A 57671-nucleotide genomic window follows, 5' to 3' on the forward strand; every position below is an offset into this window, starting at 1 on the left:
ACCCTTCAAACTCAGTGTTTACAATGTGCGACAGCTTCTAAATTATATCAAACCTCTCAACCCTTGTCAATAACTTTTAACTAGAATTTTATGTTTGATTATCGCTCGCTCACTTCGCATTTTAACGACTCGCTCACAAGCGACTTGATTATCTTACTATACTATTCACACTTCGTCAATCTTTTTTAAGTGTTTTTTTCTAATTATTGAAAGTTCCTCTATTCTTAATTTTCTGATAGTTCCTTCACGGCTTCAAACTAGCCGGTTCCTATGAAATTTTATCCATGAAACATCTGCTTATCAACAACACTCAATCTAAGTCCTTCACCTATAAAAAACCCTCTAACATACCGTTAAAGGGCTTAATAATAAAAAACTTTTTATATCTATACAAGTTCAAAGACTTCCTTTGTGGCCACTTCATAAAAGCTATACTGGCTAAAAAAGACACGTTTTGAGATTAAAATTTCATAACCATCCTTTTCATAGATCAATCCTTTACCGTATTGTTTGATAAAATGCCACCCTCTTGAGCGCATTTCAATGTGAAACACCTGATCATTTAAAGAATGAGAGATAAATGAAAGTGTTTTAAATGAAACTTTTTGAACTGGCTTTTTAAAGCACTTCAACTTAAACATTCCGAAAGCGACATCAAAAAACTTTAGTTCATATCCTACTTTTGCAATGATTGCAATTGTCAATACCGTCAAAATGATCTGTTTCATTTTCTTTGTTTGCAGCTTCATATAAACCTCCTTTATGCCATTCATATTTTCACATTAAACATTTTAACATCGCGCTACTTAAGCAATGTTGATAGTGTCATGCGATGTAAGGGTTCGAGTATCGTTCCTGATTTCGGAATATCTGTCACGACATATTGAGAAAACGGCTCGCGTTCTTCCTCTGAAAGCACAGCTAAATACGTCATAACTGCACCACTCTTCATTCGCATCGTTTGCACACCTTTTGTATTCTTTGTCACCTTTTCCGGAACGAGGTCGCTGTTAAACACAACTGCCCTTACCTCGCCTTTACCCGCTTCTCTAATGGCGACAATATCCGTCGCTTCGGGCAGGTAGGCAACACCAACGATCGCAGCTTCATCAGAATACGCCTTGACGAGTTTTTTTCTATTCGTCTTAGTCTGATAAGCCTCTAAAGGTACTTTTGCAACTTTACCATTTTCAAAACCAAAAATCATATGACCTTGGAAAGATTGAGTGACAACTGCATAAATAACGGTTTCATTTTCATCCATGTCTAGTAGGTTCGGCAAAAAAATCCCCAGTGTACTGACCTTTTGATCTTCTATTTCATGAAGTTTCATCTTATAAACATTACATTGGTCTGTAAAGAAGAGGATCTCGTCTCTATTATTCCCCTCAATTTCCTGAATAATCTCATCATCTTCTTTTAACTTATGATCTCCGCTTGATCGTAATGATACAAGCGATACCTTTTTGAGATATTGATGCGCCGATAGAAACACTTTCAAATTATAATCTTCAATAATACGCTCCTCTTCATGGACGACAATTTCTTCTGGATGAACGAGCTGCGTTAATCTTGGCTTGCCATACAGTTTCTGTATCTGCTTTAAGTCGCGTATAATTTGTTTGTTTATTTTCTTGTCATCTTCTACAAGCATTTGAAGCGCTTCAATTTCCTTTTCAAGTGATGTAATCTCATCCAATCGCTTTAAAAGATATTCCCTGTTTAAAAATCTTAATCGAATATCCGCCACATATTCAGCTTGTTCTTGATCAATTCCAAAATGCGTCATCAATCTCGGAACAACTTCCTTTTCAAGTTCTGTTTCTCGAATAATCTTAATCGCCTCATCAATGTCGAGAAGTACACTTTGAAGACCTTTAAGCAAATGAAGCTTCTCACTTAGGCGATTGATATCAAAACGCGCACTTCGGCGAATACAGTTTTGTCGAAAAATAACCCATTCTTTCAAAATGCTTTTTATGCCAAGCACTTGCGGACGCCCATTGATGAGTAAGTTGAGGTTGCATGCAAACGAATCTTCCAGCGGCGTATATTTATAAAGCTTTGCAATCAATGCTTCTGGATCAGTCCCCCGCTTTAAATCCAATGCAATTTTTAAACCCTCCAAGTCGGTTTCATCGCGAACGTCAGAAACTTCCTTAACACGGCCTGCTTTTATGAGTTCAATCACTTTATCAATAATCTGTTCAACAGTTGTCGTATATGGTATCTCTGTGATAATCAACATATTAAGCTTTTTATCGTAAGATACTTTCCCTCTTAGTTTAAAAGAGCCCACGCCAGTTTCATAAATTTTTCGCATATCTGATTGAGTATAGATCAAAGTACCTGCTGTTGGAAAATCAGGTGCAGGCATGATTTCCAAAAGATCCACATCATTGTGCTGCAAATATGAGATGGTCGCTTCGCAAAGCTCATTCAGGTTGAAGCTCGGAAAATTGCTCGCCATTCCAACCGCGATCCCCTTATTAGGGTTTGCCAGAATATTTGGGAATGTTGTTGGCAGCAAATCGGGTTCCAGCATAGAACCATCGTAATTCTCAGAAAAATCAACATTATCTTTGTCAATGTCAGCAAAAATAGTTTCACAGACTTTGTCCAGTTTTACTTCCGTATAACGCGCTGCAGCAAACTTCATATCCCTTGATGTCACTTTGCCAAAGTTGCCCTTCGAATCGATATAAGGCAGCAGTAATGCCTCATTGCCCTTGGTCAAACGCACGAGTGTCGCATAAATCGCCTGATCGCCATGCGGATTGAGTTTCATCGTCTGGCCTACAACATTGGCAGATTTCGTTCGATTGCCATTGAGCAATTTCATTTTATACATCGTGTAAAGTATCTTTCGATGCGAGGGCTTAAAGCCATCGATTTCTGGAATAGCACGCGATACGATAACGCTCATGGCATAAGGCATGTAATTCTTTTCCAGTATTTCTGTTATGGGTTGTTCTACATATAATGTGTCTTTTGACATTGTCACTCATTCACCTCTATTTAACTTAAATCCAACATTTCTAGGTAAGCTTCGCCATTCACTTCAATGAATTGTTTTCGACCTTCCAAATCATCTCCTAGCAACAATTCAAACATTCGCTCTGTTGATAACACATCTTCTGGCGACACTTTAATCAGTTTTCGCGTTTCTGGATTCATGGTTGTCTGCCACATCATATCCGGGTCATTCTCACCAAGGCCTTTAGACCGCTGAATGGTATACTTTTTCTTTAATTGTTGTACAATTTGATTTTTTTCACGTTCATTGTAAGCAAAATATGTCTTTTGATCCGATGTGGTAATTTCAAATAGCGGTGATTCCGCAATATAAATTTTACCCGTCTCGATCAGCGTTGGTACTAATCTGAATATCATGGTTAGCACCAGTGTTCTTATCTGAAAGCCATCGACATCAGCATCAGTACAAATAATGATTTTGTCCCATTTTAAATTGTCTAGGTTGAATGTATCGAGTTCTTTGTTGTGTCGCGTTTTAATCTCAACACCACACCCGAAAACTTTGACGAGATCTATAATAATATCTGACTGAAATATTTTATCATAATCTGCTTTTAGACAGTTTAATATCTTTCCACGGATTGGCATCAAAGCCTGAAAGTCACTATTCCGGGCTAATTTTGTAGCACCAAGTGCCGAATCGCCTTCAAGAATATAAAGCTCTTTGACGTTTGGATCTTTTGATCGACAATCGACAAATTTTTTGACACGATTGGTGACATCAATTTTATTGCCTAGTGTTTTTTTGAGATTGAGTCTTGTCGTCTCAGCTTTCTCTCTCGAACGCTTGTTAACTAAAATCTGATCTACAATCTTAATAGCATCCTCTTTATTTTCAATAAAGAAAATTTCAAGATTCTTTCTAATCATATCTGTTAAAAATTCTTGGATAAACTTATTTGTAATGGCCTTCTTCGTCTGATTTTCATAACTCGTAACCGTTGAAAAGGAGTTCGTTACAATAATCAAACTGTCTTGGATATCGATAAATGAGATTTTCTTCTCATTTTTAACATATTTTGATTCTTGCTTAATAAATTTATCAAGCTCATAGACTAGTGCATTTTTTACTGCTTTGTCCGGCGAACCCCCATGTTCCAGAAAACTTGAGTTATGAAAGTACTCAAGGCAGTTAACCTCGTTGTTAAAAGTAAGTGCCACCTGTGCCTTCACTTTGTATTTCGGCATATCATCACGATCCTGACCCATCCCTGAATCTTCAAAGTAGAGGATAGATGACAGATTTTTCCCTAGGCTGATCTCTTCGACGTAATCTTTAATACCGTTTTCATAGAGATATTCATGCACGACATCTGTCGGTTCATCACGAAAGACAAACTTCACACCCGGATTGACAATAGATTGCTTTTTTAACGTACTTGTGAAAAAATCGATTGGAATGTCAATTTCTTTGAAGACATCTAAATCGGGGCGCCATTTTATGATTGAACCCGTATGCCGATACTTTTTAGGCTCTTTGACAAAACCATTTTCTGCGATTTCGCCTTTTTCAAAATTCAAGCGATATTCAAAACCATCTCGATGAATAATCGCCTCCATGAATTCAGAACTGTACTGCGTTGCACATAAACCGAGGCCATTAAGTCCCAAACTGTATTCATAGATATCAGCGGTGTTGTTTTCATATTTTCCACCTGCATAGAGTTCAGTAAAAATGAGTTCCCAGTTGTAGCGCTGTTCTTTTTTATTAAAGTCGACAGGAATACCTCTCGCGCGGTCAATAACGGTAATCACATTATTAAAATGCCGAATAACCGTTATTTCATTACCGAAGCCTTGTCGCGCTTCATCAATTGCATTTGACAATATCTCAAAAAATGAATGTTGACATCCTTCAAGTCCATCTGAGCCAAAGATGACCGAGGGCCTTTTTCGAACGCGGTCAGCTCCCTTCAAGGCTGTAATACTTTCATTTGTATAATTGCTCTTTTGCATGTTTTCACCTCTGTATATTTATCTGAAATCTCGCAGGATGTCTAAATGATTTAATCCCTTATGTAGTATTTTAATGTGTTTTAATAATCCCATATATGGTATAAACACATCTTCATACGCGTCTCTCAAGATCACCAATCTTATCATATCAGACTACAACCGGGTTGTGCAAGAGATTTAGAAAAAACAAGAACACTCGTTCTTTTTCGTCAAGTTAATCTTATCCTACAATATATTATTTACGCTTTTACTTTCGCGACGGACACTGCTCAACATAAAGTGTTCGCTCTATTAACGCACCACAACAAAAAAAACCTCGCTTCCGCGAGGCTCTATCAGTCATAATCAAACATCTGCAATATTTCTATTTCAAGGTGCTTGCGCAGGTCATAATATGTTTCGTCTACTCTGACGAGGGGTCTTGCCGGGTCATCTTTATAAGTCATCACAATTTCGCCGCAAAGATCATTGGTTAATTTAACACGATGACCAATAAAAAAAGGTGCTATATTGGTCAAGAACGTTTTGGCAATCGAAAAGTTCAAGGTATGATAACACTTTTCAAGAATGTAACTGGCAACTTCAAAAGGATGAAAAGCTGGTTTATAAACACGATCAGCTGTCATTGCACAATAGACATCTGAGACGGCAACAATACTCGCGATCATATTGATATCTTTTCCCTTGATTCCATGAGGATAGCCACTGCCATCCATGCGCTCATGGTGCTGTAAAACACCAAGCATTACATTTTCATTAATGTTTGGGATATCTTTGATAAGCACATAGCCCAATGTCGCATGTGTTTTAATAACTTTGAACTCCTCTGGGGTCAGCGGCCCCGGCTTATTCAAAATTTCATCAGGAATATTGCATTTCCCAATATCATGAAGCAGCCCGCTCAATGATGCATCTTTTACAATATTAGCAGGATATCCACACCATTTGGCTAATAGCCCTGCAATCATGGAAACGCGCACAGAATGATCAAATGTATAATCATCATAAGCCTGTATCTGCCACATTTTGCTAGTAATGTGCTCATCGTTCAAGATCGCTTCATAGAGTGGCTCAACGAGGTCTTCAATTTCCTGAAAAACCGGCACACGACCCAGTCTGAAATCATAGTAGATGTTCTTAAACTTGCTGACAGTATTTTGGTACCTTTCCTGCAAGTTATACCTTGGCATATCTTTCTGGTACGTTTTTGGTTTGTCGGCAGTAACTTGCATTTTAGGCTCTTTTGAAGCAGCTGTAGTCTCTACTGCATCTTCTTCAATATGTACGAATATCATATCGGCTCTTTCAATAAAGCGCATATGTGATGCATCCAGTTTTGTTCCTGCACCGATTAATACAGCTCCGGTTTTGCTATAAATATCTTCAGCAAGCACCATACCAACGATCAAGTCTTCTTTTTTTAACTTCGTCATTTTTCCACCTTAGTCAAGTGTCTACTCTAGTAGTATTATATACAAGAATATACAAAATGACCAGTTAATTTTACTTTAAACAGCATCCTCGCGAAGCGGTGTTTTACGATATTCAGAATTAAACGGTTCCAAAAAGGTTACACGATCCGCAGTAATGTCCGTTGTGTAAATCACGTCACCGGCATTATTTTCATAATTTGACGTCGTTACTTTTCCAATCACACTGACCATTGCACCTTTTTGAAGGTATTTACAGCAATTTTCTGCAGTTTTGCCAAAAGCGACAATCCTTGGGAAATCTGCTGTGCTCTTCCCTTCCAACTTCTTTTCTTCTTTTTGAGCTTGACTCATATAGCGATTGATCGCGAGATTAAACTGTGTATATGCTTTTCCATCTTGTGTCCTTTTTAGATCCGGATCATGTACCAATCGACCAATTAAACTAACATTATTCATAAAGCATCCTCCTAAAATATGGTATTTATTATCATATTACCATATTTTTACATTTTGTCAAACACAATTCTCAATTTTGTCTAATTTCCCACCTTATTTCACATACACTTGATTTCGATCCTGTCTCTCAAAAAAATTTTACGTTGCAGTCTTCGTTATCAAATAAAAAAACCGTCCTCTGCATCATCGATAGTGATCTCTGCAAAAAACGGGCTTAATAAACGCTATTAAGTATCACGATTTTAATATCTGGTTAAGGTTCGCAACGACTCCGTCGCTTCCTCTAATACTTGAAGATTTGCTTCTATGACTTGGATTTCTCCGTCACATGCCGAGGTATTCCCTTCATTGTTCAAATTTTGAAATTGATTAAATGCATTGACGGTTTCCAATAGGTGATCTGCAATTGTTTTGGCTAACTGATCGATTTTAAGGCATCGTTCTGTCGTCAAGTTACAATCCGTTTCGTATGTTATATCTTGAATAGTGCCCTGACAGATGATATCGCCATTTACAGTCTGCTGATCTAAGTACATCAACAGATGCTTTTTCTTCTTTTCACCATCAGCGATATCAAATTCTATATGTGATATGCCGACTTTACCAACAGTCTCATCCAAAAAAACGCGTACACGTTCTGCATCGTACGCTGCAATAAATGAAAACAACAGCTTTCGAAACGGCATTGAAATCACATCAATGGCAAAGATATCTTTTAACGTTTCTGAATATTCAGGTGATTCAAATTCATTTTTAAACTCAAAATGTGCAAGACGCGCTAACCGCTCGACTTTCAGCAGTTTTTCAGATTCGCTTCGATAACGATCAAATAGGCGCTCACGTTCTGTAATGTCAACGAGGATGAGTATATTCCCCGTATACCGCCCTTCTTCATCAATGAGCGGAGATGAAATCAACCGCAGCGTCTGATTAAAATCATCTCTCAAAATAGTTGAAAAATGTCTATCTGAGAGAAGTTGACTCAGTATAACTCTAATTTGACCGATTTCATCATCCTCAAAATGCACTTCCATATGGCTTTTTAGGACAGATGTCGTCACACTTTGACGTTCATCCAGATGTAAGAGGTGAAGTGCCGTAGGATTAATGACTTCAATCTTGCCGAGTCTTTTTACGACAATGATCCCAGTTGGAGACTGTTCGATAATGGTATTGAGCAATTGCTTTGAATTTTCAAGCTTATGCTCTACATTGATTTTCTCAGAGACATCCATCACATTGCCAATGGCATACTGTGGTACATTGTGTCGATTGTAACTTTCGCCTACGATTTGCAAAAAACGTATATCCCCATGGCGAATAATTCGACAAACGATATCCAAACGCTCGCCTCGCCAAATCATGTCATAAAATTTTTCTTTAAAATAGAGGCGATCTGCGGGATGCATTTGTTCGAGCAATGCGTCGTAAGCAATTTCTTTTGATATCTTCTTCAGTTTTAGGACGTTGACAAAATTATCGGAAACGAGAAACACATTGCTGCCAATATCAAATTTCCAATGTGCCATATCTGTTATCTTTTCAGATTCAGCCAAGATAAACCGGCTCTCAAGCAGTTCTGATTCCATTTTTTTTATTTCATTGATGCTTTGGTTGACCAATAGTACAAAGGCACTTTCACCTTCACTGACATAGTTCCCTGTACTCCGTGTCCATATCCATTTACCCTTATCGAAAATTCGATAGTCGAAGATATGGCGTTCACTTTTTTCAGAAGTAATAATATCAATGCTCTCACTGACCTTCGCTCGATCTTCTGCATGTATTTGCTCCAGCCACTCGTAATACGTGTATTCACTCCCGACAACTTGGCGGTCCAAAGCAATGGATTGAATAATGGCCACTCTGCGTTCAGGCAGTGCAATTTCGACTATATCATCTTGAAGCGTATTGATAATTTGTTCATACTTATTTTGGGATTCCATAAATCTGCGCCTAAACAGATTGCGTTCAACCATATCGCGAACCAACAGGATCATGTTATGCCCGTTGACACCTTGTATGGCGATTTCAATCACATCCACCGGAATCAGCTGCCCGTCAGCATCTTTCATATTCATTTCAAAGTGAATGGACTGATTGCTTCCCAAACGCTCGGGATGCCTCAGTTCATAATGTTCTTCAAGCAAAAGTGCAATGGGCTTGCCAAAGAGTACATCTCTCTTTTGCGACAGCATTCGCAGCATCATATCGTTAATAAAAATGATTTGCATTTCATCATTAATGACGATAATACCGTCGCGAACATGCGGCATGATATTACGCCCTACTTCTTCGATCTTTAAATACTGCCTCGCCTGTATTGATCGCCGTAGAACAATCCCCACTGCATAACCAAAGGTATCACGTACGATCCGGTAGATATAAAACGGCATGTCACTGCCTATCTTTTGATTGATGTAGCGATCGTCAGCATACGACTTGCGAATATCACTCATCAGCATAAAATCCGTTTCTGTAAGCATATGTGCAAATGCCGCAAAAAGATCTGCATCCATTTCTTTTTCCATGAGATTGACACCTATAAAATATGGTTTTTCTGCAATAAGATCATAATAGACGTCCTCTAAAAGCGGCATCCCTTCAATTTCAAATACCAGTGAATGCATGGCATTTAGTCTCGTTTTTAACCTAACTTGCGCTGTCTGATCTCTCATTTCTACAATATAGGACAAATGCTTCGCATGCTGATGCTGATGCATTTTTGCTTCTATGTAATGGGTTTGCCCACCGATGTAAACCGCACGTGTTAACGTTATTTCGGGTTCATTAGAATGTTCTAGGTCCTTCTTCATGCTATCCAGCATCATAAAAGTCTCAAGCGATACATCCATTAGTTCATTACGGCCAAATGCAGCTTCTTCTTGTGCCATAAAGAGTTGCTTCGCCCCCGCATTAACCAATTCTGTTTCCATATTGGAATCAAAACACATGACTGCGTATTGCACAGTATCACAGAGCTGTACATAAGCTTCAAGTTCGGCTTCCAGTGCTATTTCCTTGAGTTTGCTGTCACTAATGTCATTGATATGGATCCGAATTCTACTATTATCAATCGTCGTCAATGAAATTCTAAAATAATGCGTCTCATTTTCAAAACCTTTGAGCTCAATAATGCGATTGCCGCGATTATACCTTGAAATCATTTCATGAAGCGTAATATAGCGGCTGTATGTATGAATAAACTGATTAAATGCTTCATTGGAAGCAATAACATTTAAATCACTGACATTGATAATCGCAATACCTTCTTCAACATTTTCAATGACATCTGAAAGAAGCTGAACCTGGTAATCAACAATATGATTTGTCGGGGTTTTTCCGTTAAACAGCACGTGAAGCACTGTAATAATAATGTATAACAGAATAAAAATAAGGATTACTTCTGAAAAAAGATCAACGGGTGCATTTGTCGATAGTCGCCGAATATCCACCGATGCCATCGCAAAAAGAGCCATAAAGATAAATACATTCCTTAGGCTCTTATTTTTGACTGATTCATAAATGATTTGCAGGATGATATAAAGAACGAGCCCGAGTTTTATGAAAAGAACGAGTTTCGTCATTTTACCTCCTTAGTTGGTTTAAAGCTCAATCGTTTTCGTAATAAACAGTGTCAAGTTATCCATCAAGTTCACAATATCGCCTTTTTTATTATTGACGATCAGTTGTACCAGCGGACGAGTTTGCGCCTCTCGGTTCTCTTTTATGACAATGCCAATCGTACCATTTGACAGTTCAACAATTGTCCCTGGCGGGTAGATATTGACCACCTTAAGCAAATGATAATAGATTTCACGGTCCAATTGGTAAATCGCTTCAGCTCTTAAAATTTCAAGGGCTTCATCGACATTTAATTTTTCTCGATATGCACGGTTAGAGACAAGTGCATTAAAAATATCACACATCGTCACAATACGTACATGTACCGGGATTTCATCAGCCGTCAACCGCATTGGGTAGCCATTGCCATCCAGCTTTTCGTGATGCAGCAGTATAATTTGCCGAGATATTGGCGAAATGCTGATCGATTCTTTTAAAATATCATAACCAAAGCGCGCATGTTCTTTTACAAGCTTCATTTCCTCATCGGAAAGCGGCGTGATCTTATTCAGCACTTCATTTGGGATTTTCATTTTCCCAATATCGTGCAGCATGGCACCGACGCCAATTTTTTGTATAAACTGGTGATTGAGCCCGAGACTTTTCGCCACGAGCATTGAAAGTACGGCAACTTCGGCAGAGTGGTTATAGGTATACATATCTGTTCCCATCAATTCTGCCATGACATAAAGCGTATCCCGATGCGAAAAGACAATCTCCATCATCTCATCAATAATGTCTTTAATTTGATCGACCTGCATGGCATCAAATCCCACGCTCTTTTTCCCGGTCGCCTGTTTAAAGACATTTTGAATAACATTGACTGATTTAAGTTTCAACTCTTGGGAGACGACGTTCTCAGGCTCTATGCCTTCAGAAATTTCATCCTCGATGTAGATACATTGAATGCTCGCTTGTTTTAATCGGTCAATGTAGTTCTGCGTCAATGCAACATTTCGAGCTAGAAGCAACTGACACTTGTCGTCATAAACCGATTTGCCCAACACTTCTCCAACGGCGATGCGTTCAATACTTTTTAACCTCAAAACAACCTCCACTGATGCAGCGATTACCGCATATAATATTCAATACAATCATTATAACCTCATTGTACTAAAAATAACAGAAAAAAAGAAGAAGGTACACGCGTACCTTCTTGAAAATCACAGGATGCGTTTACTGTAATTTTAATCTTTTGATAATTTGAATATACTGATTGATTTCCGCTTCTTGGACATTCACACCATAGATGAGTGAGAAGACGAGGCGATAATCCTGGAAGTCAAACTTGCTGTTTTCGACAAAAATCTTGACTTTTATGACGGCATCATCATCATCGGTTGCAATTGGCAACTCTTTGATCAACAGCTCTGTATTTTTATTATTGCCATCAATTTCCTGAAGCACGACATTTTCAACATCAAGCCCTCTTACTTCCTCAATGGATACAATATAGAAGTTTTCATTGTTTTCAAGTTCAACTAAACTCCCATTCTCCATGTAACGAAGCATCAATTGAATATTTACATTCTCAAACGAAACATCTTTTGATGGCTTAATATAGAGCTCAACATCGCCGTACCCGGCTCCTTCTAAAATATTGGTTGAACGCGTCTTGAAGCCAACAATACCGTTCCGTGCATCTTCATCTTCCGTGTTATCTGTAAAGACTAGATACCCAACAACAATTTTTTCTTCTAAAAGCTTCTCAATACCATTAAAGCGCTCGTTTTCAGCGTAGATGCCATTCTCATCAGCATCACTATACACATCTGTAATCAGTTTGACCAAATCTATTACGTGCGGCTGATTTGTGGTATAAATTTTAAGTCCCTTAGCAAAATGCATCGTTAGCGACATACTATAGACACCTGGTTCAAAGACATTTCCCGCACCAAGATCTACCGTTAGGGTTCGATTAACTGTATCAAAAACAATCCCTTCCGAGACAATTACATTGCCGTCTACATCACGAATTACAGCATCTACATCACCCTCTTCATTGAGCAAGCTATATGATCCGCCAGCGATTTGTGATGTAAAACCTGAATCATCAAATACTAGGGTCATGCGTGTTGTCGGTTCATCTAAGTTGTAATTAATTGTTATGGTTTTGTTAGCATCACCCATGTTGTTAAAGACTGTCTGATTATTTTCAAGATTTTTTTCAACGATTAACCCGATATCACCAACAACTTGAACATCTGTAATAATATCTTGGTAGAGTTTTAGCGAAATATCAACAGGATTTTTTGCACCGCTTAATGCTATATTCGCTAATATATAGTTTTCAGTTAAGTTCCTTTTAATTGTTTCTACAGTACCATCATCATATGTTACGATGATTTCTGCATCTTTATAGCCATCTAAATTGTATCTGACCGTATAGACCTTTGTACCGCCATCAAGGTCAACAATGACATTTTCGCCACCAACTGTTTCGACTTCAATTTCATCTGATGCACCCTCTATTGTAAGCAGCGCACCGTCAACCGGACGGTTAAATCGATCCATTGCTGAAACAATCATTTGTCCTTGTTCAACAGTCAACTTCATTGGTCCCGCTTTTACCTTTTCAGCAGGTGTTCCATAATTGTCATATTGAAGCTCAATAGAGGCATTTATGGTGCCTTCTGAGCCATTAAAGTACGGCGTAAACTCAAGTGGTCGCGTATAGTCAGATACAGCTTTTGTGTAAACATAAGAATCACCCACAAGTGATGGGCCAGACCATCCTACAACATTGTAATCACTGGTCACAGCATCAAGTTCAGCTTTAGGAATGATAACCGATGCAATGATATCGCTAAAAGACGCATCGCCCGCCTCGGTCTTTTTCATTTCAATGCTCAACGTACTGCTGTCGCCGATCAATGGATTTTGATCACTCCACTCAGTATCTTGTGATATTGCTAATCCAACACGGCTTATGTTGCTAATATTGTGAATAGTTTCCACTGTTTTAGCACCGTTTTGATCAGATGCAACAACAATAATATTAAATAAATCATACGCATCAAGATCACGCTTATCTGCATTAACTGATAAGTACTGATCATTGTCAACATCATAATAGGTTGCAGCAAGTACATCTCCAACACCATCCATATCCGTATCAAAATAGATACTGACAGTTGACGTCGTATCTTTTAAATCGAGATCCGACACAGTCACACCAAAGCGGATCGATTCATCAGTCTTGTAGTAGACTGCACCATCAACAATATTATCAATCACAATAGCAGGTGCATGATTGGCTGTTTTAGACGCTTTGATCATTGTATTCACAAAGAGTTCGTTTTCATCATTATACGTTTTAGGGCTTGCATGACCTGTTCCCGAATACGTAATATTACCAATTGAATAAACGTAATAATCATTTTGAGCGTCATTGCCATCATAACTACCACCCGTCAGATTATGCCATACCACCAGGTCTTCATTTTCCATATCTAACTGGAAGTACTGGAAGTGAGTCGTTGAAATATCAAGTGTATTACCCAGAATATACGGGAACAATGTAATTTGACCCTCATTCACTTCAACTGCACTGTTTGTAGTTTTTAATCCTTGATTATACCGATCAATTGCCCGATTAGAATAGCCTACCGTAAAGTAAGAGCGCCCATTGATTGTCGTATACGGCAGCATCGTATCATTTGAGGCTTCCTGATTGTTATTAATGTAATCCTTTGCATAGGTATTTTGGCCAAATTGATCCCTAAACCGTTCTGTGAAATCCATATTAGTCGTACCCATATGATTGAGTTTAAACCACAACTGGTCATGCGTCGTTAGCAAGCTCTGTCCTGAGTCAACAAATGACTGAATGCGATCCATCGCCGCGTCACTAAGCAGAAGTGAGGTCGAAAGTGAATCTGCAAAACCGAGTACTAACATATCGTAGAGCCCATTTAGTTCAAATGGATTTGCATTATAAGCGTCCACTGACATCTGTGTGATTTCAAGTGTATACAATCCCATAATTTTCTTCAATGCTTGAGGCAATTCCGTCAGTTTATAGCTACCACCATTATTCGGTGTAATCTGCAGCACCTTAATATGTCTTACAGCAACGGCTGCATCTGAGGTGCCTTTAAAGGCTGCATAGCCGATTTCATAGGTTTTCGCACCAACTGTTTGATCCGTTACCTCAATTTTCCAAGGAACAAACCCAATATATTCTTTTGGTAAATTGTAACGCATCAATACATTTTCGAAGTTCTCTGAATACAGCGCGGTTTCAGCTACTGACTCACCATCTACCGTACTAAAAATACCATCACCATTGAAGTCCAAATAGAGTTCTGCATTGTACTGATGATCGGCGATATAATCTTCAAGTTTAAAGTTAAATGACATATATCGATCTTCTGGCGCCGTCATATATTGACCGGTTCCATTGCTGCCAATGAATGATAACGGATTATCAAGCACCGTTAGCGTTGGTTTAATCACATAAGCCTCTCCGTTGTAGTCATTTAAAAGGTTCACGACGCGATCATTCGTCACGCTACTATAAACTTTGACATTTGTTTGATGGTTATCTTCAAAGTTTGATTTAAGCAGTGTAGCTTTTGAACTACTAAAGATACTGCCATCAAACAGTACCAATTGATCTGCCTCTATAAAAGCTTTCAGCTCATCCGCTTTCAACTGCGTAATATCATTTGGCGAATAGTACTCGCCGATACCGCCATATGTTGAAAAACTCTTTGTTCTGCCATCATATACATCAAGATAACCAGTATATTTTAAATCAGAATCTTGAGCCGGGTAATACTTATCTTCATGATTATTTTCACTGCCACTGTTATCTTGCCCAATATAAATGATATCATAAGCACCATTCAACTGCGTTCTATCTGCAATAAATAGACTCATTGGCATTTGTGTCAGTTCTACATCTGTTCGAAGTTCATTCTCTAAATAGCGCTTATTCAAAACGTAGTTAGCAGAAGGCTGTACTTCCAAAATATTAAGCTTTGCCGGCAAAGCCATCGTATCAATTGTCTCTGCTCGATAAATCGAATCCCCTGTAGGCGTCACAGCAGTATCTACACTTGATGAAACAACTGATACACTGCCATTGGTTGCATTCACTTTTACCCAGCGATAGAACTCATAACCGCTAATCGTTTCGTATGATAAAGACAGCGCACTGCCTTTGCGCACATAAGACGTCGTCTGATTAATCACAGCTTCATTTGTTATATCATAAGTTTGAAGCTGAATGGCGTAAACGCGTTCAACAACCGCTCGATAAGTTGCTCCATCCCTCGGTATTTCAGAATACGATGCATTATCACTCAATGTTGTTGTCACACCATCCAATGTACGCTCCCATCTTAAAAAGCGATAACCATCAACTGGCGTGTATTCAAAATTATAACTAGTATTTGCCGCAACACTCTGATTCACTGTACTCAAAGCGGTACCACTGACATCGTCATAGGTTTCAACCGTATATGCCGACTGTTCCCCCGCACCGCCATTTAGTACCCACCAAACAGCATCTGCTATTAAATACAGCGATTCATCAGATAGATAATGACTGTAGTTTGTCGTTCCGTAAGTTCCGGCAACGCGATACTGATTGCTCAAGCTGCTATTATTTGGTTCATAGCCATAGATCAACGGGTATGTACGATAAGAATCTCCAGGAATTTCTTCTGTTGTCGTACTGACGATCGCTCCGTTTTTCAGACCTGAAACCGCTTGGTAATCTACAGACCAGCCATAGCCGTAATAAAGAAACCAATACCAGTACATGTCCTCATATTGATATAAATAATTTAATTTAGTAAAATTTGAGTCACTGATGACATTTTCAGAAAATTCACGATGTCCATCTACTTTCATTACTTTGACGGCATCTGCATTACGCTGATAATAATATCCATCCAAATTGACATCAACAACATTATTTGCCAAACCAAATTCTTTTGCTAAGGCATTCTCCACAACCGTTGGATAATCAAATGCTTTTAATTTTGCAAGCACATCTGGGTTTACTTGATTATGCTCAATATTGTAGAGCACAGACGCCGCAATATAAATTGCACTATAATCCTTCTTTGTGAAATCATTCATAGAGAAATTTTTAATTTCCTTGTGATAGACTTTAACATCCACATCATCGACAAAATATTTATCAATATCCGTAGCCAATTGTGCATCGGCACTATTGCCATTAACCCCGGATAAATAGAGAATATTTAGTCTTGTATTGCCATAGGCATTACCGTTGCCATTGCCATTACCTGCCGCTACAATGGGGAATGATGTCATCAACATTGTAATAATTAGAAACAACATCAAAATTTTCTTAGTCATGCGTTGCACCTCCTATCTGTCATTCATACATTTTCTCTTTCCATTTAACAATTCTAAACCGTTCTAATCCAGTAAACATGCCTGAAGTATATCTTGATAAACTAAAGTACGTTTCCGGCCCCTTTTCAAATGGTTTAAAAAATGATTTAACTGGTGTATACAGGTTAATGACTTTTGCAATAACCGCTTCATCATAAACAATATCAGAAGCGGCTCCCGTATGATTAATTGCCACATTACCTGTTGCAATCATCGTACCGCGAAAATCGAACCCTCCATTTATATTAATCGTTATATCTCCGTCAGCGTATACAATACCACTAAAGTTTCGCTGTACATTCAAAGTCAAATGCGTCGAACCCGCATCGCTGTCGCTGATGATAACGGCATTGGCATTATTGCTGTCAATGGTTATAACTGGATTTAAGCTTGTTAAATAATTTACTTTCTGATCGTCCGAATCCGGCAAATCTGGTGAATACCCCGATTTTATCGCATTGATGTCAACACAAGCTGCTATTGGTTTGTAGGCAATTGTATTTTCAACATCCGTTGACAAGTCCAAGCTATCTATATTAAAACCAAACGCCATTGTCTTCAGTAAAAACCAGTTTCTCATTAGTTGCTTGTAATTGCTAAAATCCTCTTTCATATCTGTTTTAACAGCTGTGATAGCAGAGGCATATGACGTATACCCCCCCACTGTTTTTGAGTGGCCAATTAGCAAACCCGTCGTATTAATTAACGCTGATGAAGCGTCCAGATCAGCAGCGCTATAATTGATATCGATTCCCGTATAAACATTATTCTCAATACGCTCTTGAATTGTTTCTGTATTAAACGAACCACTCTTTGGCGCATCAAGCATTGCATCTATTTTTACGGCAGAATCATAGTTGCTGTACAGATTTGGATTCAACATAAAATTGACATCTACTTCACCGCCATCAACCGTCGATACATATGTGTATTTCCTTAAATCAGCAACGGTTTCTGTACCAATATTGCTATCGTATATTTCAGAAAAAATGCGGCTATCATTGCCAGTGATGGACTCCAAAGTTTGGTAATAATAAGGCGCGCCTACCGTTGCATCATCCAACTTATCAAAACCAATAAACGCCACTCCCGGCATAAAAGCTTTGGTCATTGTAATCTTGCCGCCTTCTTCAATACTGTTATTAATAAGCGTACTGCTACTATTGGGATCAGCCAGTGTTGATTCGTCTAAAAGGCCAATAATATTCTGATGAACTGTCATCTCAGCATCGCCGCTTGTACTCTTAGAAGCTTCCATTGCCAGGTCGCCATATTGCCATGTATTTTCTGCTTCGAGTTTGACACCCTTTGATGCCCTTCCCGTTATATCCTCAAGTGCTTTAATCTCTTTTGCATAGATATTGCCACCAGAGGCATCACGGTTAAAAAACCAGAAGTAATTGCTTTTGTCTGACGGATAACTCTCTTGCTCGTCCTTCGTTACGCTATTCGTATTATCAGCTGTACCAGCATACCCTTCCATAAAAAAGTCAGTCTCTGTACTGCCAACATCATAGGTATTGCGTTTATAAGCCGTTACATAACTGCCATTATTGGGCTTGACCTCTAAAACCGTATCAACTCCGTAAAGATTAAGAACGCCTCTGGTATAGACGTTGCCATAAACCGCATGCTCCCCGGATTCTATCTTGATACCCTTATTATTGGTATAATTCACACCATCATCAGAAGCTTCACTGTATAAACTACCATAAATATCAAAATCACCATTGATGATAATATCACCGCCTGCTGTAATCGCATTGGTCCACACGGGATTGGTATTAAAAACCTTGTTCTGAACTTCTAAAACGGGTTCGTACTGCGGGTCGATAACGCGTACCGCATAATCAATCGCTTGAGCGCCAGCTCCCAGTGATGACACTGTCTGAACCGTTTTTGACAGTGTCAATGTCGGCTGGTAGAGATCATCAACATAAGCGCCGTTGAAGCCTAAGGTGCCGATATCAGCATCGTAGCCATATGCTGCACTTAACAGTGCCCTTGCCGTCACAAAATACAATTCATTAAATGACGTTTCTGTAAACTGCTTTTCGAGTGAAGCCAATGAATGGCTGTCAGCATCTTCTACGAGTGGATCATATACCAATGCAACTTCATTCAGATACTTCTGATAAAAATACATTTGAAATGTATCACCATAAGCATCGCCATTAAAGTAGGTCGCTTGATTTTTCAACCCCTCATCCCCGTGTTTTGTCAGGTTTTGAAAAAGAAGTGTCTGATTAGAAAAACTACCGTCATTTTCTTCTCTCTGATAGGCAATGCCTACCTGAAATGATGCATTCGGTACTTCTTCATAAGTTCTGTTCGAAAAAAAATGTGTTGTAAACTGTTCGACTGCTTTCAAATTTTCATCTATTTTAAAAAGGGATGCTTCAGCATCAGAATCGAGTTTGTAATAATCTGATGACCATGTCGTTTGGTCTCCAGCAAGCTTCAGGTGCGATACAGCGCCAAGCATTAACGTCGTTCCCAAAACCATGACGATCATAATGATCACAACTGCCAATACCAGCGTTGATCCCTGTTCACTTTTAAAGTTGAACCTTTTCACTCTACGCCTCCGTATTTACTGCCGGTATACACGCCGATGGTTTCGCCGCTTTTGCGATCACTCATGGTTACTGTGATGGTATAGACGCCGCTTGCCGATGAATCGTATACACCATAATCTGTCAAATTCACATTCCCTTCAGTATCTATTGCACTTTCGTTGTCTGCATTTCTATAAACAGCCACACGCAATATGTCATCTCTAATTTCATCATATGCCAACGAAGATTCAGCCGTTGATAAATCGTTTTGAATATTAACACTGCCAAGACCACTGCCCGTTAAATTTAGCGTCAGTGTCAACGTCGATACATCTTCTACTGGAATTGCCATCGTCTGATTCGGTAGACCGGATGCCAAAAGCGTATAGGTTGTTCCTGCATCATCAACTATTAATTGAATCGTGCCGGATGTATCAAACGTGACATCAAAATCACCGGAAACAGCTCCTACACCTGTTGTTACCTGACTTGGATAAGCAATGGCAATATCCATTTGATATCGCGCTTCACCTGCTGTTGCAACATATGACCAATTACTGTCAAAGTAAGCGCGCAAGTTTTCTGCATTTGTTACAATCTCTCTCGTTACCCAAGTTCCGTTGTTAATGGTATTAAAGTAATCATCCAGCGTACCAATGTATTTAAACTGTTCAACCATTTGGTTGCCAATGGTTAGTGCTTGATTTTTTTCTGATGCAATCGTCTCACCTGTTGCAGAGATTACAAAAAATTTCATTAAGATCCCGGATAAAAGGCCCAAAATAGCAATGGTTATAATCAGTTCAACCAGTGAAAACCCGTATTCGCTGCCGAATCGTCTCATGGTATTACCTGTACCTTCCCAGTTAAAGAATCAATCACAAATCGAGGTTTTTCAACATCTTCATTCGCAATTGTAATATTCAACGGCAAATTGGTATTATTGACAATCGTCGCACGAATCCCCACCTGATCAGAAACTTCTTTTCTTGCCGATGAATAAACATTTAATACGATACGATCGCTGTTCGAAGGGGTAAACGTTCCCGAAAATCGATTGCCGCTTAATTCGTAAACATAATTTAACGTATCGCCATCTCCGCTTACACGAAGTGTTAATGGTACAACACCATTACTGTAATCGTATAAAATGCTGTTATCTGCACCGCGTTTCATCATGTCTATTTTTTCGCCATTTACCATGTAGTTATTGATAATCAGCGCAAAATCACCATTGTCATTGGCAGCCGCTTCTAAGTCAGCCTCTGTAAGGGTACCGCCGCTTTCTGAAAAGATATTGCCGCTTTGACCAGCTTCTTCAGGGACTGTAATACCAATTTCCCCCTCGGTTGTACGATCGTGATAGCCGACAAAGCGAAGGCTAAAATTGGCTACAATTTGATCTGTACTCGCTACATAACTGCTGTTGGTAATAAAAATCGCCTCTTGATCTTGTTCAATTAAGCTTAAAAACTGCATCAAATGCTGATAATCTGCGGTCACGCTAATGCTGATATCCTGCGAAAGCACCGCAGCATCCATTGCTGCAAGCTGCGTTTTCAAACTGTCATCGCTGGCGCTGTTGACGAGGTCTTCAAGTGTCAAAGGCTGCATTCCCGTTTCTTCAACGGTATCAGATGTTATGCCAAGTTCTTCTTCATATCGCTTTTTAATATCCTCTTCAACCTGCGCGGTGTATTCACTTGCTTTCTCATTTACAGCCTGTTGAATTTTCTCTTCTTCTGTTAACGCCTCTTTATTGGCTTGTGAAGCTGAAGCCTCAATAAGGCCAACATCGGATACATTACCAAAGCTATAGGTCGTAATATTTACTGATGCTGTTTTAGAGAAACCCAATAGCTTCATGAGAATGACATCCTGATTTAGTTCAGACGGAAAGCGTCGCTTCAAAATAACATCATTTTTTTCAAGCTCTGCAATGCGATCATTATAGGCGCTTCGATGACTGATTTCATTGTTTATGACATTCTGTTGTTCAATTTTCTGGTTAAATTGAGCCGTTGCCGCATTTAATCCCAATTGTGCATCTTCAAGGAAGAAATTAAGTGTTATATAAACGATGCCCACGACTGCCAACACCGATAAAAGCGCTCTCTCTTTGAATGTCAAATTACGACGTGCTTTCTTTCTTGCCATGTATACCCCTTATGCCTCTCTATTTTAACGCAACTTGAAGCGTAAATGAAATATTTGCATTCTCTTCCAACATTTCATCAAGATTTTCCACAGCTACAGTATTCGTCTGTGCACTGGTAATGCTATTGACAAAGACACTTTCCACCAGTGATTCATCTTTTAACCTTCTAATTAAATAACCAACACTTTCCACACTATTGGCCGATCCGGAAATATTGATATTACCGTTACTGTCATAAGTACAGCTCATGGCATTAACGCCACTCGGAAATGTATTTCCCAATAACAAGAGAATTTCTGTGTCTAAGTGACCCTTACCGGTTGCATTTAACAATTCATAAGCCGATTGTCTAATTTCCATTTCATTAATCGTTTGCTTAAGATCCATAATTTCATTATATGTTTCAACATCCAGTGTAATGTCATTTACTTCACGCATCATAAGCTGTGCTGCAATTTTATAATACCCAATTGTACTTATGGCAAAGAGCAATGTTAATGCAACGATACCAAATAGCAATTTATGTTTTGTTTTTTCTTTCCTTCGGAGACTCTTTTCGGAATGAAGGCCTTCAAAGAGATTAATGTCTTTCATGAAACCTCCCTGCCTATTTTGCAGCTTTCGAACGTCGCTTAAGCTTTGGCAATTTAATGTCTTTTAATAATGGATTATTGCTTCTTTTAGATGTTTCATGCATTAAACAACCTAAGACATTTAAATATTGACCGTCCTCTTCTATTCGAGATACAGGGATCGCATGCTCTGCCTTTAAGTGTTCGAAAAAGTAATCAAGTTTTGCACCATTACCATAGAGGATAATCGCTTCGATACGTCCCTCTAATTTATTATAGTTGAAAAAATCAAGTGTTTGCCTGATTTCATCTTCTATGCGCAGGCAACTGAGGCGTACATATTTTCGCATATCCTCTTCAGTAATGCCAAAAGCCTCATATTTTCCAAGGCGACATTCCAGCGCCTGTGATTTTTCAAGTCCTAGTTCTCTTTCCAGCATTTCATCAATCATATTGCAGCCACCCGGCACAAAACGATTAAAGAGGATACGCCCGCGACGCGTTAATGTCACGCAGGTAGCGTTTTCACCAAAATCTATGAGTATCGCATTTTCAGCACGGTAGACATCGACGAGTTTCGCCTGATAATACTTTGCTACAGCATTGGGATGAATATCCATATAGCTAGGATCAACATCTAGCAGCTCTGCTAATAAAACATAGGAATCAATTAAATCCTTGGGCATTAACACCAAAATCCCTGATATAGTCTCTTCATTCTGCTCATAAATGCGGTATGACATGGTGTGCGAATCCAAAATCGTACTCAATGTCTCTGTTATTTGAAGCTCTAGCGCACCGCGTATCTCCTCATCACCTTCGAAAAAAGGAATTTGAAACTGCCTAATAATACAGGTGGATGTGTTGACAGATACAGCCAATGACTGCACGCGCCATTTTCTCGCATGGAGCGCTGCCGTTAATGCATCCGCAATAGGTTCCGGATTTGTCAGCCGTCCATCAAAATATGTGCCCAGCGGCGTTTCTATCTCAAAGACTTCCTTGAGTTTATCACCCTGTTGATATGCAATCTTCATATAAGCTTTGCCAATATCCAGCGCTAAAATCTTTTCACTGCTCATCTGTACTCCTAAATATCCGACCTCAATAATATGGTCGTTACGATCGTCTCTGTCAATGATGCTGACACACGGTATCGAACACTGACATCAAAGTATTTTAATACATCTACACCGTCAATATTCTGTGTCGTTTGTTTATCAAATACAATGTCTTCAATATATTTGGATTCGACAATTGGATACCAAGTTGTCGAAGAATTTTCATAGTCATTGGACGAAGTGCCAAAAGCCACTTCCAGCACATCACACCATTCGTCATCAATTTGTTGATTGGTTATACGCATCCACTGGTAAGAATACGGATTGTTTTCAATAATAAAGGCCGTATCTGGGTCATAAATTTGAAGATACGCCGTACTGTCAACGGTTACAAATTGAATGCGTCCGGCTGCATCATGCCGATGTACTTCTGCTACCACATATTGTACCGTTAGATTGGCGTCTTGTGTTGCTTCAATTTCTTGTGAAATACGGCTGTTCTGATTCGCTGAAAAAAACATCAGTCGCGACATCAAACCACCGACAATTCCTAAAATCGCAATAACGATCACCAGTTCTACCAATGTAAAACCATTGCTTCGCTTTTCCACTAATGTGTCTCCTCAATTTCTACCTTACCGAATAAGCCGCTATTGATATAGCGATACGTATAGCCGCCTCGAAAAGCAATATCGAATGTATCATGCAGCGTCGTCATCCAAACTGTCAAGTCAGCATTATCCTCCGCAATTGTCGTTTCAGTTGCATCTGTTGTCTGGCTAATCTGCTTACCATAAAGAACGTAATACTGTTTCAGCCCCATAGTGATTTCATTCTCATAGCCTTCAAGTGAAATATTACTTTCCATTTGCTTAGCTCCTAAAAATATGGGAGCACCAATTAATAGTAGTGTGCTTATAATGGCAATTACAACAATTAGTTCAATCATAGTAAAACCACATTTTGTTAATATTTGTAATTTATTCATACAACTCCACAACCTCATACAGTAGCCCTATTAGAAATAGAGAAAAGAGGCGCGTAGCGCCTCATGACCAATTAATATGTTACTTCGCCAGTATCTACATTAATTGTAGCCGTTCCGTTTGCAGAAACAATTCTCAGATAATTATATGCAGATGTTGCCGTTCCAGTTGAAGCAGGAATTGCAGTATCTGTAGTAAACGTAGAAACAGTATCATAACTTGCACTTGTTAAGCCAGAAATTGCTAATGCATTCCCATCTGTATCTTTATAAGTTAATGTTCCTCCAGAATAATAAATAACATCAACGAGTGGAGGCTTAACTCCATTTTTAGCTGTATAAATTGATATCATGTTATTTAATGCGGTTGCATCACTTTTTAACCTAGCAGTTTTTGCTTCATTTGTGTAATTTCCCAATCTCGGCATCATCATTCCTGCGAGAATACCAATAATTGCGATAACGACGATCAACTCGACGAGTGTAAAGCCTTTGTTATTTTTGCGTTTTTTCATGATTTTGTTAAACATTTTAATGCCCTCCTAAAAAAGTTCCCTTTTCTTCTTATTTTTTATCGTGGACTACAACATCTCCATTGTAGTTTCCATAATTTTCATCAACGGCAACATGACCGATACGAGAATCGATCCGACGACGCCCGCCATTAAAATCAGCATGAGCGGCTCAATCATCGTCGTCGCCCGCCCTATGGCTTCTTCAACTTCATCATCAAAGAAGCCTGCCGTTCTTGCTAAAATATCATCCAATTCACCGGTGCGCTCACCAACAGCAATCATTTGCGTCAGCAGCGGTGGAAAAACACCCACGGTTTGAATTGACTTGGATAATCCATACCCTTTCCGAATATCCTCTCTACAGGTGGTAAATCTATTTTCTACTTCGACATTACCAAGCAGTGTACTCATGATTTCAATTGCATCAATCATGGAAATCCCACTTCTCAATAAAATCGACATACTGCGCGCAAAGCGCGCGGTGATGATTTTCGCAGTAACGCCTTTGATAATCGGCACCCTTAACATCAGGCGATCCAGCACTTCTCTGCCGGCCGCCGACTTTCGCCAGTTGAGAAAAGCAGTGACACCCGCTGCAACAACGGCAATGATCCACAAAAATTTCGCCTTGATAAAATCACTCATGTTGATCATAAATTGCGTAATACCCGGCAATGTTGCACCAAAGCCACTAAGCGTGTCTGCGAAAATAGGAATAACGACGGTTAAGAGTACAATGACAACGGCAATCATCAGAAAGAAAAGTACAATCGGATACGTCATCGCTCCCTTTACTTTATTCTTGATTTTGTTGTCGCGCTCATAATAATCCGCCATCCGGTTCAGAATTTCATCGAGGTTACCACTGACTTCACCGACTTTGATCATGTTCCTGAGAAACTCTGGAAAAATCTGGTGGTGTAAATCAAGTGCTTCTGATAAAACCTTTCCCTTTCGAATGTCGTCATAGACGACTCTCAGTACTTCTTTAAGCTTTGGGTTTCCCGTTTGCAGCGTTAAGATTTCAATGGTTTCCAAAATCGTTATGCCTGAATTGAACAAAACGGCAAATTGGCGGCAAAAGACGGTGATATCTTTGATTTTTACTTTTTGAAATCGTTTGAGTAATTCAAAATTTTCTCCGGCTTCTTCAAAACTGACGATGAAGTACCCCTGCCCTCGAATGTAGGCTTTGAGTTCAGCATCATTGGCAGCCGTGGTTTCACCTTCAATGACTTTGCCTTGTAAATTCTTCGCTTTATACTTGTAAACGCCCAAGCTTCACCTCTTAGAAAGGATTGTTCAGCAGTGTCTGTAATCCTTTTTTGTCAATTGACCTTAAAATTGCTTCCTCTCTTGAAATCATACGATTTCGATAAAGTCTCAGCAGGTCTGCGTTCATGGTTTGCATCCCATCCATGGTGTTGGTTTGCAATACGCTGTTGATCTGATAGGGTTTCCCCTCTCTGATGAGATTGCTCACCGCTGAATTGGTTTTTAGCACCTCACAGGCTACGCATACCCCAGAGTCATCCAATTTAGGAATGAGCTGCTGTGTGATAACGCCCTGCATAACGGTTGCCAATTGATTTTGAATCTGATTTTGCTGTTCCGGCGGGAAAATGTCCAGTATCCGGTCAACGGTTTTCGCTGCACCGAGCGTATGCATCGTCGAAAAGACGAGATGCCCAGTTTCAGCTGCTGTAATGGCAATGCGCGTCGTCTCTAAATCCCTCATCTCGCCAACGAGTATAACATCTGGGTCTTCCCTGAGCGCCGCCCTGAGTGCTGTGGCAAAGCTGTGGGAGTCCAGTCCGATTTCACGCTGATTGACGATGGACTTTTTATGACGATGGAGGTATTCGATTGGATCTTCAACTGTTATGATATGTTTACTCTGGTTTGCATTGATAATGTCCAACAGACTCGCCAGTGTCGTGGATTTGCCACTGCCGGTTACGCCTGTCACCAATATCAATCCACCCGGTAAATCAGCAAACTCTCTCACCGTGTTTGGAAGTCCCAAACTTTCAAAACTCGGTATGTCAAACGGCTGAATACGAATAGCCATCGCATAGGTGCCACGCTGTTTAAACGCGTTAACACGATACCTTCCAAGCCCCTGCCTGGAAAATGAACAGTCTGCTTCACCCTTTGTTTCAAGTTCTGCAAATTTTCGTTCATCTAGTGCTTGTTTGATAAGTTCCTTCGTATCTTCCTGCATTAACCGCCCAAAGTTTTCAAGGAAGATTAAGTGCTTATGCTTTCGTACGCACGGAAATGTGCCTACTGTGATATGAATATCGGATACTTTTAGTTGATCTGCTTTTTCCAGCAAGTCATCTAATGTGAAATTCAACATTTCGGCGCCTCCAATTGCTATACAAATACTGTTTTTGTCATTTCATCGAAGGAGCTATCTCCTCTTAAAACAACGTCTTTTGCATTGGCAAACAATGTTGCCATCCCTGATTCAACTGCAATGTTCTTTATTTCCTCCGAAGACTGGCCTGTAATAATTGCTTTTTTTAGTGTCTCTGTTATTTCGAGCACTTCATGAATAGCAATACGCCCTTGATAACCGGTATCATTGCACCTCGTACAGCCTCTCGCACTGAATAGCTTTGTACCCGGTTCAACCCCCAAGACTTCCATTTCAAATGGTTTGGCATCATATGGCCGCTTGCAATGCGGACAGAGTGTTCGCATCAGTCGCTGTGCAATGACGCCGACAAGTCCTTCTGCTACCAAAAAAGCGGGGATGCCCATGTCAACAAGACGTGTTATGGATGTTGCCGCATCATTTGTATGAATCGTCGATAACACCATATGGCCAGTAATTGCGGATCTTACAGCAATTTCTGCAGTTTCTTCATCTCTAATTTCACCAATCATAATTACGTCAGGATCTTGTCTTAAGATGCTGCGCAGCCCTCTTGCAAAAGTGAGCCCCGCCTTTGTGTTTACCTGAACCTGATTAATGCCATCAAACATGTACTCTACTGGATCTTCAACGGTTACGACATTTTGCGAAACGTCGTTTTGTTCCTTGAGCAAGGTGTATAACGTCGTCGTTTTACCGCTGCCCGTCGGTCCTGAAATAAGTACGATGCCATATGGCGATCGCTGAAACTTATCAATCAAACCGTCTTCATGCTTTGTAAATCCAAGCTTGGAACGGTCTAAAAGCTGATTGCCTCGATTGAGAATTCTCAATACGAGTTTTTCACCAAATACTGTTGGAAGTGTTGACACGCGAATGTCATAAGCCCTTCCGTCAATTTCTGTCTCAATTCTGCCATCCTGCGGCACCCTCTGTTCAGCGATATTGATTTCCGCCAAAATTTTAAAGCGCGTTAAAACACCACTGTAAGAGGTTTTCGGTATATTCATTATCTTGGTCAGCACGCCATCGACACGTACGCGTACATATACTTCGCTTTCAAACGGTTCGATGTGTATATCGCTGGCACTTAAGTCAATTGCTTGGTTAATAATTGATTTTACAAGGCGTACTGTTGGCGCGTTCGTGATTTCATCGCCCTCATCCAGCTGATCGTCAAAACTTTGAATGCTGAATTCTTTTTTTAGCTCTTCGATGGCCTTTTGTGAACTTTCATCCACATAGTATTTATCAATTGCCCAATTGATACTGTCTTCATCTGATATAAACGGCTTGATGCTCTTTTTTGTAATAAAGTGAACATCATCAATGGCATGTAAGTCGAACGGATTTGAAATGGCCATACAGACAACACCATCTTCCATGCCGAACGGCATAACATTGTATTTTTTTGCGACATTTTGCGGTATCAGTTTTGCGACGCTGCGGTCAACATTCGTATCCATGAGGTCAATCAACGGCAGTTTAAACTGGATAGACAGCGTTTTAGCAATCTGCTCTTTCGTAACATAATTAAGCTTTACCAACGCTTCGCCAAGTTTTAAAAAATGTTCTTTCTGATATTGTATGGCATCCTGAAGCTGATCACTTGTGATATCACCTGAATCGATGAGAATGTCGCCCAATCTTTTTCTATCTGTCAAAATATACTCCTATATCATGTCCTAATGACAATTATACCGTAAGTCTTTCTTAATAATCTCATTTTAAAAATAAAAAATGCTGCAGTCGAAACTGCAGCAGAACCATCGTAGTCAATAATACCTATTTCATCAAACGCCTACAACATTTGTGAAACAGCATTACCACCTTAGACTTCTAGCTTTGCGTCCTACCCTTTCGAATAGTTTGCCCAACACTTTGCTATTCATGTAACTTTCCTATATTATACCCCACTTTTAAGGGGTTGTAAACTACTTACTAGGTATATTTTACCTAAACTTTACGCACGATATAGGACTGTGGTCCTATATTTATTTATATTGCTTTTACAAAGAGCCAAACAGCCATACATAAATGAGACTTTTCCCGAAAAGCAAACTGATCACTGTCCCCATGGCAATAAATGGTCCAAAGGGAATCTGCATCCTGCGCTGCTTTTTAAAAAAGACCAGCAAGATCACACCAAAGACACCGCCAATGATAAAGGCAAGCCATAATGCCAGAAGTGTCAGCTGCCAGCCCAAAAAGAGACCAATTGGCGCGAAAATCTTGACATCACCAAATCCTAAGCCCCCGCTCTCGCCGTATATCAAGTCCGTTACAAGCGCAATGGCCAGTAAGATCAATGATCCAGACAGCATCCCGATAAACCCATTATACGGTTTTGCGCTATAGTAAATACTATTGCCGTAAAACACATGGTAAGCGGAGGTAACGAGACCTGTTATCAGTCCAAACAACACGATACCATCCGGAATAATCATGGTATGCAAATCAATCAATGCCATAACCAGCATCAGCGAAATCAACACAAATGCAAATAGCGTCTCAAAATGAAAGCCAAATTGATGATAGGCGATCACGTAAAGGATGCCATTGGCAAGTTCTACCAAAGGATACTGGATTGCAATGCGCTCACCACAGGTACGACAGCGCCCTCTTAACACGAGATAACTGAAAACCGGAATGAGCTCATAGGGCTTAAGCTGTGTTTTACAGCTTCCACAGGCTGACGGCGGAAAGACAATGCTCTCGCCATTTGGTATTCGATAGATGCAAACATTTAAAAAAGAGCCAATGACCAGCCCTAGGATTAATACGAGTAAATACGTTGGAAACGCCTCCCATCTTAAGCCGACAAACGATCTGTAATGATTACAATGTAAGCGTTTTATACCATTATAATGAATAACGCTCATTATCACAAGTCTTAATTATTGAAATGTCACAAAAAAGTAGTATTTTGTCACCTTTTGCACCTTATGTTATTACACAGTAATATTATCGGTACTTTTCTCAAAGACTTAACCATAAATTTTTGAAAAAATACTGCCTATAAATACTGTATTATCTTATTGTTCCCCCAGCAGTTTGTCAAGCTTCGCGTCTAAATCGTAAAGTTTGAGCAAATGCGGGATCTGATCATAATGCGATTTGATATCCCAGTTCTCATGTATATGATCGGATAATGCCGTGATAAATGCATTTGCCGCTTCATAACCCTCTGCTTCAAATTCAGGGAATTTCATCGTCGTCTGTATCGAAACATCAAAACCAAATGTAACCACCGGCACCGTCACCGTCAGCGGGTTATCTTTACTCAGTCCACTTTTAAGATAACGCGGCTTCAACATCATCGTCGAAACGGCAAAGCGGTTCCCAAACTTGACGAGTGTCCATTCGCCGTTGCCCTTCACCTTGATCGATGTACCAAAGGGAACAGACCAGAGATTGCCGCGCTTGCGAATAATCTTGCGGGCACTTTCCTCCAGAAATTGATTCATCCACATGCGGTCATGCGGCAACGGCATCGCCTTGTATTTGTCATAACGACTGTCTTGAGACTGAATAATCGCGTAGGCGACGATTTCTCCTAAAAAACAGTGAAAGCAATGTTGGTCTTTCATAAGCACCGCTTTTGAAGCATCGTCTAAAAGCTGTAAATATTCAAGAACGCGCTGCGAGGCTTCCGGCTGAATATTGAATGCATAGGGCGTCATTTGCAGTGGTATTGCATCGAGTGTTTCCGTTAGGGTTATGGCAATTTCATGCTTGGTTTCCACGACAGGTGCATCGCGATACTGAAAAAGCCATTCCAGCTGACGGTCACTGACAAGTGCCTTGCCGTGATTATTGCGGATATAATACTCTCTAGCTCTGATCGCAGTTCCCTCATGCTTTGCAATAACCGCATGCGGTATGCTCTTGCGCTTTGGCACACCAATAATGGCAATATCATTGCCTTCAATGCGCATATGTTGAATGGTGACCAGCAATTGAGGACTAACAATATCTTTACAGAGATTTTCAATATGTTCTTTAAATTTATCAAACCCAGACTTGCTGTTCCCAGAGAATTTTTCAAAAATGCCAGCGCCTTCAAATTCACCCGAATCCTTGACGCCAACGATTAAATTGCCGCCTTCCCGATTTGCAAAGGAGACGAGAATCGTCGCCATTTCCTTATGGTTGAAACCGCCTTCGCTGCCGACAAATTTTTCTACCATCTTCAGTTCATTTCTCAGGTTTTCACGCTCATAGGCACGAATAATATTCAGAACATCTTTTGACTTCATAATAGTTCATCCAGCTCATCGGGGAAGACAAACGGCTCCGATTTTGGATCTGCGACAAACGTACCATCTTTCATCCTTTGAACCATCAGTGGTTTGTACTTAAAATCGGTTCTCAAAATGTGATTTTTTATCCAATTTTCAAGAAAGGCGGCAATTTCATGAAGTGTTTCAATTGATTTGAGTTCATCTGCTTCCGGATGCATTTGTTCCAGCTTATTGACGAAAGCTTGATGCTCACGCTTATGCTGAGTCGCCTCACTATAGCCATTTGCTTCCATAATACGTTCTTCCGTTTCGAAATGGTATATGGTATACAAATTCAGTTTAACGAGCATCCGAACAATTTCATCGTGCAGTTCTTGTTCATCACAGCGCTTCTCAAGAATACTCGCCGTTGAAATCAGTTCAAATAGTCGTTTGTGCTGATCGTCAATTTCTGAAATACCAACACTAAAATCTTCTGTCCATTCCATACCTATTCACTCCTCTCTTTTTGCTTTATCTCTCTAATTTGTGTATCGATCAACTTAATCAACTCACGGATTGTCGTCTCCGCTGTCACATTGCCTTTGATCATGATTGTATCGTGCGCCATCATCTTATCATACTGTTCACATGGAACATGCGCTTCCATGCACACCGCAAGCGCGGCCAGCCAATGAGAGCATTCTATAAAAAACCGGTCATCATCTGTATGATTCAGTATAAGATTCTGCATATAGTGAACCATCTTTAACAGATCGTCAATAAGTGATTGGTAGTGTCCTTTTAAACTTTCATGCCCTCTCAGCTTTAGATCCTGTAACATATGATCCAAAACAGAAAGATCTTCTGAAATACTTGTAAATGCTTTAAATGTGCTGATGATTTCATTTGCCGCAGCATCGCGACACACCATTGCGATCTGTTCGAGATTGAACACGAGCCGTTTCGTCACCATTCGCCGATAAAAAAGATGCGAAAAAACAGTATTGACAATAACCGCTACCAATATACCTGAAAAGAGCGCCGATAATCTCAGTGCCAGCGTTAGCGGCATGCTCGGCATACCCAGTGCATCATACTGAATGTACTGCGTCATGTAGATCGCTGTAAAAATTGCCACTGCCGGTACGGTCCGCCACTGAATGCGAAGTGCCATATAAAGCGTTAGACTTACGGCGAGCGGCACTGTCAGCATATTAACACCACCTGCCCATACGACGGCAAAACCGATCACACCGCCGAGTAAAGTACTTTTCAGCTGGTCGATTCCCGATCGGACACCCGCCATACTCACCGGCTCCAGTGTCAGCATCATCCCAAAGAGCACCGAAATCATATCGCGACCAATAAACGACTGTCGGCTAAAGATCACATATGCCAACAGAACGCCGATAAAAGCTTTCAAGATGTAGAGCGGCGAATCAAACAACATCGCTTCTCTGCTCAGTTTAAACGGATTATGTTTCAACCATCCCATATCTTCAAACTCCATTTTTATTTTATATGATGACGCTATAGAAATCATTGAGGAAAATTTCCCTATTCATCAATTACTTTTTATCCGTTTGCTTATTTGATAAAAGACGCCCCGATTATGCATCATAGCTTAGGACTGTTTTTCGATCGCTTCGCTAATTTTTTCTGGATTCCGAGCACCCATCCGACCACACGCATCGCGGGTTTCATCAATACGGATTCCATATCCGCTGTTACTTCTTTTAAACGGTTGGGGATATCAATCTGCTGCGGACAGTGTGTTAGGCACTTGCCGCATTCTCTGCAAAGCGATGCATAACTGGGCTTTCCATTCATACCGGCCATTTGCAGCCAGTAAAAGCCGCGCATGTTCTTTTGATTGAGCAGGTATTTTGAATTGTAAAGGTCAAAACACCGTGGAATGTCGACACCAAACGGACATGGCATGCAGTACTGACATCCCGTACAGGGAACGCGCTGCTTTGAAAGGTAAATCTGCCGTACGTCACTGACCGTTTTCTTCTCCGCATCGCTTAGGCAGTTCGGTGTCGAATCCAGTGTGATTGATAAGTTTTCCTCTAAATGCGCCATTTCAGTCATTCCCGAGAGCACCATGGTGACTTCCGGTTGATCCCAAAGCCATTTGAGCGCCCAAGATGCCGGCGTACGCCCCGGTGCAGCCTGTTCATATGCCGCTAAAACCTCTGCCGGCATTTTTTTAATCAAACTGCCGCCGCGAAGCGGTTCCATGACAAACACTGCCATTTGCTTAGATGCCGCATATTGCAAACCCTCTTTGCCCGCCTGATTAAATTCATCTAATATATTGTATTGGATTTGGCAAAAGTCCCAATCGTAAGCATCGACAATACGTTTGAACGTAAGCCGGTCACCGTGAAATGAAAAGCCTACATTTCTAATTTTGCCTTCACGTCTGATGCGATCTAAAAACGCCAATGTATCATATTTCAGAAATTTTTCCCAGCTCTCGTCATTAAGGGCATGCAGCAAATAGTAATCAATGACGTCCACGCCAAGCTTCCGCCGCTGGTCTTCAAAAATTTTATCCAAATCCTCTTTCGCATTGACAGACCACGGCGGCATCTTTGTCGCAATGAATACCTTGTCGCGATACCCCATTGCCAAAAACTTTCCAATAAATCCCTCGCTGGTTCCCGCATGATAGAAATAGGCAGTATCAATATAATTAACGCCTGATTCAACTGCTTTTTTCAAAAGTTCAATTGCCTTGGGCTCGTCGATAAAGCCCGCTCTCGTTGGAAAGCGCATGCCGCCATAGCCTAGAATTGAAATGCTGTCTCCATTTTTTTGATTAATACGATATTGCATCGTCTCCTCCACTGAATCTATTGTATCACCACTCAAATTGCAATGTCATGTTAAGCCTTCATAAATTTTTGAATGTATTGGCAGATAACAATTGCCACCATGTAGTCAATACCTGCCAAGAGGTTATTCATCAGATAGATATTGCCAAACGTCGGCAGGGTCGCACCCTGTCCGTCCATTGTAATCCAAAGGAGCAACAGCAGAAAGACAACCAATTGAATTTGATTGCGCAGCCGTTTGCTGTCAATGTTTTTCACCCATAGCAACAGCGGCAAAAGGATAAAGGCTGCAACAATAAAAAACAGCAGCGTCATGCCTTGGATCGCCACATCAAAAGGTGACTGTTTGAGCAGAATGCCGCCTATGAGCTTTAATAGGATGACATAGCCCACGGTGAGCTGAAGGCCATTGAGTCCATTTTGCAGACTGAAAATTTTTCTCACCAGTTCGCGGTAAGCGCCGGAAACGCCGCCTGCCATCTCTGAGGCATTCGCATCTTGCGCCGTCAGTGCTTCAATCACTTCGTTTGATTGAATGCTTTTGGCTTTTGACAGTATGATTCTCACAATCAATGTCATTTGAAGAATCAGTACAATTACCGTGTCAATGTTCCCTTCGTTTCGAAAGGTCAAATCAAAGAAGAACGCTGTCACAATCAGCATCAGCAGGTTGTATTGCATCATTTTTACCCCGTTTTGCCCCTTTTCATTTATCATAAATGCCCCCATTCTCAGAACCATACAGCCCTAAAAATTTATCTTTCTATAACCAGTATACTGGATTCGTTTCCATCTTGAAAACCTATTTTTGTAAATACGCGGTTAAAATGGCTGGTTTCGGATATATTTAAAATGTATGCGTTAAGGTATTGATAAGGATCATTTTATCAATATGCACAGGGTTCTGCCGCTGTGTCTGCCATCATAATGCATTTATTCAAAATATACTGCAAAATCTAACATCAAGGGGGAGGTATTATTTGAAATATTTCATGAAACAAGCATTGATGCGCAAAGTTATTTTCGCACTCATACCTCTGCAAGCACTCGGCATTCTTTTTTTTGGGTGGCGAACCTTCTTTTTGCTCATCATCAACACCGTTATCGCTGCAATCATCGAATGGGGATTTGTTCGGAAAACCTCTGGCAAGATCTCCGAGGCAGTCGTTGTCACTGCAATGCTTTACACGCTGACACTTCCGCCGAGTCTGCCTTACTGGATTTCAGGCATCGGCATCGCATTTGGCGTCCTGTTCGGAAAAATGGTATTCGGCGGATTTGGGAAAAATCCATTTAACCCAGCGTTGGTGGGACGCGCCTTTATTTACGTCAACTTTCCGTCTTTTATGACGGGCGAGTGGCACTTACCGCAAGGACTCAACGGCGCACTAGCCTACAGTGTCGATACTGTCTCACAGGCGACGCCAATGTCAGTCTTCCGACAAACCGGTGAAATGACCGCACTGCCGCAAATGCTGATCGGTAATATCTCCGGCTCAATCGGCGAAACCAGTGCCGCAGCCATTATCATTATCGCCATTGTTTTACTGGTGAAAAAAGTCATTGCCAAAGACACATTCTGGAGTGTCATCATCAGCTTTGTCGTCTTTGACACAGCTTTTTATCTCTTGGGATCGACCTCCGTTCCCAATCCGTTATACGGCCTATTATCCGGCGGCATACTCTTTGGCGCCACATTTATGGCCACTGATCCCATCTCCTCGCCGAAGACGGTCTGGGGCAAACGGCTCTATGGCATCATCATCGGCGGTGTTACGGTAATCATCAGAGGATACGCCCTGTTTTCAGGCGGGGTCATGTTTGCCATCCTCATCGGCAACACCTTCGCCCCAATCCTCGACGAACTGGTAAATGCGATCAAAAAATCAAAGGTACCTGTTAAAGCCGGAAAGGAGGCCTCTCATGGCTAAACCGAAACGCATCCTTTATCCCGTCTTTTTTATGGTGCTCATCACAGCGGTTTATACACTGATTCTCGCTTCACTTAATGCCGCCTCGGCAGAACGCGTCGCAGAGCAGGAATCGCTCAGACTCGAACGCGCCATCCTCTATGCCAATGCCATTGATGCAACAGACGATGCCGCACTGCATCAATTCTTTGTTGATAATTTTGAACAGGTCACAACGGATGACCTCAGCTATTATCGTTATGCTACCGATGGTCAAGTGACTGCCTACACGTTTCCCTTCACAGGCAAGGGTTTATGGGGAAGCGTCAACGGCTACATTGCCATTTCATCGGATTTTAAAACCATCTTAGGCGTTGATTTTATTTCGCATTCAGAGACGCCGGGGTTAGGCGGCCGTATTGATGAAGCTTGGTTTAAAGAACAGTTTAGAGGTATTCCACTAGAAACCTCACCCTATATTCGTTATCGTTCAGAGGCAAACGGCAATGTTGATGCCATTACCGGTGCGACGTTGACATCCAATGCTGTCAAAGGCATGCTGAACACTTTTTTGGAAACACTGATGTCAACTGAAAGGACGGTGATTGTCAATGAGTGAATTCATAAAAGTATTTAAAGAAGGCATTTATAAGGACAATCCTGTTTTTCGCCAAATTCTCGGCATCTGCTCAACGCTTGCCGTCACTAATCTCATGATGAATTCCTTTGTCATGGGCGTAGGCCTTATGTTTGTCACCGCTTTTTCAAGTTTAACGGTCTCTGTCCTTAGACTTTATACGCCAAAACATATTCGTATGATGGTTCAGACCTTAATCATATCCGCTTACGTCATTGCACTGGATATCTTTCTGAAAGCTTACTGGCCTTCGATGTCCAAGGCACTCGGCCCTTATGTCGGTCTTATTATCACCAACTGCATTATCATGGGGCGGGCTGAAGCTTTTGCTCAAAAGAACAAGCCTCTCATCTCATTCTTTGACGGTCTGATTATGGGACTCGGTTATACCATCGTTCTCCTCGCCATTGCATTTGTTCGCGAATTGCTGGGGTTTGGCTCTATTTTCGGCATTCAGGTGCTCGGCGAACAATGGGTTAACTGGACACTGATGATTATGCCGCCGGGGGCCTTCTTTATGCTCGGCATCGTCATTTGGGTGACACACCGCTTCTTTGATGACAATACGGATAAAGGGGGTGCTAAATCATGATCGATATCCATCCAATGATTATTTTCTTTGCGGCGATCTTTACCAACAACATGATCCTTTCAAACTTTCTGGGAATGTGTTCCTTTATTGCCGTCTCAGGGGAAATCAAAACCTCTCTGAGTCTCGGACAGGCCGTCACATTTGTACTCGCCTGCACATCGGTCATCAACTATTTCGTCTATTACAGCATTCTAGTGCCGTTAAAGCTCGAATATCTGCGCTTTATCGTTTTTATCATCGTCATTGCCGCTTTTGTACAGCTTGTGGAGATGATTATTGAGCGCTATTTTGAAACGCTTTATTATTCACTTGGGATCTTTTTGCCGCTGATCACTGTGAATTGCGCTATCTTAGGGGTTTCGCTCTTTATGATTATTCGAGAGTATAACCTGTTTCAATCCTTTGCCTTTGGCGTCGGTTCCGGTCTTGGCTGGACACTTGCCATCGTTTCAATGGCAGGCATTCGAAAGCGCATTAAAAATGCCCCCATTCCAAAGGGATTGGAAGGCCCGGGCATTACCCTCATCATCACCGGCATTATGGCCCTTGCATTTTTAGGTTTTTCCGGCATAGTTCAAATACAATAGGAGGTGCACATGACAACCATTGGCATTACAGTCGCCGCCATGTGCGGCATTTCGGGACTGCTCGCCCTCCTCTTATCAATTGCCAATAAAACCATTGCCAATTACGGAGAAAAAGAGATTACCATCAATTCAGAGAAAAAATTAACGGTTGACGGCGGCGATACACTGTTATCGGCGCTTGTCGAACAAAAAATTTTCATCCCTTCCGCGTGCGGCGGCAAAGGGAGCTGCGGCTACTGCAAGGTTAAAGTCATCGAGGGCGGCGGTCAAATTCTGCCGACAGAATTCGGCTATGTGACGCCTGACGAAAGAAAGGAAGGCATTCGTCTGGCGTGTCAGTTAAAAGTCCGCGAAAATATGGCCATTGAAATCCCCGAGGAACTCTTTAGCGTTCAGCAAATGCTCTATCGTGTCGAGGCGCTTATCGACGTCACTCCGACGATTAAACATTTGAAACTGCACTTGCCTGAGGGAACGCATTTAAACTTTAAAGCCGGTCAGTACGTTCAGATACTGGCACCCAAATACAAGGGCAATGAAGAGGAGGTTTACCGCGCCTATTCCATCGCGTCTTCACCGCTGGACGATGCTCATTTAGAGCTCTATATCGGCTTTGTGAAAGGCGGCATCGCCACGACATTCGTCCACGAACATTTAAAAGCCGGTGAAGACCTCATCGTGGTCGGCCCCTACGGTCACTTTTTCTACCAGCATACAGATCGGCCAATGGTGCTCGTCGCCATCGGTACTGGCATGGCGCCAATTGTCTCCATTCTCAAATACATGCGCGATGAAAAAATCAATCGCAAAGCAACTTTTTACTTTGGCGCGCGTACACGGGATGACCTCTTCGAACTCGATACACTGGAAGCCTTAAAAGCAGACTTGCCGCAACTGGAAGTCATTACATGCCTGTCCAGACCGACAGAACAGTGTCACTGGGACGGCGAAGTCGGCCGCGTTACAGATCTGCTCAAAAAATACCTCGTCGATGCTGAGCAGTCAGAAGCCTATCTCTGCGGCAGCCCTGTAATGATCGATTCAGTTATGCCGATTCTAATGGAAAAGGGGATGCCCGAAGCGCAAATATACTATGATAAATTTGAATAATATCTTAACCGTGTAACGTAAAAGCCTATCCATTCACTGCCTCATGCAGTTTTAGGATAGGCTTTTACAATTCCAGCGGCCACACAGGTGACTTGAAATGTTCATCAAAATCAATCACTTTAATTTCACCATAGAGATAGTGTTCCTGATAAAACAGGCTTTGAAGCACCATCCCGTGTGCCATGACAATCGCCGACTGATAGGTTTGCGCATAGGCCAGCAGTGCTGTTCTGACCCGCTCTTTAACAGATGCTAAGGGTTCCCATCTCGTATATTCAGCATACTGGGACACTTCTTCCGGCAATACCCCTTTATGTTGCTTAAAGTCCTCAAAGAGCAATTTTAGTTCTTTATAAGAGCCGTACTGAAATGTCGTATCGGGAATCCATTCGTGCAAGTCGTGAACGACAACGGTGGTCAGCCCTGTCTCTTTTGCCACAATGGCCGACGATTGCAGTGCCCGCGTGTATGGTGACGATAAGATCACCTCAGCATCTGTTTCGCTAAGCCGCTTCCCCGCTTCAATCATTTCAGCAATGCCAATGTCATTCAACGCCGCCAAATCTCGCCCCTGTCCAATTAACCCCCTTCGCGTACACGGTGTATAACTCGGCTCACCGTGCCTGACCAAGTACAGTTTCATGATGCCCCCCTTTTGACACGCCTCTCCAAAATCATATCTGCTTCGTTGTTTCTTTTTTCGCTGTTTCGTTAATGCATACCCATTATCCGATTTAAAACACAAAAAACCGACTTCATCGAGATGAAGTCGGTTATCAGTCCGTTAAACCTTATTGATACAGCGGGAAACGATCACACAGCGCTTTAACGCGTTTTTTAGCATCAGTGAGATCACCGTCTTTGTTATCAATGACAAAGCTGATGATATCGGCAATTTCAATCATTTCTGCTTTGCCAAATCCCCTTGTCGTCGATGCCGGTGTTCCAATACGGATACCGCTTGTCACAAAAGGACTTGCCGTTTCATTTGGCACTGTATTCTTATTGGTTGTAATGCCGACGGAATCCAGCAATTTTTCAGCATCTTTCCCCGTAATGTTTTTACTGCGGAGATCGATGAGCATAAGATGATTATCTGTGCCGCCGGAGACGATTTTAAAGCCGCGGTCAATCAGTGCTTCCGACAGCGCTGCCGCATTGTCAATGACTTGTTTTTGGTAAACTTTAAAATCATCTGACATCGCTTCTTTAAAACAAACTGCCTTCGCCGCAATAATGTGCATCAGCGGGCCGCCTTGGATACCTGGGAAAATCGCCTTGTCAACTGCTTTTGCATAGGCTTCTTTACAGAGAATGGCACCGCCTCTTGGCCCTCGGAGCGTTTTATGCGTCGTCGTTGTCACAAAATCTGCAAAAGGCACTGGATTTGGATGATAACCTGCTGCTACCAGTCCGGCGATATGTGCCATATCCACCATCATGTATGCGTCAATTTCATCGCAGATCGCTCGGATCTTTTCAAAGTCAATCATTCTGGAATAAGCACTGGCACCTGCGACGATCATCTTTGGTTTTTCTTCAATGGCTTTTGCACGAAGTGCATCGTAATCGATCCATCCGTCTTCATTAACGCCATAAGACACAAAATCATAAAGGATACCTGAAAAGTTAACGGGAGAACCATGGGTTAAATGGCCGCCGTCTGCCAAGTTCATGCCTAGAATCTTATCGCCGGGTTTAAGCACGGACATATAAACGCCCATATTCGCCTGTGAGCCTGAGTGCGGCTGAACGTTGGCGTGCTCGGCTCCAAAGAGTTTTTTCATGCGGTCTCTTGCCAAGTCTTCGCTGATATCAACGTACTCACAGCCGCCATAATAGCGCTTGCCGGGATAACCTTCTGCGTATTTGTTTGTTAAATGTGTCCCCATTGCCGCCATTACGGTCGGACTTGTAAAGTTTTCCGATGCGATCAGCTCGATATTGTTCGTTTGTCTCTCAAGCTCAAGTCGCATGCTTTCATAAAGCTCTGGATCATTTTCCTTAATCAATGTAAGATTCATGCATCAAACTCCTTTCAACGATCTCTATTTTTTCAAAGGCGCCAAGTGAATGGCTTCCCCCTTTAATCCCAAAACAGCCTCGTGGAATGCTTCGGACAAAGTCGGGTGTGCGTGGATCATTCCTTTTATGGCGTTTACGTCAAGTGCCTGATGCAGTGCCAGTGTTGCCTCGTGGATGAGATCGGAAGCATGCGGTCCCATGATGTGTACGCCCAACAGGACGCCATCTTTATCGGAGAGCACTTTGAGAATGCCTTCACCTTCACCCATTGTGAGTGCTTTGCCATTTGCACCAAACATAAATTTACTTTTGAGATAAGCTATGCCACTTTCCTTGAGTGCCTCTTCAGTCAGTCCGACTGAGGCAATCTCCGGATTGACAAATACACAGCTTGGAATAGGCGTTGCCGAATGTTCATGCGATACCCCCATAAAGTGGTCAACCGCTTCAATCGCTTGATGCGACGCAGCATGTGCCAACATGGTTTTACCGTTGCAATCGCCAATGGCATATATTCCCGCTTGGTTTGTCTCGAAATGTTCAGTTACTTCAATACCTTTTAAGCTATATTTTATCTCAGCTTCGTCAAGATTTAAAGCCCTAATCCGCGGAATTCTTCCAACAGAGACTAAAATTTGATCGGATTCAATGTCAAAATCGCCTTTTTTGCCTTCACAAGTACAGACGAGCGCTTGATTTTCCAATTTTCTGATCTGTTTTGCCTTTGTTTGCTTATGAATGGCAATGCCTTGCTTTTTCGCCTGAACAGCATAGCGTTTTACAATTTCTGCGTCAAGCTGCCCTAAAATCTGATCGGCAAATTCAACAACGGTAACCTCACTGCCAAAGGCATTAAAAATGCCGGCAAACTCCATACCGATCACACCGCCGCCAATAATGGTCAGTTTCTTCGGAACAAAATCAAACTTCAAAATCTGCTCACTGGTAACGACGCCCTCGAGGTCAATGCCTTCAATCGGCGGCATCATCGGTTCAGAACCTGTTGCAATGACAATGCCGTCAGCTGATAAAACCGTCGTCTCTCCTTCAGGTGTACTCACAGCTACCTGCCTGTTTGACATAAGATGTGCTTTGCCGCTGATAACGTCAATGCGGTTGGCTTTTAACAATGCCGCAACGCCATCGACCAATGTACCCACCACTTGCTGTTTATGGCCTTGTACACCCGCCATATCCAGTCGAAATCCATCGACATGAATGCCGAATTGTGCCGTTTCGGTCATGGCATGATAAAGCGAAGCGCTCTTATAGAGCGCTTTTGTAGGAATGCACCCGTCGTTCAGACAGGTGCCCCCGATTTTATTTGATTCGATAACCGTTACCGACGCGCCTAACTGGGCACCTCTAATGGCTGCAACATACCCGCCGGGACCGCCGCCGATCACGATCATTTTTTTTGCCGTCATGATAAATGGCCTCCTGTTTACGCTTCTTCGGATGTTGCAGGCGTCGGTTCCCACTTGAGAATAGGCGTTCTCGCCGCCCTAATCTCATCGACGCGTCGAATTGGCGTCGTCGTTGGCGCCTGTTTCAGCGCTTCGGGATTTGTATCTGCCTCTTCACTGATTTTAATCATAATGTCAATAAAATCATCCAGTGTTTCGAGGCTTTCGGATTCTGTCGGTTCAATCATAATCGCATTCGGCACGATGAGTGGGAAATAGATCGTTGGCGGATGATAGCCGTAATCCAGCAGTCGTTTTGCGACGTCCAGCGTTGAACATTGCGTCAGTTCACCTTTTAACCCCGCCAGTACGAATTCATGCTTACACTTTGTATTGGCAAAGACTTGATAATGGTCTTTCAGTTTTTCCTGAATATAGCTGGCGTTTAAAACCGCCATTTCACTGGCGCGCTTAAGGCCTTCGGCACCCATTGAAAGAATAAACGTATAGGCTCTGACGAGTATGCCAAAGTTGCCATAAAAACTCTTTACCTTGCCAATGCTGAGCGGTCTGTCGTATGACAGATCATAGCTACTCTCACTTTTTATGACAACCGGCGTCGGCAGAAACGGTTCGAGAAATGCTTTAACGCCCACCGGGCCTGATCCCGGGCCGCCGCCGCCATGCGGGGTGGAAAAAGTCTTATGCAGGTTGTAATGCACAACGTCAAATCCCATGTCGCCCGGTCTCGTCTGACCTAAAATGGCATTGAGGTTGGCGCCGTCATAATAGAGCAACCCGCCTGCTTCGTGCACCAGTCGCGCGATTTCGACGATATTGCGGTCAAAGAGCCCAAGTGTATTGGGATTCGTCAGCATCAGCCCGGCAATGTCATCACCGAGTGCCGCCTTGAGGCTTTCCAGATCGATTTCGCCCATGCGCGTCGACTTAATTTCGACAATATCAAAACCGGCAACATTGGCACTGGCAGGGTTGGTGCCGTGAGCTGAATCGGGAACAATAATTTTGGTTCGCTTTTGGTCGCCTCTGCTCTCATGATAAGCTTTCATTATCATAAGGCCTGTCAGCTCGCCATGTGCCCCGGCAGCCGGTTGGAGTGTAAAAGCATCCATCCCGCCAATTTCTGACAACATGGCCGAGAGGTCATACATCAGTTCAAGCGCACCCTGCGTCTGCTGTGTCTTTTGCTGAGGATGCAACGCGGCAAAGCCTGAAAATCCAGCCATATCTTCATTGAGTTTCGGGTTGTATTTCATTGTACAGGAACCGAGCGGATAAAAGCCCGTATCGACGCCAAAGTTTTTCTGACTCAGCAGCGTGTAGTGACGCACGAGCTGGGGTTCAGAGACTTCCGGCAGTTCAAGTGAGGTTTCTCTCAATAAGCCTGCAGGGATAATGGATTCAATCGGTTTATCACAGACATCCGCCTTTGCAACGCGATATGCTGATCTGCCCGGTTTGGATATTTCAAAAATCAATTGATCGTAATTTACCATGGATATGCCTCCAATACTTCGACCAATCGGTCAATTTCTTCGACAGTTCGTTTTTCTGTGATGCAGAAAAGGATGCGCTGTGCGTTATCATCACTGATATTCAGGCCTCCCAATATGCCGTTTTCGAAAAGGTGCGCATTGATGGAATCAACATCGGCACCACCATTGACTTCCAGTGCGAATTCTCTGAAAAACGGCTGTGCATAAGCCGGCTTGAAGTGCCCGGTTGCCAACAGTTTTTCATAACCGTAATAGGCGCGTCTCGCCGTTTCCGCCGCCATTTGATAGAGGCCTTCACGACCTGTGACACTCATAAAAATCGTCGCCGTCAGTGCATTGAGCGCTTGGTTGGAGCAGATATTAGAGGTCGCTTTTTCTCGGCGAATGTGTTGTTCACGCGCCTGAAGTGTCAGTGTAAAGGCGCGTTTGCCGTCGAGGTCTACCGTTTGCCCGACGATGCGTCCGGGCAGTTTTCGCATTTGCTTTTTCGTCGACGCCATAAACCCAAGATACGGGCCACCGTAATTAAGGCCATTGCCAAGCGGCTGTCCTTCGCCTACGGCTAGATCTGCGCCATATTCACCCGGCGTCTTTAAAAGTGCCGCGCCGATTGGATCGACATTCATGATGAACAGCGCTTTTGCTTCGTGTACAGCCTCTGCAACACCCGAATAATCTTCTACGATGCCGTAAAAATTCGGTTGCTGAACAACGACGCCCACAACATCGGCATTTAATTTCGCTGTAAGCGCATCACGATCCATCACGCCGTCTTTTGCTCCAATTTGAACAACTTTGATGCCCTTGAAGCGCATATAGGTTTCAACGACTGCAATCGTCTCCGGATGTACCGTCGAAGCGATGAGTACCGTATCGCCCTTTTGGTTTGCAGCTGCAAGCATTGCCGCTTCGGCGGTCGCCGATGCACCGTCGTACATGGAGGCATTGGCGACATCCATCCCCGTGAGGTTGGCAATCATCGTCTGGTATTCAAAGATCGCCTGAAGTGTTCCCTGGCTGATTTCAGGCTGATAAGGTGTATAAGCTGTATTAAACTCCGAACGTCCGATCAAATGCTTGATAACGGATGGTACAGCATGGTCATAGGCACCAGCGCCTAAAAAGCAAACCAGTGAATCCGTTGAGACATTTTGGTCGGCAAGTGCTTTTATCTGTTTGGTTACTTCCGTTTCCGAAAGCGGTGCACATAAATCAAGCCGTCTGTTGAGCTTTACCGCCTCCGGAACATCTGAAAAGAGCGCTTCAACGCTGTCGAGCCCAAGGGCCTCAAGCATGCGTGCCACATCTTCGTCTGTATTGGGGATATAGGGAAACATTATGCCTCCTCTTCGCAAAATGCCGTATAGCCGGCAGCATCTAAAAGCGCCTCAAGTTCTGAAACATCATCGAATTTAATTTTAATGATCCAGCTTTCATATGGCGCACTGTTTACACTGCCCGGTTCATCTTCTAGGGATTCATTCACTTCGAGAACTGTACCGCCGACAGGCATCAAAAGATCAGATGCCGCTTTAACCGATTCAATGGTACCAAAGCTGTCTCCTGCATCAAAGTGATCATCTTCTTCCGGCACTTCGACATAGACGATGTCTCCTAATGAATGCTGTGCATGATCTGATATGCCAATGATACCTGTATCGCCTTCAATTTTAAGCCATTCATGATCTTTTGAATAATATAATCCTTCTACCGTTTTCATTTGCCTTGTCCTCCTCATTCTCTCATACATTTTTATAAGTTATCATTCGGTTATTCAATGCGTTTCAGCCGTTTGTCAATAAGCCGTCGATTGCATTGCCGTTTAGCAAAAATACAGCAGTCTACCCATCGCGCTATTTCCATAAACGATTAAAAACGCTAGCAAGTTATGCATTATGTCATTTCGTAAGATAATTCTGTAAGCCTTTTTAACCTTACTTTTTATATTGTTTTTGATAAAAGCGTTTACTGATCACCGTTGCAGGGAACAGTTTCTTTCGAACTTTTACCTCAAAGGCAGTTCCCATACTCGTATAATCAATCCCTACTAACGCGAGGCCAATATTTTTCTTAAGTGTCGGCGAGAAATAACCTGTGGTAACTGTACCAATGAGTGTTTCGCCAGCATAGACTTCATAGCCTTGTCTCGGGATGCCTTTTTCCATTTCAAAGCCAACGATTTTTCGCTTTAGCCCCGTTGCTTTCTGGGCTTTCAGTGCTTCTTGACCGATAAAACCCGTTTTGTCAAGTTTCACGAAAAAGCCAAGTCCCGCTTCAAGCGGTGTGATGGAATCAGAGATTTCATGACCGTAGAGCGGCAGACTCGCTTCAAATCTCAGTGTATCTCTTGCGCCAAGTCCACAGGGCTTCAAGCCTTCCGCTTTGCCGGCATTCAGCACTGTATCCCAAAGTTTTAAAATGGTATCATGCGGCGCATACACTTCAAAACCATCTTCGCCCGTGTATCCCGTTCTGGATACCAGACACTGCGCGCCATCTATGACGACACCGTCGACAAAGTGAAAAAAGCCAATACTGCTGAGATCAAAGTCTGTAAGTTTCTGCAAAATGCTTTCTGCCTTTGGACCCTGTACGGCAATCTCCGAGTAGGCATCAGACAAGTGTGTTACCGTCACGTTAAAAGCAGACGCATGCTGTTCAATCCATGCAACATCTTTATCAATGTTGCCTGCGTTGATCACCAGAAAATAATCCGTTTCTGAATACTTGTAGACCAACAGATCATCAACAACCGTTCCATTTTCATAGAGCATCATACCGTACTGAACCTGTCCCTCCATCAGCACCCCGATGTCATTGGTAAAAAGGTGCTGAACAAATGCTGTCGCATCTTTGCCTTCAATGCGTACTTCCCCCATATGGGAGACGTCAAACATGCCGGCATTATAGCGCACCGCTTCGTGTTCTTCGATAATCCCCTCGTATTGAACAGGCATTTCCCATCCGGAGAAAGCAATCATTTTGCCCCCTGACGCCAGATGTTTTTCATAAAGCGCCGTCCTCTTTTCACTCATTTACTGCCTCCTTAAATCTTTGTCAGCTATTAAAGCTATACCCATTTTTTATCGTAAGATTTGAATCATTAAAGCTGTGTTGCAATAAAAAAGAGGTATATGCGGGCATAGCAATGCTAATGCCTTCATATACCTCTGTTCTTTTACCTGAGAGTTTCTAAAGCGGTATTCCGCTAAATTCCTCCTTCGGTGCCTATTAAAAGGGCTCTCCAGAGTTCCATCCGATGATGCTACTGGTGCCTGAGAGTTTCTGGCGCGTTTTGGCGAACGACCCATTGCTCCTTCGGCTATCAAAATATGATATCTCGCATCATCCTCAACTGGTTTATTCTTTGTAACTCTATTTTAGGCGATTGTTCCGCGAATAGCAACCATAAATTTTAAAAGATCCGAATAAAAATTCATGTTTTACTAATATTGATCGTCAGGCTGTGCTTCGAGCCATGCCGTCAATGCCGGTAAAATCTTCTTGACGGTATCATCTTCAAATGGATTTTTTAATCCCGCTTCCTTGACGAGCTCAAGGAAGGAAGCACTGCCGCCACGCTTGCATAGTGCCAAATAGCGCGTCCATGCCGCTTGATGATCCGCTTGGTTGGCAATGTGAAACTGAAATGCACACATTTGTGCCAATGTATAATCAATGTAATAAAACGGATTATTAAAAATATGTCCCTGTCTAAACCAGAAGCCGCCGCTTTCGAGAAAGGCATCGCCGTCGTAATCGCGATGCGGCAAATATGCTTTTTCAAGGTCTCGCCACAACAGGCGCCTTGCCTCAGGCGTCATTTCAGGTTTTGCATACACTTCGTGCTGGAATGCGTCCACCATGGTACCGTACGGAATAAACAGGATTGCTTCTGTCAAATGATTAAACAGGTATTTATCCGCCTGATCGCCGAAAAAGCGTTTCATCCAAGGCCATGTTAAAAATTCCATGCTCATGGAGTGTATTTCACAGGCGTCAAGTGTCGGCCATAGGTATTCCGGCAATTCGTAATGACGGCTTTGATAGGTTTGGAAGGCGTGACCGGCTTCATGGGTCAGGACGTCCACGTCCCCTGAGGTTCCGTTAAAGTTTGAAAAGATATACGGCGCGTTATAATCATACAAGAATGTGCAATAGCCGCCGCCGGACTTCCCGGCACGCGCTTCAACGTCCATGAGTTCCTGATCGTACATAAGATCAATAAACGCACCGGTTTCTGGCGACAACTCATGATACATAATTCGCCCATTTTCGAGAATTTCTGCCGTTGACCCGATCGGTTTAGCGTTGCCGCTTAAAAAAGCAATGCCCTCATCGGCAAAAGTCAGTCTTGTGAGACCAAGCCTTTTCATTTGGCGTTCTCGAAGCATTGTCGTCACAGGCACCAGTTCTTTTAATATTTGTTCGCGATAGCCTTTGACTTCGGCAGGGCCGTAATCAGTGCGCATAAGTCTCAAATAACCCAGCGGCGTATAGTTTTCAAAACCCATTTTTCGGGCCATGGCATCCCGTGTTTTGACGAGTTTATCATAAAGGGCATCAAAAGCTTCCAGATGATCGTTAAAAAAGGCACTGGTCGCCAAATGAGCAGCTTTTCGTATTTGTGGATCCGGGTCCTCGTAAAACGGTCCCATTTGGGACAAGTTTCTTATTTCACCTTCAAAAGGAATTTTTGCCGAACTCCTCAATTTAGTATATTGGCTGGTCAATTGATTTTCCTGTTTCAAATCTTCAATAATCTTTTCATCAAATGCCTTTAAATTAACTTCGATCAACTTAAAAAAGTGATCGCCGTATTTCGCCTTCGCTTTATCAAGGTGCGCAGACGCATAAATTGCTTTATAATAGGCATTGGTCAACGCTTCAAATTCCGGCCCCATATTGTCCATTAATTCTTGCTCTCCTGTATAAAAGGGATCTTCTGTATTAAGCGAGTAGCGTATGCTCACCAATGTCATCATGGTATCAAAATGTCTTCGAATATCATTGACTTTTTCAATCGCTTCAATGACGGCATCACCACTGTGTGCCGTTCGAATGGCTTCTGTCAAGGCGCCCATTTCTCGTGTCAATTGCTGGATATCTGGTCTTTCATATTTAAATTCGCTAAATTTCATGCGGCCTCCTTTTGTTTATGCCTTTTCTTTTCTGTCATTGCTTTCTGTCATTGCTTTCTGTTATCGCTTTCTCCTTACTACATTACCCTATTCAAGCGGAAAATAAAATTAAATCCTTTTAACAACTGAGGGAATGGCATAAAAAAACACCAATCCACGCATTGTCGCAGTTGGTGTTTCCGAGCGCTGCTCTCTTTCGATAAAAAGCAGCCGGTTTATCGCTTTATAGCATGCCTATCGTAATGGGCATCTATATAATTATTTTCTTGAATGTTATCGCATCAAACCATATCGGTACCAATTGAGGAACCGATATCAATTCATAATCATATGATCAGGCGACAAGCTGGCAATCATTCAGCCATCGATCAAAGCGTTTTAATGCATAATAAGTTTCAAAGCTCATTCGCGGAACAAATATATACGCTTCCGGTGTGTCGAACTTAACGAGACTCATGGCTTCAAGTGCCCTAAATGTTGCATCATCCAGTTCGTTGAGTCCGGTTTTAATAAAAGTCAGAATGTAGCCGCCCTCTGTCTTTTCGATGTTTTCAATCTGTTTTATATCCACTGTGACGGGTGCTGTCAAATGATCTTCTGTCACATTTGACAAGTTTTGAAAACTGACAGCCGTGCCATCGATATCAATTTGATAGGTTGCCAGATCACGGCGTTTTATAAGTCTGAGAATGTGAAATACGGTATACAGTACAATAATTGGCGCATAGATCGCGAGCGGCAGTGCGGCCACTTTATCAACTGTCTGGTGGCGCACGAGCATATAATAAACAATGGCTGCCATGGCAAAGCACAGTGCAAAGACACTCGGTCTGTTTGCATATTTTGAAATGAGTACTTTCATCTGTGCCCTTCTCAGGTCAACCTGCCTTGAGAGCACGTTGATTTCCATTTTCATAAGATCACCTCTTTGCCATTATTTTAAAACTGGAATGTTCAGTTCATATCAAGCAATGGTAAAGAGTGCGTAAAAAATCCCCTCACGGCATCATTGCTGAATGACCCGAAAAGTCGTTTCTTAACAACTGACCTTTTGGTAACCATTCATCTTGCCGGTGAGGGGGTCTATATTATCTTTAATAGCTTTATTGTCGTTATTAGATTTATTGTCGTTATTTGCTTTTATCTAATTTGTCAGTGTCACTTGAACCACCATACCGGGTTTGAGTGCGCTGTCATCATTTGAAACGGTAATGTCTACCGGGAATGTCCCCGTCGCTGCGTCACTTGCAGGTGCCACGGTTATTATTTTACCTGTTCTCACAATGCCAAGTGCCGGCACCGTCACCGTTACGTCTTCGCCTGCGGTAACGCCGCCGATTTGGCTTTCTGTCACTTCAATGGTCAATTTTACTTCTTTTGCATCAATAATTGACATCGCCTTTGTCTGTGATGAAACCATATCGCCGATATCAATTGAATCCATTGCAATTTCTCCGTCCATTGGCGCCTTTACGGTGCAGTCTTCCAAGTTTTTAAGGGCAATATCCCAAGAGGCCTTCGCCGCATCAACTTGTGCTTTGGTCGTTTCAAGCGACGTTACAATGCCTTGAGATGCTGTATCGAGCTGTGCCTTTGCTGAATCCATCTGCGCTTTGGCACTGTCGAGTGATGTCTTTGATGCACTGCCGGAATCGTATAGCGCCTTAATGCGGTCATAATTGTCTGCTGCATTTTGATAAGCAATTCTCGCAGGTGTTACACTTGATTTGCTGTTATAACTCGTTAAACTGCTTTGATAAGTTGTCTCAGCGATTTTATAGCTTGCCGCTGCTTGGTTGGCGACGAGTTCACGATCAGTCTTGCTGAGTTCAAAGAGAAGATCACCCGCTTTAACACTGTCGCCAACACTTTTGTAGATATTTTCAACTTTGCCTGCGACATTTGGAATGACATCAATGCTGTCAGAAGCTTCAAGTGTCGCCGTATAAATTCTCGGTGTTGTTTCAACTGCTGCAAGCGCCGCTGCTGCTGCCGCCGTCTCTTCTGAAACGGATTCGCCAATGTGAATTTTAACCGTTGCATTCATCCCAAATGTCATTGGCAGCTGTTCAGGATTTTTAATAAATACTTTTACGGGAATAAGCTGTGTTACTTTTGTAAAGGTGCCGCTGGTACTAAAGCTCGTTGCACCTGAAAAGTATGTTTGCGTGATTAAATCAATATTACTGACAACGCCTTTAAATGTCGTACCCGGATAGGCATCCAGTGTAACGTCTACGGTTTGACCGACTTTTACTTTTGCAATATCCGTTTCTTCAACATTGACGCCGATATACAAATGATCGGTATCAGCGACAACGGCGAGTTGTGTTGCCGGTGAAGCCATTTGGCCTGCTATGCCTGAGTTGACAACGACTGTACCGTCAATTGGCGATGTAATATACGGCAGTGTTGCCTGTCTGCCAAGTACTTGGTTCTTTGCAACTTTTTCGCCGGCATTCACCGACCATTCAATGAGTTCACCGTCGGACAGCGGCGTAACCGAATACATTTTCGCCGTCACTTTTGCGTTTTCCGTTGTAAAGTAATTGCTGTGCTGATTAAAATAGTATAGGCCGTAACCTGCTGCCGCAATAACGATCAGCAAGAGCACGCCAATGACTTTCTTGCCTCGTCCGCCCTTCTTTGGTTTCTCAGATGCACTGTTTGACTGCATTTGTTTTTCGCTCATAGGTGATGTTCCTCCTGTTCATTCTATTCTTCAAACTGGCTCATATAGAGCTCTGCATAAAATCCATTTTGTGCAAGCAATGTGTCGTGGTTGCCCTGTTCCACGATATCGCCGTCTTTCATGACGAGGATTAAATCCGAATCCTTAATGGTTGACAGCCTGTGGGCGATGACAAAACTCGTTCGATTTTGCATCAAATGTTCCATAGCGCGCTGAATGAGTATCTCCGTTCGCGTGTCGACTGAACTTGTCGCTTCATCCAAAATGAGTATTTTAGGATTGGCCAGAATCACACGCGCGATGGTAAACAGCTGTTTTTGCCCTTGCGAGATATTGCTGGATTCTTCATTGAGCACCATGTGATACCCATCCGGCAATGCTCGAATAAACTCATCACAATGTGCAGCCTTCGCCGCTTCAATGACTTCTTCATCAGTTGCCTCCGGTGTACCGTATCGAATGTTCTCCATGATGGTATCGTTGTAGAGCCATGTATCTTGAAGCACCATGCCGAACAGCTCTCTGAGATCGTGACGGGTAAATTCATAAATACTGTGCCCGTCGACGCTGATATCCCCTTTGCCGATGTCGTAAAACCGCATCAGCAGTTTGACAATCGTCGTCTTGCCTGCACCTGTCGGACCAACAATGGCAATGCGCTGACCCGCTTTCACTTCTGCTGAAAAATCTTTGATAATCAGCTGTTCAGGATTGTAGCCAAAGCTCACATGATCGAAAGTAACATCACCGTGAATGGCCTCCGCTGTAATTGGCGATGACGATTCGGGTATTTCTTCCGGTTCTGCTAAAAATTCAAACACGCGTTCAGCAGCTGCAACGGTTGACTGCAATGTATTGGAGATTGACGCCAACTGTGATACAGGCTGTGTAAATGAACGCATGTATTGAATAAAGGCTTGAATATCACCAATGTCAACGACCTTTTTCACGGCTAAATAGCCGCCGAGAATGCTGACGAGTACATAGCCCAAATTGCCGACAAAGTTCATAACGGGCATCATAATACTTGAAACAAACTGCGATTTCCAAGCAGAATGATAAAGTTCATCATTAATACTGTCAAAGTGTTCAACAGCATCTGCTTCACCGTTAAAAGCCTGGACGATGGTGTGGCCGCCATAAATCTCTTCAATATGCCCATTCAGTTCACCTAAATGCTTTTGTTGTGCCTTAAAGTAACCTTGTGATCGCTTAATCACTACACCGATAATCACCATAGTCAGTGGTACCACCAGCAGAGCGACAATGGTCATCAGCCAGCTGATGGAAAGCATCATCGTCAAGACGCCGATAATCATCGTCGTCGAAGTAATGAGCTGCGTCATCGTCTGATTGAGCGTCTGATTGACGAGGTCGACATCATTGGTTATTCTGGAGAGTACCTCGCCGTGTGTTCTGGTATCATAGTAATTAAGTGGAATTCTATTCATTTTTTCTGAGATGTCCTTGCGGAGTTTGTAAGTCACCCGCATGGAGACACCCGTCATTAAATAACTCTGTGTATAAGAACAGATCGCCGAAACGATGTAGAGAACGACCAGCAGCGTAATCATCTTGCCAATGTATTGAAAGTCCGTTAGAAGTCCCGTTTGCAGGTAAAATGCAATGAGGCCTTCTGCAAGTTTGGTCGTAACCTTACCCAGTAGTTTCGGGCCGACGATGGAAAACGTCGTGGAAAACAATGCGAAAAAAATGACCAGGCCGACCTTGACGCGATAGGGCTTCATATAACCTAAGAGCATCCTCAGCGTCTTATTGAAGTCCTTGACCTTTGCATCAGAGCCCGCCATGTTTTTGCCCATGCCGCCACCCATCGGTCCACGTTGTTGTCTCGATTCACTCAAGTGCCAATTCCTCCTCACTTAACTGCGACCGCGCAATTTCGCGATAGACCTCACAGGTTCTTAACAGGGATTCGTGTGTCCCCTTGCCAACGATACGACCGTTGTCCAGTACCAGAATCTGTTCTGCATACATAATGGTACTGACGCGCTGAGCAACCAGAATAATGGTACTGTCGCCAGTTTCTTTTTTTAGTGCAGTCCTCAATTTTTGATCCGTTTTGACGTCTAGTGCTGAAAAACTGTCGTCAAAGATATAAATCGGCGCATTTTTCACCAGTGCCCGCGCAATGGAAAGCCTTTGCTTTTGGCCGCCTGAGACGTTCGTGCCCCCCTGTGCAATGGTGGATGCGTATTTTTCTTCTTTTGTTTCAATAAATTCCGTCGCCTGCGCAATGCGAGATGCCTGTTCGACGGTTTCAATATCAGCGGTTTGATCGCCGTATTTTAGATTTGATTCTATCGTCCCGGAAAAGAGGATACTTTTCTGCGGCACATAACCGATTTTATCGCGAAGCATATGTCGTTTAAGGTTTTTAATGTTTTTGCCGCCGACGTAAATGCCGCCGTCCGTCACATCATAAAAACGCATGATTAAGTTGACAAGCGTCGATTTACCGCTGCCCGTAGAGCCGATAATGGCCGTTGTCTGCCCCGCTTTCGCTGTAAAGTTCAATTGATGCAAAACATCGCCCTGACCGCCGGGATAGTGGAAGCTGACATCTTTAAACACAACTTCCGGTGTAAAATCCGCTTCAAAATGATCCGGGTTTGGATCATCGACAATACTCGGCATCGTTTCAATAACTTCGGCTACCCTGTCTGCTGATACCGCAGCACGCGGTACGAGGATAAACATCATGGACATCATGAGAAAAGCCATGATGATCTGCATGGCATACTGCATATAAGCCATCATGTCACCGATGTTCATTTGAAAAGATGACACGTGTTTCGATCCCACCCATACAATGGCCACTGAGACTAGGTTCATAACGAGCATCATCACCGGCATGAGCAGCACCATAATGCGATTGACAAAAAGGTTTGTCTGCGTTAAGTCTTCATTTGCCTTGTCAAAACGATTAAGCTCAAACTGCTGCGTGTTGAATGCCCTAATGACGAGCATCCCGTCAATGTTTTCCCGTGTAACCAAATTCAATCGGTCGACGAGTTTTTGAATGAGTTTAAACTTCGGCAGCACGATTGAAAACAGAATTGCAATTACCCCCAACAGGGTAATCACGGCGATGCCAATGATCCACGACATTGAAGCGCTGCTGTTAATCGCTTTGATGATCCCGCCGAAGCCCAAAATCGGCGCATAGAAAATCAGGCGAATCATCATGGCGAGCACGGTCTGAATTTGCGTAATGTCATTGGTTGTTCTCGTAATGAGCGATGCCGTCGAAAACTGATCGAATTCGGCATTGGTAAAAGCGGCAACCCTTTTAAAAACATCTTTCCGCAAGTCACGAGCCACACCTGCCGCCGTCATTGACGCCATAAACCCCACCGTAATGGACGCTAAGGTGCCAATGAGCGTTATCAAAATCATCGTCGCACCGGTTTTAAGGATAAAGCCGATGCCCCCTGACATAACGCCGGTATTGACGATGTCCGCCATATAGTCCGGCAACGCCAGATCACAGTTTGCCTGTATCAGCAAAAGCATTACAGCAGCTAAAATCATGAGAGCATATGGCTTTAAATACTTCACAAGTTTTAACATGTATGACTCCATTCTATTTCTTTATTATTCATTGCTTTATTTTTAATTACGTTATTCTTTATTGCTTTATTCTTTATTGCTTTATCACACAATCTTTTCTCCCGGTCACTGCGTCCCACCGGCAGCAAAATTTAACCATTGCAAACAATGCAATGGTATCTGAGAAAATTGAATCATTACCCTCTCTGCTTACTGATGAGTAAAAGCTTAATACTTGGATCATCAATGGGATCATTATCTCAAAACTTTAACCACAGCCATTTTTATGATCATGCCGCATTTCGTTTACCACACTATACAGCTTGTCGAGCAGTTCAATAAACTTCTCTGTATCTTCTTCACCCATGCGCTCAAAGATCTTTGTCATGCTTGCAATGAGCCTTGCATTTTCGCGGTCGAGCACCGCTTGTCCCTCCAGTGTCATTTTTGCATAGACGCGCCTTCGGTCATTCTTCGTCGAATAGCGTTCGACATATCCCTTTTCTTCCAGCGCACTTATTTTTTGGGACACCGCTGAATTGCTGATTTCCATCAATGCCGCAAGTTTTGATATCATAATGCCGTCGCCGTCATCACTGTTCATCGCGATGCGCTTCATCATCATCAAATCGCCTCTGGCTATTTCACTGGCGTTGGGATTAACCATGTGCATGCGTTGAAAGGTCTGCATAATTCGGTAAATTCTATCAACATTCTTTTTTTCCAATCGTCCGCTCCTTTCCTTGAAACATTAAGCACCGCTTTATTGCCTTTATAAAGTTTCCATACATTGCGAACCACATGTCTTATCTCGTTTAGCATGTTTATATTTTAATACATTAATTATTTAGCATCTTAAACAAATGATACTTATTTAGTATACGCATCTGGCCAATTTGTGTCAATCAAAAAAGAATGAACGTTTTGTGACTTTGCGGCAATATTAAAGCACGCCGATGACTTTGACGACATCGGCGTGCTCTTCTGTTTCATTTGAAGTTGTCTAAACCATTTTATGGCAAGTGCATTGTCGAAATACATCCATTCAAAACAAGTTTGCAGCCTATTTGAAAGCATGAGCGTAGGCATGATTTCAATAACATGCGCTTAAAGGATCTCAGATAAAAGCAAAAACTGAATGCTTTTGCGCCTTTATTCAAAGCGATAGGACAAAACCTGCTTTGGGCACACATCAATGCATTCACCGCAGAGAATGCAGTCGTCGTGTTTAATTTGACCACTCTGAATGTGCTGCATAACGTCAATGCTCATTTGACACGTTTTAGAACATTTACCGCAATGAATACAGTCCGCTTCACGCGCGCCAATCATTAACTGCGGTGCATGTATTATTTGCCCTGCTTTTGCACCAGCTACCAAAAAGGGAGACATCCAGCATATGCTGTGACATGCCCCTCTGCTGCCAAGAACCATATCGAGCACAAACAAGATGCCGACGACAAGATAATAAATGAAAAATTTTTCCGGTGAATCAACGGCAATATAGCGTTCCGTCATAAAGAAGGGCGAAACCTGCTGCACGCCGCCGGCTCTGAAAAATCCGATGAGCATGATGCTGAACCAAATGGCAAAAACACTGTACCGTACCCATTTAAGCCGTTTGGCGTTCACTTTTGAATCATTGACCTGCCGACATAATTCACCGATTGCGCCGCCCGGACAGAGCCATCCGCACCATGCGCGCCTCATGAAAACGCCTGTGATCAACAACCCTGCAAAGGTGATAACACTGCCTGTTATAACGCCTTGAAAGGCACCTGACAGCGACAGCACCGGTGAAAAATAATTGAGCGTCAATGGGAAACAAAATAAAGACAGCCATAAAAGGGTCTTTCGAATTTTACTTGATCTGCTATTTCGCTGCATCAGCTTCATCTCCTTCACTAAATAGTTTTTGTGCTGCCTCTACCCATGCCAAATAAGCGCGATTCACCTTCTGGCCAAAGTCGATTACACTTAACACCATCGGGTGATTTTCATCTTGATCCAACAGTTTTGTTACTTCATCTGAAAAGGCATTAAGCTGATCTAAATCACTTTGATGTGCTGCTTGAAATGCCGCTAAATGCGACTGCATCGCCTCTCGGTCAGCAAGATTGCCAAAATACATTTTCAAAAGCAATTCAAGCCTTACCATTTCTGTTTCAACCGGCATCGACAGCCACGTTTTTAATTTGGCTGTTCCCTGAGGTGTAATGGCATATGTTTTCTGCGCGCGATTGTTCTGCGGTGCGATATCGAGGATGTTGATATCACCTGATTCGACCATCGTTTTGAGC

45 protein-coding genes, 1 pseudogene and 2 riboswitches (1 of these 48 running past the window's edge) are annotated in these 57671 nt (G+C 42.3%); of the genes and pseudogenes, 5 read left to right on the forward strand and 41 right to left on the reverse strand.

From position 1 onward, the window contains the following. Positions 1 to 386 precede the first annotated feature (386 nt). The 26 genes and pseudogenes from KHM83_RS14405 to KHM83_RS14525 form a co-directional block, all read right to left on the reverse strand. Complete coding sequence (locus KHM83_RS14405) at positions 387 to 749, reverse strand: hypothetical protein (protein WP_213237735.1); 363 nt, start codon at positions 747 to 749, stop codon at positions 387 to 389. A gap of 53 nt (positions 750 to 802) precedes the next feature. Then, entirely contained in the window at positions 803 to 2998 is a 2196-nt protein-coding gene (locus KHM83_RS14410; protein ID WP_213237736.1) for a DNA gyrase/topoisomerase IV subunit A, read from the reverse strand. A 20-nt stretch (positions 2999 to 3018) separates the two neighbouring features. Further along, positions 3019 to 4992, reverse strand: coding sequence for a toprim domain-containing protein (locus KHM83_RS14415; RefSeq protein ID WP_213237737.1), 1974 nt, complete (start codon positions 4990 to 4992; stop codon positions 3019 to 3021). 335 nt (positions 4993 to 5327) lie between these two features. Continuing rightward, positions 5328 to 6425: an HD-GYP domain-containing protein gene (locus tag KHM83_RS14420; protein WP_213237738.1), complete on the reverse strand. Its 1098-nt coding sequence runs from the start codon at positions 6423 to 6425 to the stop codon at positions 5328 to 5330. Positions 6426 to 6500: 75 nt separating this feature from the next. Continuing rightward, a complete protein-coding gene (locus KHM83_RS14425) occupies positions 6501 to 6881 on the reverse strand; it encodes a single-stranded DNA-binding protein (protein ID WP_213237739.1) in 381 nt (126 codons plus the stop codon). A 242-nt stretch (positions 6882 to 7123) separates the two neighbouring features. Then, positions 7124 to 10468 (reverse strand): PAS domain S-box protein, encoded by a 3345-nt coding sequence (locus KHM83_RS14430; RefSeq protein WP_213237740.1) that lies wholly within the window; start codon positions 10466 to 10468, stop codon positions 7124 to 7126. An 18-nt stretch (positions 10469 to 10486) separates the two neighbouring features. After that, positions 10487 to 11551 (reverse strand): HD-GYP domain-containing protein, encoded by a 1065-nt coding sequence (locus KHM83_RS14435; protein ID WP_213237741.1) that lies wholly within the window; start codon positions 11549 to 11551, stop codon positions 10487 to 10489. A 130-nt stretch (positions 11552 to 11681) separates the two neighbouring features. Beyond that, positions 11682 to 16841, reverse strand: coding sequence for a DUF5057 domain-containing protein (locus KHM83_RS14440; RefSeq protein ID WP_213237742.1), 5160 nt, complete (start codon positions 16839 to 16841; stop codon positions 11682 to 11684). 19 nt (positions 16842 to 16860) lie between these two features. Next, a complete protein-coding gene (locus KHM83_RS14445) occupies positions 16861 to 19458 on the reverse strand; it encodes a hypothetical protein (RefSeq protein ID WP_213237743.1) in 2598 nt (865 codons plus the stop codon). Then, the gene (locus KHM83_RS14450) at positions 19455 to 20282 is read right to left on the reverse strand and encodes a type II secretion system protein (protein ID WP_213237744.1); all 828 of its coding nucleotides are present in this window, start codon (positions 20280 to 20282) and stop codon (positions 19455 to 19457) included. Before KHM83_RS14450 ends, KHM83_RS14445 begins: the two co-directional genes overlap by 4 nt. Beyond that, entirely contained in the window at positions 20279 to 21595 is a 1317-nt protein-coding gene (locus tag KHM83_RS14455) for a hypothetical protein (RefSeq protein WP_213237745.1), read from the reverse strand. The genes KHM83_RS14450 and KHM83_RS14455 overlap by 4 nt, the downstream gene beginning before the upstream one ends. 19 nt (positions 21596 to 21614) lie before the next feature. After that, entirely contained in the window at positions 21615 to 22190 is a 576-nt protein-coding gene (locus tag KHM83_RS14460) for a PilN domain-containing protein (RefSeq protein ID WP_213237746.1), read from the reverse strand. 13 nt (positions 22191 to 22203) lie between these two features. Continuing rightward, positions 22204 to 23250, reverse strand: coding sequence for a pilus assembly protein PilM (gene pilM, locus KHM83_RS14465; RefSeq protein ID WP_213237747.1), 1047 nt, complete (start codon positions 23248 to 23250; stop codon positions 22204 to 22206). A gap of 8 nt (positions 23251 to 23258) precedes the next feature. Next, positions 23259 to 23840 (reverse strand): prepilin-type N-terminal cleavage/methylation domain-containing protein, encoded by a 582-nt coding sequence (locus KHM83_RS14470; RefSeq protein WP_213237748.1) that lies wholly within the window; start codon positions 23838 to 23840, stop codon positions 23259 to 23261. Further along, positions 23840 to 24097, reverse strand: a complete 258-nt coding sequence (locus KHM83_RS14475; RefSeq protein WP_246543124.1) for a hypothetical protein — start codon at positions 24095 to 24097, stop codon at positions 23840 to 23842. The genes KHM83_RS14470 and KHM83_RS14475 overlap by 1 nt, the downstream gene beginning before the upstream one ends. A 33-nt stretch (positions 24098 to 24130) precedes the next feature. Beyond that, positions 24131 to 24235: pseudogene (locus tag KHM83_RS20045) on the reverse strand (prepilin-type N-terminal cleavage/methylation domain-containing protein); the annotation flags it as partial. A gap of 53 nt (positions 24236 to 24288) precedes the next feature. After that, complete coding sequence (locus KHM83_RS14480; RefSeq protein ID WP_213237750.1) at positions 24289 to 24744, reverse strand: type II secretion system protein; 456 nt, start codon at positions 24742 to 24744, stop codon at positions 24289 to 24291. Between the two features lie 51 nt (positions 24745 to 24795). Continuing rightward, entirely contained in the window at positions 24796 to 26007 is a 1212-nt protein-coding gene (locus KHM83_RS14485) for a type II secretion system F family protein (RefSeq protein WP_213237751.1), read from the reverse strand. A 10-nt stretch (positions 26008 to 26017) separates the two neighbouring features. Then, on the reverse strand, positions 26018 to 27091 hold the full coding sequence (locus KHM83_RS14490) for a type IV pilus twitching motility protein PilT (RefSeq protein ID WP_213237752.1): 1074 nt from the start codon (positions 27089 to 27091) through the stop codon (positions 26018 to 26020). Between the two features lie 17 nt (positions 27092 to 27108). Next, positions 27109 to 28776, reverse strand: coding sequence for a GspE/PulE family protein (locus tag KHM83_RS14495; protein WP_246543125.1), 1668 nt, complete (start codon positions 28774 to 28776; stop codon positions 27109 to 27111). A gap of 92 nt (positions 28777 to 28868) precedes the next feature. Next, positions 28869 to 28996, reverse strand: a riboswitch (cyclic di-GMP riboswitch). 125 nt (positions 28997 to 29121) lie between these two features. Next, entirely contained in the window at positions 29122 to 29994 is an 873-nt protein-coding gene (locus KHM83_RS14500) for a prepilin peptidase (RefSeq protein ID WP_213237753.1), read from the reverse strand. 153 nt (positions 29995 to 30147) lie between these two features. Continuing rightward, complete coding sequence (locus KHM83_RS14505) at positions 30148 to 31371, reverse strand: AlbA family DNA-binding domain-containing protein (protein WP_213237754.1); 1224 nt, start codon at positions 31369 to 31371, stop codon at positions 30148 to 30150. Continuing rightward, entirely contained in the window at positions 31368 to 31844 is a 477-nt protein-coding gene (locus KHM83_RS14510) for a bacteriohemerythrin (protein ID WP_213237755.1), read from the reverse strand. Before KHM83_RS14510 ends, KHM83_RS14505 begins: the two co-directional genes overlap by 4 nt. Before the next feature lie 2 nt (positions 31845 to 31846). Further along, positions 31847 to 32833: an FUSC family protein gene (locus tag KHM83_RS14515; RefSeq protein ID WP_213237756.1), complete on the reverse strand. Its 987-nt coding sequence runs from the start codon at positions 32831 to 32833 to the stop codon at positions 31847 to 31849. Positions 32834 to 32955: 122 nt separating this feature from the next. Further along, a complete protein-coding gene (locus KHM83_RS14520) occupies positions 32956 to 34182 on the reverse strand; it encodes an aldo/keto reductase (protein ID WP_213237757.1) in 1227 nt (408 codons plus the stop codon). Positions 34183 to 34232: 50 nt separating this feature from the next. Further along, positions 34233 to 34898 (reverse strand): hypothetical protein, encoded by a 666-nt coding sequence (locus tag KHM83_RS14525; RefSeq protein WP_213237758.1) that lies wholly within the window; start codon positions 34896 to 34898, stop codon positions 34233 to 34235. Positions 34899 to 35161: 263 nt separating this feature from the next. Here KHM83_RS14525 and KHM83_RS14530 point away from each other — a divergent pair, with 263 nt between their 5' ends. Genes KHM83_RS14530 through KHM83_RS14550 form a run of 5 tightly spaced genes read left to right on the forward strand, consistent with a single transcriptional unit; the run spans position 35162 to position 39017 of the window. Then, a complete protein-coding gene (locus KHM83_RS14530; protein WP_213237759.1) occupies positions 35162 to 36112 on the forward strand; it encodes an RnfABCDGE type electron transport complex subunit D in 951 nt (316 codons plus the stop codon). Next, on the forward strand, positions 36105 to 36710 hold the full coding sequence (locus KHM83_RS14535; protein ID WP_213237760.1) for an FMN-binding protein: 606 nt from the start codon (positions 36105 to 36107) through the stop codon (positions 36708 to 36710). Before KHM83_RS14530 ends, KHM83_RS14535 begins: the two co-directional genes overlap by 8 nt. Beyond that, complete coding sequence (gene rsxE / locus KHM83_RS14540; RefSeq protein WP_213237761.1) at positions 36703 to 37320, forward strand: electron transport complex subunit RsxE; 618 nt, start codon at positions 36703 to 36705, stop codon at positions 37318 to 37320. The genes KHM83_RS14535 and rsxE overlap by 8 nt, the downstream gene beginning before the upstream one ends. Continuing rightward, positions 37317 to 37907, forward strand: coding sequence for an NADH:ubiquinone reductase (Na(+)-transporting) subunit E (locus KHM83_RS14545; RefSeq protein ID WP_246543126.1), 591 nt, complete (start codon positions 37317 to 37319; stop codon positions 37905 to 37907). The genes rsxE and KHM83_RS14545 overlap by 4 nt, the downstream gene beginning before the upstream one ends. Positions 37908 to 37916: 9 nt before the next feature. After that, positions 37917 to 39017, forward strand: coding sequence for an NADH:ubiquinone reductase (Na(+)-transporting) subunit F (locus tag KHM83_RS14550; RefSeq protein ID WP_213237762.1), 1101 nt, complete (start codon positions 37917 to 37919; stop codon positions 39015 to 39017). A gap of 64 nt (positions 39018 to 39081) precedes the next feature. Here KHM83_RS14550 and KHM83_RS14555 read toward each other — a convergent pair whose 3' ends face one another. From KHM83_RS14555 to KHM83_RS14625, 15 genes are all read right to left on the reverse strand, one after another. Next, the gene (locus tag KHM83_RS14555) at positions 39082 to 39660 is read right to left on the reverse strand and encodes a histidine phosphatase family protein (RefSeq protein ID WP_213237763.1); all 579 of its coding nucleotides are present in this window, start codon (positions 39658 to 39660) and stop codon (positions 39082 to 39084) included. A gap of 148 nt (positions 39661 to 39808) precedes the next feature. Then, positions 39809 to 41041, reverse strand: coding sequence for a serine hydroxymethyltransferase (gene glyA / locus KHM83_RS14560; protein WP_213237764.1), 1233 nt, complete (start codon positions 41039 to 41041; stop codon positions 39809 to 39811). Positions 41042 to 41065: 24 nt separating this feature from the next. Then, positions 41066 to 42469: a dihydrolipoyl dehydrogenase gene (gene lpdA / locus KHM83_RS14565; protein ID WP_213237765.1), complete on the reverse strand. Its 1404-nt coding sequence runs from the start codon at positions 42467 to 42469 to the stop codon at positions 41066 to 41068. Between the two features lie 17 nt (positions 42470 to 42486). Continuing rightward, a complete protein-coding gene (gene gcvPB / locus KHM83_RS14570; RefSeq protein ID WP_213237766.1) occupies positions 42487 to 43965 on the reverse strand; it encodes an aminomethyl-transferring glycine dehydrogenase subunit GcvPB in 1479 nt (492 codons plus the stop codon). Then, positions 43959 to 45302 carry an aminomethyl-transferring glycine dehydrogenase subunit GcvPA gene (gene gcvPA, locus KHM83_RS14575; RefSeq protein ID WP_213237767.1) on the reverse strand — a complete coding sequence of 448 codons (1344 nt, stop codon included), beginning with the start codon at positions 45300 to 45302 and terminating at the stop codon, positions 43959 to 43961. Before gcvPA ends, gcvPB begins: the two co-directional genes overlap by 7 nt. Beyond that, the gene (gene gcvH, locus KHM83_RS14580) at positions 45302 to 45685 is read right to left on the reverse strand and encodes a glycine cleavage system protein GcvH (RefSeq protein WP_213237768.1); all 384 of its coding nucleotides are present in this window, start codon (positions 45683 to 45685) and stop codon (positions 45302 to 45304) included. Before gcvH ends, gcvPA begins: the two co-directional genes overlap by 1 nt. 214 nt (positions 45686 to 45899) lie before the next feature. Further along, positions 45900 to 47000: a glycine cleavage system aminomethyltransferase GcvT gene (gcvT, locus tag KHM83_RS14585; RefSeq protein ID WP_213237769.1), complete on the reverse strand. Its 1101-nt coding sequence runs from the start codon at positions 46998 to 47000 to the stop codon at positions 45900 to 45902. 125 nt (positions 47001 to 47125) lie between these two features. Beyond that, a riboswitch (glycine riboswitch) is annotated at positions 47126 to 47223 on the reverse strand. A 188-nt stretch (positions 47224 to 47411) separates the two neighbouring features. Next, positions 47412 to 49106 (reverse strand): M3 family oligoendopeptidase, encoded by a 1695-nt coding sequence (locus tag KHM83_RS14590; RefSeq protein WP_213237770.1) that lies wholly within the window; start codon positions 49104 to 49106, stop codon positions 47412 to 47414. A 334-nt stretch (positions 49107 to 49440) separates the two neighbouring features. Continuing rightward, positions 49441 to 50022 (reverse strand): hypothetical protein, encoded by a 582-nt coding sequence (locus KHM83_RS14595; RefSeq protein WP_213237771.1) that lies wholly within the window; start codon positions 50020 to 50022, stop codon positions 49441 to 49443. Between the two features lie 228 nt (positions 50023 to 50250). Next, on the reverse strand, positions 50251 to 51798 hold the full coding sequence (locus tag KHM83_RS14600; RefSeq protein ID WP_213237772.1) for an efflux RND transporter periplasmic adaptor subunit: 1548 nt from the start codon (positions 51796 to 51798) through the stop codon (positions 50251 to 50253). A gap of 23 nt (positions 51799 to 51821) precedes the next feature. Next, entirely contained in the window at positions 51822 to 53633 is a 1812-nt protein-coding gene (locus tag KHM83_RS14605) for an ABC transporter ATP-binding protein (protein WP_213237788.1), read from the reverse strand. A 22-nt stretch (positions 53634 to 53655) separates the two neighbouring features. After that, on the reverse strand, positions 53656 to 55392 hold the full coding sequence (locus KHM83_RS14610; protein ID WP_213237773.1) for an ABC transporter ATP-binding protein: 1737 nt from the start codon (positions 55390 to 55392) through the stop codon (positions 53656 to 53658). 247 nt (positions 55393 to 55639) lie between these two features. After that, complete coding sequence (locus tag KHM83_RS14615) at positions 55640 to 56098, reverse strand: MarR family winged helix-turn-helix transcriptional regulator (protein ID WP_213237774.1); 459 nt, start codon at positions 56096 to 56098, stop codon at positions 55640 to 55642. Between the two features lie 425 nt (positions 56099 to 56523). Then, positions 56524 to 57258 (reverse strand): 4Fe-4S binding protein, encoded by a 735-nt coding sequence (locus tag KHM83_RS14620; RefSeq protein ID WP_213237775.1) that lies wholly within the window; start codon positions 57256 to 57258, stop codon positions 56524 to 56526. Continuing rightward, positions 57245 to 57671 carry the 3' portion of a PadR family transcriptional regulator gene (locus KHM83_RS14625; protein WP_213237776.1) on the reverse strand. 131 nt of this gene lie beyond the right edge of the window, so 427 of the gene's 558 nt are visible here — the last part of the coding sequence; its start codon lies beyond the right edge, outside the window; its stop codon occupies positions 57245 to 57247. Before KHM83_RS14625 ends, KHM83_RS14620 begins: the two co-directional genes overlap by 14 nt.

It is taken from the genome of Fusibacter paucivorans (genome assembly GCF_018390735.1).
Lineage (GTDB): Bacteria > Bacillota > Clostridia > Peptostreptococcales > Acidaminobacteraceae > Fusibacter > Fusibacter paucivorans.

Excerpts from the sequence above, each read along its gene's own strand:
- KHM83_RS14405 (WP_213237735.1), bottom strand. The coding sequence starts at position 749 with ATGAAGCTGCAAACAAAGAAAATGAAACAGATCATTTTGACGGTATTG.
- KHM83_RS14410 (WP_213237736.1), bottom strand. The coding sequence starts at position 2,998 with ATGTCAAAAGACACATTATATGTAGAACAACCCATAACAGAAATACTG.
- KHM83_RS14415 (WP_213237737.1), bottom strand. The coding sequence starts at position 4,992 with ATGCAAAAGAGCAATTATACAAATGAAAGTATTACAGCCTTGAAGGGA.
- KHM83_RS14420 (WP_213237738.1), bottom strand. The coding sequence starts at position 6,425 with ATGACGAAGTTAAAAAAAGAAGACTTGATCGTTGGTATGGTGCTTGCT.
- KHM83_RS14425 (WP_213237739.1), bottom strand. The coding sequence starts at position 6,881 with ATGAATAATGTTAGTTTAATTGGTCGATTGGTACATGATCCGGATCTA.
- KHM83_RS14430 (WP_213237740.1), bottom strand. The coding sequence starts at position 10,468 with ATGACGAAACTCGTTCTTTTCATAAAACTCGGGCTCGTTCTTTATATC.
- KHM83_RS14440 (WP_213237742.1), bottom strand. The coding sequence starts at position 16,841 with ATGACTAAGAAAATTTTGATGTTGTTTCTAATTATTACAATGTTGATG.
- KHM83_RS14450 (WP_213237744.1), bottom strand. The coding sequence starts at position 20,282 with ATGAGACGATTCGGCAGCGAATACGGGTTTTCACTGGTTGAACTGATT.
- KHM83_RS14455 (WP_213237745.1), bottom strand. The coding sequence starts at position 21,595 with ATGGCAAGAAAGAAAGCACGTCGTAATTTGACATTCAAAGAGAGAGCG.
- KHM83_RS14460 (WP_213237746.1), bottom strand. The coding sequence starts at position 22,190 with ATGAAAGACATTAATCTCTTTGAAGGCCTTCATTCCGAAAAGAGTCTC.
- pilM (WP_213237747.1), bottom strand. The coding sequence starts at position 23,250 with ATGAGCAGTGAAAAGATTTTAGCGCTGGATATTGGCAAAGCTTATATG.
- KHM83_RS14475 (WP_246543124.1), bottom strand. The coding sequence starts at position 24,097 with ATGGAAAGTAATATTTCACTTGAAGGCTATGAGAATGAAATCACTATG.
- KHM83_RS14480 (WP_213237750.1), bottom strand. The coding sequence starts at position 24,744 with ATGTTTAACAAAATCATGAAAAAACGCAAAAATAACAAAGGCTTTACA.
- KHM83_RS14490 (WP_213237752.1), bottom strand. The coding sequence starts at position 27,091 with ATGTTGAATTTCACATTAGATGACTTGCTGGAAAAAGCAGATCAACTA.
- KHM83_RS14500 (WP_213237753.1), bottom strand. The coding sequence starts at position 29,994 with ATGAGCGTTATTCATTATAATGGTATAAAACGCTTACATTGTAATCAT.
- KHM83_RS14505 (WP_213237754.1), bottom strand. The coding sequence starts at position 31,371 with ATGAAGTCAAAAGATGTTCTGAATATTATTCGTGCCTATGAGCGTGAA.
- KHM83_RS14510 (WP_213237755.1), bottom strand. The coding sequence starts at position 31,844 with ATGGAATGGACAGAAGATTTTAGTGTTGGTATTTCAGAAATTGACGAT.
- KHM83_RS14515 (WP_213237756.1), bottom strand. The coding sequence starts at position 32,833 with ATGGGATGGTTGAAACATAATCCGTTTAAACTGAGCAGAGAAGCGATG.
- KHM83_RS14520 (WP_213237757.1), bottom strand. The coding sequence starts at position 34,182 with ATGCAATATCGTATTAATCAAAAAAATGGAGACAGCATTTCAATTCTA.
- KHM83_RS14525 (WP_213237758.1), bottom strand. The coding sequence starts at position 34,898 with ATGATAAATGAAAAGGGGCAAAACGGGGTAAAAATGATGCAATACAAC.
- KHM83_RS14535 (WP_213237760.1), top strand. The coding sequence starts at position 36,105 with ATGGCTAAACCGAAACGCATCCTTTATCCCGTCTTTTTTATGGTGCTC.
- rsxE (WP_213237761.1), top strand. The coding sequence starts at position 36,703 with ATGAGTGAATTCATAAAAGTATTTAAAGAAGGCATTTATAAGGACAAT.
- KHM83_RS14545 (WP_246543126.1), top strand. The coding sequence starts at position 37,317 with ATGATCGATATCCATCCAATGATTATTTTCTTTGCGGCGATCTTTACC.
- KHM83_RS14550 (WP_213237762.1), top strand. The coding sequence starts at position 37,917 with ATGACAACCATTGGCATTACAGTCGCCGCCATGTGCGGCATTTCGGGA.
- KHM83_RS14555 (WP_213237763.1), bottom strand. The coding sequence starts at position 39,660 with ATGAAACTGTACTTGGTCAGGCACGGTGAGCCGAGTTATACACCGTGT.
- glyA (WP_213237764.1), bottom strand. The coding sequence starts at position 41,041 with ATGAATCTTACATTGATTAAGGAAAATGATCCAGAGCTTTATGAAAGC.
- lpdA (WP_213237765.1), bottom strand. The coding sequence starts at position 42,469 with ATGACGGCAAAAAAAATGATCGTGATCGGCGGCGGTCCCGGCGGGTAT.
- gcvPB (WP_213237766.1), bottom strand. The coding sequence starts at position 43,965 with ATGGTAAATTACGATCAATTGATTTTTGAAATATCCAAACCGGGCAGA.
- gcvPA (WP_213237767.1), bottom strand. The coding sequence starts at position 45,302 with ATGTTTCCCTATATCCCCAATACAGACGAAGATGTGGCACGCATGCTT.
- gcvH (WP_213237768.1), bottom strand. The coding sequence starts at position 45,685 with ATGAAAACGGTAGAAGGATTATATTATTCAAAAGATCATGAATGGCTT.
- gcvT (WP_213237769.1), bottom strand. The coding sequence starts at position 47,000 with ATGAGTGAAAAGAGGACGGCGCTTTATGAAAAACATCTGGCGTCAGGG.
- KHM83_RS14590 (WP_213237770.1), bottom strand. The coding sequence starts at position 49,106 with ATGAAATTTAGCGAATTTAAATATGAAAGACCAGATATCCAGCAATTG.
- KHM83_RS14595 (WP_213237771.1), bottom strand. The coding sequence starts at position 50,022 with ATGAAAATGGAAATCAACGTGCTCTCAAGGCAGGTTGACCTGAGAAGG.
- KHM83_RS14600 (WP_213237772.1), bottom strand. The coding sequence starts at position 51,798 with ATGAGCGAAAAACAAATGCAGTCAAACAGTGCATCTGAGAAACCAAAG.
- KHM83_RS14605 (WP_213237788.1), bottom strand. The coding sequence starts at position 53,633 with ATGGGTGGCGGCATGGGCAAAAACATGGCGGGCTCTGATGCAAAGGTC.
- KHM83_RS14610 (WP_213237773.1), bottom strand. The coding sequence starts at position 55,392 with ATGTTAAAACTTGTGAAGTATTTAAAGCCATATGCTCTCATGATTTTA.
- KHM83_RS14620 (WP_213237775.1), bottom strand. The coding sequence starts at position 57,258 with ATGCAGCGAAATAGCAGATCAAGTAAAATTCGAAAGACCCTTTTATGG.